The organism is Halomonas sp. ML-15 (assembly GCF_014779595.1).
In the GTDB taxonomy this organism is placed as follows: Bacteria; Pseudomonadota; Gammaproteobacteria; order Pseudomonadales; family Halomonadaceae; genus Franzmannia.
On record NZ_JACXZT010000001.1, the window covers coordinates 1 to 55,630 of the forward strand.

51 protein-coding genes and 2 tRNA genes (1 of these 53 cut by a window edge) are annotated in these 55,630 nt (G+C 63.9%); 32 read left to right on the top strand and 21 right to left on the bottom strand.

The genetic code is table 11. The annotated features are described in order from the left end of the window. Positions 1 to 402 precede the first annotated feature (402 nt). Genes IEI94_RS00005 through IEI94_RS00020 form a run of 4 tightly spaced genes read left to right on the top strand, consistent with a single transcriptional unit; the run spans position 403 to position 5,631 of the window. On the top strand, positions 403 to 1,599 hold the full coding sequence (locus IEI94_RS00005) for a thiamine pyrophosphate-dependent dehydrogenase E1 component subunit alpha (RefSeq protein ID WP_224749839.1): 1,197 nt from the start codon (positions 403 to 405) through the stop codon (positions 1,597 to 1,599). Between the two features lies 1 nt (position 1,600). Next, positions 1,601 to 2,578: an alpha-ketoacid dehydrogenase subunit beta gene (locus tag IEI94_RS00010; protein ID WP_191164350.1), complete on the top strand. Its 978-nt coding sequence runs from the start codon at positions 1,601 to 1,603 to the stop codon at positions 2,576 to 2,578. A 16-nt stretch (positions 2,579 to 2,594) separates the two neighbouring features. Next, entirely contained in the window at positions 2,595 to 3,797 is a 1,203-nt protein-coding gene (locus IEI94_RS00015) for a 2-oxo acid dehydrogenase subunit E2 (protein ID WP_191164352.1), read from the top strand. Positions 3,798 to 3,807: 10 nt separating this feature from the next. Further along, positions 3,808 to 5,631, top strand: coding sequence for a protein kinase domain-containing protein (locus IEI94_RS00020; RefSeq protein WP_191164354.1), 1,824 nt, complete (start codon positions 3,808 to 3,810; stop codon positions 5,629 to 5,631). A 68-nt stretch (positions 5,632 to 5,699) separates the two neighbouring features. Here IEI94_RS00020 and csiR read toward each other — a convergent pair whose 3' ends face one another. Continuing rightward, complete coding sequence (csiR, locus tag IEI94_RS00025) at positions 5,700 to 6,398, bottom strand: DNA-binding transcriptional regulator CsiR (RefSeq protein ID WP_191164356.1); 699 nt, start codon at positions 6,396 to 6,398, stop codon at positions 5,700 to 5,702. Positions 6,399 to 6,533: 135 nt separating this feature from the next. On the opposite strand from csiR, the gene lhgO reads away from it, so the two are divergent. After that, positions 6,534 to 7,730, top strand: a complete 1,197-nt coding sequence (lhgO, locus tag IEI94_RS00030; RefSeq protein WP_191164358.1) for an L-2-hydroxyglutarate oxidase — start codon at positions 6,534 to 6,536, stop codon at positions 7,728 to 7,730. A 275-nt stretch (positions 7,731 to 8,005) separates the two neighbouring features. On the opposite strand, the gene IEI94_RS00035 is transcribed toward lhgO, so the two are convergent. Next, entirely contained in the window at positions 8,006 to 9,721 is a 1,716-nt protein-coding gene (locus IEI94_RS00035; protein ID WP_191164360.1) for a SulP family inorganic anion transporter, read from the bottom strand. 142 nt (positions 9,722 to 9,863) lie between these two features. On the opposite strand from IEI94_RS00035, the gene IEI94_RS00040 reads away from it, so the two are divergent. Continuing rightward, entirely contained in the window at positions 9,864 to 10,895 is a 1,032-nt protein-coding gene (locus tag IEI94_RS00040) for a M20/M25/M40 family metallo-hydrolase (RefSeq protein WP_191164362.1), read from the top strand. Here the strand turns inward: IEI94_RS00040 and IEI94_RS00045 are convergent. From IEI94_RS00045 to IEI94_RS00065, 5 genes are all read right to left on the bottom strand, one after another. Next, on the bottom strand, positions 10,892 to 11,725 hold the full coding sequence (locus IEI94_RS00045; RefSeq protein WP_191164364.1) for a FadR/GntR family transcriptional regulator: 834 nt from the start codon (positions 11,723 to 11,725) through the stop codon (positions 10,892 to 10,894). The two genes, IEI94_RS00040 and IEI94_RS00045, sit on opposite strands and share 4 nt — an antisense overlap. Further along, positions 11,722 to 12,741, bottom strand: coding sequence for an ABC transporter ATP-binding protein (locus IEI94_RS00050; protein ID WP_191164366.1), 1,020 nt, complete (start codon positions 12,739 to 12,741; stop codon positions 11,722 to 11,724). Before IEI94_RS00050 ends, IEI94_RS00045 begins: the two co-directional genes overlap by 4 nt. After that, the gene (locus IEI94_RS00055; RefSeq protein ID WP_191164367.1) at positions 12,734 to 14,650 is read right to left on the bottom strand and encodes a dipeptide/oligopeptide/nickel ABC transporter permease/ATP-binding protein; all 1,917 of its coding nucleotides are present in this window, start codon (positions 14,648 to 14,650) and stop codon (positions 12,734 to 12,736) included. Before IEI94_RS00055 ends, IEI94_RS00050 begins: the two co-directional genes overlap by 8 nt. After that, positions 14,647 to 15,594, bottom strand: coding sequence for an ABC transporter permease (locus tag IEI94_RS00060; protein WP_191164369.1), 948 nt, complete (start codon positions 15,592 to 15,594; stop codon positions 14,647 to 14,649). The genes IEI94_RS00055 and IEI94_RS00060 overlap by 4 nt, the downstream gene beginning before the upstream one ends. 64 nt (positions 15,595 to 15,658) lie before the next feature. Next, positions 15,659 to 17,236, bottom strand: a complete 1,578-nt coding sequence (locus tag IEI94_RS00065; protein ID WP_191164371.1) for an ABC transporter substrate-binding protein — start codon at positions 17,234 to 17,236, stop codon at positions 15,659 to 15,661. A gap of 455 nt (positions 17,237 to 17,691) precedes the next feature. Between IEI94_RS00065 and IEI94_RS00070 the strand changes: the two genes are divergently transcribed. From IEI94_RS00070 to IEI94_RS00085, 4 genes are all read left to right on the top strand, one after another. Then, on the top strand, positions 17,692 to 18,360 hold the full coding sequence (locus IEI94_RS00070) for a DUF1028 domain-containing protein (protein ID WP_191164373.1): 669 nt from the start codon (positions 17,692 to 17,694) through the stop codon (positions 18,358 to 18,360). Positions 18,361 to 18,495: 135 nt separating this feature from the next. Continuing rightward, positions 18,496 to 20,082 (top strand): methyl-accepting chemotaxis protein, encoded by a 1,587-nt coding sequence (locus IEI94_RS00075; RefSeq protein ID WP_224749840.1) that lies wholly within the window; start codon positions 18,496 to 18,498, stop codon positions 20,080 to 20,082. A gap of 21 nt (positions 20,083 to 20,103) precedes the next feature. After that, the gene (locus tag IEI94_RS00080; protein ID WP_191164375.1) at positions 20,104 to 22,491 is read left to right on the top strand and encodes an EAL domain-containing protein; all 2,388 of its coding nucleotides are present in this window, start codon (positions 20,104 to 20,106) and stop codon (positions 22,489 to 22,491) included. Positions 22,492 to 22,662: 171 nt separating this feature from the next. Then, complete coding sequence (locus IEI94_RS00085; protein ID WP_191164377.1) at positions 22,663 to 23,817, top strand: hypothetical protein; 1,155 nt, start codon at positions 22,663 to 22,665, stop codon at positions 23,815 to 23,817. On the opposite strand, the gene rarD is transcribed toward IEI94_RS00085, so the two are convergent. Continuing rightward, on the bottom strand, positions 23,725 to 24,648 hold the full coding sequence (gene rarD, locus IEI94_RS00090; protein WP_191164379.1) for an EamA family transporter RarD: 924 nt from the start codon (positions 24,646 to 24,648) through the stop codon (positions 23,725 to 23,727). The two genes, IEI94_RS00085 and rarD, sit on opposite strands and share 93 nt — an antisense overlap. 90 nt (positions 24,649 to 24,738) lie before the next feature. Here rarD and IEI94_RS00095 point away from each other — a divergent pair, with 90 nt between their 5' ends. Then, positions 24,739 to 25,551 (top strand): amidohydrolase, encoded by an 813-nt coding sequence (locus IEI94_RS00095; protein WP_191164381.1) that lies wholly within the window; start codon positions 24,739 to 24,741, stop codon positions 25,549 to 25,551. Next, entirely contained in the window at positions 25,551 to 26,249 is a 699-nt protein-coding gene (locus tag IEI94_RS00100; protein WP_191164383.1) for a pseudouridine synthase, read from the top strand. The genes IEI94_RS00095 and IEI94_RS00100 overlap by 1 nt, the downstream gene beginning before the upstream one ends. On the opposite strand, the gene IEI94_RS00105 is transcribed toward IEI94_RS00100, so the two are convergent. The 6 genes from IEI94_RS00105 to gloB form a co-directional block, all read right to left on the bottom strand. After that, positions 26,246 to 27,835 (bottom strand): ABC transporter ATP-binding protein, encoded by a 1,590-nt coding sequence (locus IEI94_RS00105; RefSeq protein WP_191164385.1) that lies wholly within the window; start codon positions 27,833 to 27,835, stop codon positions 26,246 to 26,248. The genes IEI94_RS00100 and IEI94_RS00105 overlap by 4 nt on opposite strands. Continuing rightward, positions 27,825 to 28,922: an ABC transporter permease gene (locus IEI94_RS00110; protein WP_191164387.1), complete on the bottom strand. Its 1,098-nt coding sequence runs from the start codon at positions 28,920 to 28,922 to the stop codon at positions 27,825 to 27,827. Before IEI94_RS00110 ends, IEI94_RS00105 begins: the two co-directional genes overlap by 11 nt. Positions 28,923 to 28,926: 4 nt before the next feature. After that, on the bottom strand, positions 28,927 to 30,000 hold the full coding sequence (locus IEI94_RS00115) for a microcin C ABC transporter permease YejB (protein WP_191164389.1): 1,074 nt from the start codon (positions 29,998 to 30,000) through the stop codon (positions 28,927 to 28,929). A gap of 26 nt (positions 30,001 to 30,026) precedes the next feature. Further along, positions 30,027 to 31,982, bottom strand: coding sequence for an extracellular solute-binding protein (locus tag IEI94_RS00120; protein ID WP_224749841.1), 1,956 nt, complete (start codon positions 31,980 to 31,982; stop codon positions 30,027 to 30,029). 174 nt (positions 31,983 to 32,156) lie between these two features. Next, positions 32,157 to 33,335: a transglycosylase SLT domain-containing protein gene (locus IEI94_RS00125; protein WP_191164391.1), complete on the bottom strand. Its 1,179-nt coding sequence runs from the start codon at positions 33,333 to 33,335 to the stop codon at positions 32,157 to 32,159. 43 nt (positions 33,336 to 33,378) lie between these two features. Then, positions 33,379 to 34,146, bottom strand: coding sequence for a hydroxyacylglutathione hydrolase (gene gloB, locus IEI94_RS00130; protein WP_191164393.1), 768 nt, complete (start codon positions 34,144 to 34,146; stop codon positions 33,379 to 33,381). A 195-nt stretch (positions 34,147 to 34,341) separates the two neighbouring features. Between gloB and IEI94_RS00135 the strand changes: the two genes are divergently transcribed. From IEI94_RS00135 to nudC, 4 genes are read left to right on the top strand one after another with little or no spacing between them, the layout of a single operon-like run. Beyond that, positions 34,342 to 35,076, top strand: coding sequence for a methyltransferase domain-containing protein (locus tag IEI94_RS00135; RefSeq protein ID WP_318153328.1), 735 nt, complete (start codon positions 34,342 to 34,344; stop codon positions 35,074 to 35,076). Then, on the top strand, positions 35,069 to 35,518 hold the full coding sequence (rnhA, locus tag IEI94_RS00140; RefSeq protein ID WP_191164398.1) for a ribonuclease HI: 450 nt from the start codon (positions 35,069 to 35,071) through the stop codon (positions 35,516 to 35,518). Before IEI94_RS00135 ends, rnhA begins: the two co-directional genes overlap by 8 nt. Positions 35,519 to 35,549: 31 nt before the next feature. Next, complete coding sequence (gene dnaQ, locus IEI94_RS00145) at positions 35,550 to 36,314, top strand: DNA polymerase III subunit epsilon (RefSeq protein WP_191164400.1); 765 nt, start codon at positions 35,550 to 35,552, stop codon at positions 36,312 to 36,314. Further along, the gene (gene nudC, locus IEI94_RS00150) at positions 36,314 to 37,096 is read left to right on the top strand and encodes an NAD(+) diphosphatase (protein WP_191164402.1); all 783 of its coding nucleotides are present in this window, start codon (positions 36,314 to 36,316) and stop codon (positions 37,094 to 37,096) included. The genes dnaQ and nudC overlap by 1 nt, the downstream gene beginning before the upstream one ends. 22 nt (positions 37,097 to 37,118) lie before the next feature. Here nudC and IEI94_RS00155 read toward each other — a convergent pair whose 3' ends face one another. Beyond that, on the bottom strand, positions 37,119 to 37,430 hold the full coding sequence (locus tag IEI94_RS00155; protein ID WP_191164404.1) for an SCP2 sterol-binding domain-containing protein: 312 nt from the start codon (positions 37,428 to 37,430) through the stop codon (positions 37,119 to 37,121). 135 nt (positions 37,431 to 37,565) lie between these two features. Between IEI94_RS00155 and sohB the strand changes: the two genes are divergently transcribed. Continuing rightward, positions 37,566 to 38,633: a protease SohB gene (sohB, locus tag IEI94_RS00160; protein ID WP_191164925.1), complete on the top strand. Its 1,068-nt coding sequence runs from the start codon at positions 37,566 to 37,568 to the stop codon at positions 38,631 to 38,633. A 10-nt stretch (positions 38,634 to 38,643) separates the two neighbouring features. On the opposite strand, the gene IEI94_RS00165 is transcribed toward sohB, so the two are convergent. Further along, positions 38,644 to 38,958, bottom strand: a complete 315-nt coding sequence (locus IEI94_RS00165; RefSeq protein WP_191164406.1) for an ArsR/SmtB family transcription factor — start codon at positions 38,956 to 38,958, stop codon at positions 38,644 to 38,646. Between the two features lie 285 nt (positions 38,959 to 39,243). On the opposite strand from IEI94_RS00165, the gene IEI94_RS00170 reads away from it, so the two are divergent. From IEI94_RS00170 to IEI94_RS00180, 3 genes are all read left to right on the top strand, one after another. Then, positions 39,244 to 41,154, top strand: coding sequence for a propionyl-CoA synthetase (locus IEI94_RS00170; protein ID WP_191164408.1), 1,911 nt, complete (start codon positions 39,244 to 39,246; stop codon positions 41,152 to 41,154). Positions 41,155 to 41,264: 110 nt separating this feature from the next. Further along, complete coding sequence (locus tag IEI94_RS00175; RefSeq protein ID WP_191164410.1) at positions 41,265 to 41,948, top strand: 7-cyano-7-deazaguanine/7-aminomethyl-7-deazaguanine transporter; 684 nt, start codon at positions 41,265 to 41,267, stop codon at positions 41,946 to 41,948. A 30-nt stretch (positions 41,949 to 41,978) separates the two neighbouring features. After that, positions 41,979 to 42,758: an alpha/beta fold hydrolase gene (locus IEI94_RS00180; RefSeq protein WP_191164412.1), complete on the top strand. Its 780-nt coding sequence runs from the start codon at positions 41,979 to 41,981 to the stop codon at positions 42,756 to 42,758. Positions 42,759 to 42,766: 8 nt separating this feature from the next. Here IEI94_RS00180 and IEI94_RS00185 read toward each other — a convergent pair whose 3' ends face one another. Next, the gene (locus IEI94_RS00185) at positions 42,767 to 44,149 is read right to left on the bottom strand and encodes a 3'-5' exonuclease family protein (RefSeq protein WP_191164414.1); all 1,383 of its coding nucleotides are present in this window, start codon (positions 44,147 to 44,149) and stop codon (positions 42,767 to 42,769) included. A gap of 24 nt (positions 44,150 to 44,173) precedes the next feature. Beyond that, positions 44,174 to 45,391 (bottom strand): ABC transporter substrate-binding protein, encoded by a 1,218-nt coding sequence (locus IEI94_RS00190; RefSeq protein WP_191164416.1) that lies wholly within the window; start codon positions 45,389 to 45,391, stop codon positions 44,174 to 44,176. Between the two features lie 201 nt (positions 45,392 to 45,592). Between IEI94_RS00190 and IEI94_RS00195 the strand changes: the two genes are divergently transcribed. The 3 genes from IEI94_RS00195 to IEI94_RS00205 all read left to right on the top strand — a co-directional run bounded on the left by IEI94_RS00195 (position 45,593) and on the right by IEI94_RS00205 (position 47,543). Next, on the top strand, positions 45,593 to 47,302 hold the full coding sequence (locus IEI94_RS00195; protein ID WP_191164418.1) for a potassium/proton antiporter: 1,710 nt from the start codon (positions 45,593 to 45,595) through the stop codon (positions 47,300 to 47,302). Positions 47,303 to 47,367: 65 nt separating this feature from the next. After that, a tRNA-Ser gene (locus IEI94_RS00200) sits at positions 47,368 to 47,457 on the top strand. A gap of 9 nt (positions 47,458 to 47,466) precedes the next feature. Further along, a tRNA-Pro gene (locus IEI94_RS00205) sits at positions 47,467 to 47,543 on the top strand. Positions 47,544 to 47,609: 66 nt separating this feature from the next. On the opposite strand, the gene IEI94_RS00210 is transcribed toward IEI94_RS00205, so the two are convergent. Beyond that, a complete protein-coding gene (locus tag IEI94_RS00210) occupies positions 47,610 to 47,765 on the bottom strand; it encodes a hypothetical protein (RefSeq protein ID WP_191164420.1) in 156 nt (51 codons plus the stop codon). 165 nt (positions 47,766 to 47,930) lie between these two features. On the opposite strand from IEI94_RS00210, the gene IEI94_RS00215 reads away from it, so the two are divergent. Further along, positions 47,931 to 48,296 (top strand): CidA/LrgA family protein, encoded by a 366-nt coding sequence (locus IEI94_RS00215; protein ID WP_191164421.1) that lies wholly within the window; start codon positions 47,931 to 47,933, stop codon positions 48,294 to 48,296. Next, positions 48,293 to 49,021: an LrgB family protein gene (locus IEI94_RS00220; RefSeq protein ID WP_191164423.1), complete on the top strand. Its 729-nt coding sequence runs from the start codon at positions 48,293 to 48,295 to the stop codon at positions 49,019 to 49,021. Before IEI94_RS00215 ends, IEI94_RS00220 begins: the two co-directional genes overlap by 4 nt. A gap of 8 nt (positions 49,022 to 49,029) precedes the next feature. On the opposite strand, the gene IEI94_RS00225 is transcribed toward IEI94_RS00220, so the two are convergent. After that, on the bottom strand, positions 49,030 to 49,374 hold the full coding sequence (locus tag IEI94_RS00225) for a hypothetical protein (RefSeq protein ID WP_191164425.1): 345 nt from the start codon (positions 49,372 to 49,374) through the stop codon (positions 49,030 to 49,032). A 136-nt stretch (positions 49,375 to 49,510) separates the two neighbouring features. On the opposite strand from IEI94_RS00225, the gene IEI94_RS00230 reads away from it, so the two are divergent. From IEI94_RS00230 to IEI94_RS00250, 5 genes are all read left to right on the top strand, one after another. Then, complete coding sequence (locus tag IEI94_RS00230; protein WP_191164427.1) at positions 49,511 to 49,684, top strand: DUF2970 domain-containing protein; 174 nt, start codon at positions 49,511 to 49,513, stop codon at positions 49,682 to 49,684. A 136-nt stretch (positions 49,685 to 49,820) separates the two neighbouring features. Further along, complete coding sequence (coxB, locus tag IEI94_RS00235; protein WP_191164429.1) at positions 49,821 to 50,936, top strand: cytochrome c oxidase subunit II; 1,116 nt, start codon at positions 49,821 to 49,823, stop codon at positions 50,934 to 50,936. A gap of 54 nt (positions 50,937 to 50,990) precedes the next feature. After that, positions 50,991 to 52,637, top strand: coding sequence for a cytochrome c oxidase subunit I (ctaD, locus tag IEI94_RS00240; protein WP_191164430.1), 1,647 nt, complete (start codon positions 50,991 to 50,993; stop codon positions 52,635 to 52,637). Between the two features lie 54 nt (positions 52,638 to 52,691). Then, on the top strand, positions 52,692 to 53,258 hold the full coding sequence (locus IEI94_RS00245) for a cytochrome c oxidase assembly protein (protein ID WP_191164927.1): 567 nt from the start codon (positions 52,692 to 52,694) through the stop codon (positions 53,256 to 53,258). Continuing rightward, a complete protein-coding gene (locus tag IEI94_RS00250; protein WP_191164433.1) occupies positions 53,255 to 54,115 on the top strand; it encodes a cytochrome c oxidase subunit 3 in 861 nt (286 codons plus the stop codon). Before IEI94_RS00245 ends, IEI94_RS00250 begins: the two co-directional genes overlap by 4 nt. 66 nt (positions 54,116 to 54,181) lie before the next feature. Here IEI94_RS00250 and IEI94_RS00255 read toward each other — a convergent pair whose 3' ends face one another. Next, positions 54,182 to 54,370 carry a DUF2909 family protein gene (locus tag IEI94_RS00255; protein ID WP_191164435.1) on the bottom strand — a complete coding sequence of 63 codons (189 nt, stop codon included), beginning with the start codon at positions 54,368 to 54,370 and terminating at the stop codon, positions 54,182 to 54,184. On the opposite strand from IEI94_RS00255, the gene IEI94_RS00260 reads away from it, so the two are divergent. Beyond that, a complete protein-coding gene (locus tag IEI94_RS00260; protein ID WP_191164437.1) occupies positions 54,369 to 55,133 on the top strand; it encodes an SURF1 family protein in 765 nt (254 codons plus the stop codon). The genes IEI94_RS00255 and IEI94_RS00260 overlap by 2 nt on opposite strands. Before the next feature lie 20 nt (positions 55,134 to 55,153). Further along, positions 55,154 to 55,630, top strand: partial view of a hypothetical protein gene (locus tag IEI94_RS00265; protein ID WP_224749842.1) — the 5' portion only. Its footprint extends 27 nt past the window's final position; the window shows 477 of its 504 coding nt (coding positions 1-477); the start codon lies at positions 55,154 to 55,156; its stop codon lies beyond the right edge, outside the window.

Here is a 55,630-nt window from a genome sequence, read left to right on the forward strand (position 1 = left end):
TTGATCAGCGACCAGCTATGGTCGGATAGCTCGTAGCGTCCTGCCATACCTCACCTATGCTGCTGCGGCATAGGAAAAATTAGCAGAATCTACTTTTCGTACAAAGCCTAAGCGTTCACCACCACCTGGTGTATCGCGCTACCCTGCCGCTGTGCGGGGTAGCGCATAGTGCTGGGTGGCGCTGTCAGCGGCCGACTGGTATCCGACTACGGCGAATCAGCATAGGCGAGCTCAAGATAATATCCCCATGGGTGACGTTGACGTAAACTGATGCTAGCGTTGATCCCTAAAGGGGCAAGATGGCGTCGAGCGTCTACCTTGAAAACAGGTATATAGGCCCCGCTGATGGCTGCGCCCATAAGGCGTCAAGCCTCCTCAGACCACTACCCCAGGGAGAGGATCATGGCCCTCGACACTTCTACCGTGCACGCTCCGCATTTCATGACCGGCGACGAATGGCAGATTCCGACCTTCGCGCTGCTACGTCAGGACGGCACCCTGTATGACGGCGCCGAAGCGCCCGAGCTGTCCCAGGACAAGGCGCTGCGGATCTACCGCGCGATGCGTTTCACCCGCGTGCTCGACGAGCGCATGCTGGCCGCCCAGCGCCAGGGCCGGCTGAGTTTCTACCTGCAGTGCACCGGCGAGGAGGCGAGCGTGGTCGGCGCCACGGCGGCGCTGCAGGATGACGACATGATCATGGCGCAGTACCGTGAACAGGGTGCGCTGGCCTATCGCGGCTTCTCCATCGATGAGTTCATGAACCAGCTGTTCGGCAATGCCCTGGACTACGGCAAGGGGCGCCAGATGCCGATCCACTACGGCTCCGCCGAGTACCACTACATGACCATCTCCTCGCCGCTGGCGACCCAGATTCCCCAGGCGGTGGGCTACGCCTATGGCCAGAAGCTGGACGAGGAGGGGCGCTGCACCATCACCTTTTTCGGCGAGGGGGCCGCGTCCGAAGGCGACTTCCATGCTGCGCTCAATATGGCCTCGGTGCATCAGGTGCCGGTGATCTTCCTGTGTCGCAACAACGGCTACGCCATCTCCACCCCGACCTCCGAACAGTTTGCCGCCGACGGCATCGCGCCGCGTGCCTTCGGCTATCGCATGCACGTGATCCGCGTCGACGGCAATGACCTGCTGGCGGTCTACCAGGCGACGCTGGCGGCGCGCCGGATCGCCGTCGAGCACAACAAGCCGGTGCTGATCGAGGCCATGACCTACCGCCTGGCGGCGCACTCCTCGTCGGACGATCCCGCCGGCTATCGCAGCCAGCAGGAGGAAGCGGCCTGGCGGGAGAAGGATCCGCTGGCGCGAATGCGCCACTGGCTGGAGCGCCAGGGGTGGTGGGATGAGGACCAGGAGCGCCAACAGGAGGAGCAGCTGCGCGGCGAGATACTGGCCGGCATGAAGCGCGCCGAGCGCGAAGCGCCGCCGCCCCTGGCGAGCCTGGTCAGCGATGTCTACGACCAGGTGCCGCCGGCTCTGGCCGAGCAGCTGGCGGCGCTGGAAGCCCATGTGCGCCGCTATCCGGATCACTATCCGCGTGGTGCCGCCGGTCTCGATGATGCCGCGACCCAGGGAGGGCAGTGACATGGCGCATATCAATATGCTGCAGGCGATCAATCAGGCGCTTGACGTGGCCATGCAGAGCGACCCGAAGGTGATCTGCTTCGGGGAGGACGTGGGCAGTTTCGGCGGGGTGTTCCGGGCCACCAGCCATCTGCAGGAAAAATATGGCAAGGCGCGCTGTTTCAATACGCCGCTGGTGGAGCAGGGCATCGTTGGCTTTGCCAACGGCCTGGCCGCACAGGGCCACAAGGCGGTCGCCGAGATCCAGTTCGCCGACTACATCTATCCGGCCTTCGACCAGATCGTCAACGAGAGCGCGAAATTTCGCTACCGCTCCGGCAACCTGTTCGATGTCGGTGGCCTGACCATCCGCACCCCTTATGGTGGCGGCATCTCGGGTGGCCACTACCATTCGCAGTCGCCGGAGGCCTACTTTGCCCATACGCCGGGGCTCAAGGTGGTGGTGCCGCGCAACCCCCACCAGGCCAAGGGGCTGCTGCTGGCATCGATTCGTGATCCCAACCCGGTGCTGTTCTTCGAGCCCAAGCGGCTCTATCGGGCATCCAGCGGCGAAGTGCCCGAGGGCAACTACCAGCTGCCGCTGGGCGAGGCCGAGGTGGTCAAGGTGGGCCGCGACCTGACCCTGGTTGCCTGGGGGGCGCAGATGCCGATCATCGAGGAGGCCGCCGAGCTGGCCGAGGGCGAGGGCATTTCCTGTGAGGTGATCGATCTGCGCAGCATCCTGCCCTGGGATCGCGACTGCGTCGCCGACTCGGTGTTCAAGACCGGACGCCTGGTGATCAGCCACGAAGCGCCGCTCACCGGCGGCTTCGCCGCCGAGATCGCCGCCACCATCCAGCAGCGCTGCTTCCTCTATCTGGAGTCGCCGATCGCCAGGGTGACCGGGCTGGATACGCCCTTTCCGCTGACCCTTGAGAAAGAGTATCTGCCCGATGCGCTGAAGGTGCTCGAGGCGATCCGCGCCAGCGTCAATTTCTAGGGATGGGAGTCGTGTGATGAGCGAATTCAAACTGCCCGATATCGGTGAGGGCATCGTCGAGTGTGAAGTGGTCAAGTGGCTGGTCAGCGAGGGCGATGAGATCCACGAGGATCAGCCGGTGGTGGAGGTGATGACCGACAAGGCGCTGGTCGAGATCACTGCCCCGGAGAGCGGCCGGATCACCGCACTGCACTACGCCGAAGGGGAGAGCGCCAGGGTCCACTCGGCGCTGTTCAGCTATCAGGCAGACGGCCAGCAGGCGGCGGCAGAGAGCGAAAGTGCAGCGCCGCCGGAGAAACCATCGGCGCCGGCGCCTGCCGCCGAGCCTGCCCCTGCGGGGGAGCCAGTGCCGCGGCGCGTACCGGCGAGCCCCGCCGTGCGCCGCCTGGCGCGGGAACTGGGTGTCTCTCTCGACCAGGTAGCCGGCTCTGGCAAGCAGGGGCGCGTGCTCAAGGAGGATCTGTATGCTCTGCCGTCGTCGCCGTCGGGAGAGGAGTTCTCGCGTGTCGAAGAGACTGCGGTAGGCGTCGAAACCCAGAGCGGGCTGCGCGCGGCCATGGCACGGCATATGCGCGAGGCGGTATCGATCCCGCATTTCCACTACGGCGAGGAGATCGACGTCACCTCGCTGCTGGCGCTGTATGGGCGGCTCAAGGCCTCGGCCGAGGCGGTCGATCAGCGCCTGACGCTGATGGCGCTGTTCATGAAGTCGCTGAGCCTGGCGCTGGCGGAGCATCCCCGCGTCAATGCCGGCTATCGCCCGGAGGGCGACGAGGTGCACTTTCATCGGCACTGCCATATCGGCATGGCGGTGGATAGTCCGGCGGGGCTGATCGTGCCGGTGGTGCGTCACGTCGAGGAGCAGAGCCTGCTGAGCCTGGCCGGCGAGATCGCGCGCCTGACTCAGGTCGCTCGTGAGGGACGGGTGAGCGGCGAGGATCTCAAAGGGGCGACCATCACGCTATCCAATATCGGCGCCCTGGGCGGCACCTATGCCACGCCGATCATCACTCCACCCCAGGTGGCGATCGGTGCCATCGGGCGGGTGCAGCGGCTGCCGCGCTTCGATGCCCAGGGGGAGGTGGTGTCGAGGGCGATCATGACCGTCACCTGGGCCGGCGATCATCGGGTGCTCGATGGCGGGGACATGGCGCGCTTCTGCCAGGCATGGAAGGGCTACCTGGAAGCGCCGGAATCGATGCTGCTGCATCTCGGCTGAGGCGCCTGCGATGAGCGAGGCGCCGCTACAGCAGTTCTACATTCCCGAAGAGCAGTCGATCTACCTGCTCAGCCACGACGATGCGCGCAAGCTCAAGGACTGGGTGGCGCTATGTCGCTCGCAGCTCGAGCAGCTCGGCTATCAGGATATCGCGCTGATCGGCAAGGGCGCCTACGGCTTCGTGTTTGCCGGCCGCCCCAGGGCGCTGGAGAGCGCCTGGCTGGTGTTCAAGTTCAACCGCATCACCCTGCCGGCCCAGCTTCAGGCGCGTCTCGAAGAGGAGGCCTTTATGCTGGAGCAGGTCGACCACCCCCAGGTGCCACGGCTGGTGGCCTTTCAGCGCCTGCGTCAGCAGTCGATCCTGGTGATGGAGCGCGCCCCAGGGCTCAACCTGGAGGAGGTCTCGCTGCAGGAAGGGCCGCTGAGCCCGCGTCTGGTGGTGCGTATTGCCGCGCAGCTGGCGGATATCCTGCGCGCGCTGCGCGCTGGCCCGCGGGTGGTGGTGCATGGCGATATCAAGCCCTCGAACCTGGTGTTCGACACCGCCAGTGAGCGTATCGCGCTGATCGACTGGGGCTCCTCGGTGTTCGCCCAGCTCGATGCACAGCGCCAGCATCTGGCCAGCGGTATCGCTTCACTGATGGCGGATGACCTGCAGCACACCAATGCGCGGCTGGGCGATGTCTACTTCATTGGAGAGGAGCAGCTCAACGGCGCCCTGTCGTCGCCGCGCTTCGATGAGCAGGGGGCGGCGGCGACGCTGTATGCGCTGGCGGCGGGGCAGTCGTGCCGTTTCGGCTGGCGGGCGCTGCCGCCCACCTCGCTGGGGCTGCCCAAGGAGTTCGCGCGGGTCCTGGAGGCGCTGCTCGACGATGACCCGGCACTGCGCTACCGCGCTGGCGACTACTTTCTGCGTGAGATGCCGCGCCTGGCGCGGCATGTGATGATCGACCTGCCGGGCTCGCCGCCGGCGCCCTTGGTGCCGGTGTGGAGCCGCCGCGCCGACCGCGAGATCGACACCGTGGTCTACAGTTCGCGCAAGGCGTTCCTGCGCGAAGAGGGGGCCGTGGCGTCACCCGCCGAGGTCAACGACGTGCAGCTCGACCGCTACTACAAGCAGTTCATGCAGGGCATGGGCGACACCGAGAAGGCCTTCCTGGCGGCGGTCAGCCGCCTCGGTCGTTACCCGGTGGTCGGCGGTCTGGCGGTGCGCTGGGAGCGCGATGGGGTCTATATCGACACCTCGCTCAACCTGCATGACCCGTCGCGACGCGACGCTTTCGTCAGCGCGGTCAATGCCATGGTCCAACTGGCCCGGGCGATCTATCGCCAGGGCATTTTCAAGAGCTGTCTGTTCAACGCCCGCGACACCTTGCATATCGACCGCGCCGGGCCCGGCGAGCCGTTCCGCGCGGCGCCGGGCATGACGCTGCCCTATGAAGTCAGCGCGGTGCCCGAGCTCGAGGATGACAGCCGCGTGCACTCCTACTTCGAGGATGGGCCGGACCCGGAGGAGCTGCTGGCGCTGCCGGCGACCATCATCAACGCATTGGAGTCACTCAACGCCATCCGCCATACCGGCATGATCATCTTCGAAGCGCTGCCTACCCATCTCAAGATCCACAGCTACTATCGGCTGCTCGATCCCACCCAGGAGCAGGCCTTCGCCGAGCTGCTGGCCACGATGCTGGACGCGCTGGATCAGATCGAGGGGCTCGGCGTATCGGGCTATATGAAGATGCCCTACAAGGACACCCGCTTCTTTACCCATATCGAGCGTCTTCCCGAGCGCTACTACCCGGCCAATCCACGTGCCGAGAACCATGGTAGGTAACGGTCCCACTCGGGACTGATCCATCGACAGGTCGACACCCTTCTACGACCTGTCCCCGGCGTCCCTCGTTACAGCAAGCCCTGGCGACGCATGGTGTCGGTGATGATCGGCACCGGCGTCATCAGGTGCTCGCACATCATCGCACTGGCGCGGTCTGCATCGCGGGCCAGTACCACCTCGACCAGCGCGGCATGCTCCTGACGCTTGGCCTCAAGCGCGGTCTCCGAGAATACCGTTTCGCGTAGCCACAGGTGGCGATAGCGTTCGACCTGATCGAACAGGCTGTCTCGCATCTGCAGCAGGTGAGGAGAGTTGCAGCCGGCCACCATGGCGGTGTGAAATGCCTTGTGGCGATGGTCCCAGACGTCGAGTACTTCATCCGGCCCGTTGACCTCCATGACCCGTGACAGGGTATGGGCCTTGGCCAGAATATTGGCTTCCCAGGCGTCGTCACCACGCTCGATGGCCAGGCGCAGCAGCATGGCCTCGAGCTGCGAGCGGGCGTCGTAGAGGTCGTGGAGTTCGGCCAGCGACATCGGTGCGACACGATAGCCGCGCTGACTGATGGCGACTACCAGGCGCTCGGCGACCAGCTGTGATAGCGCTTCACGTAGCGGTCCTACTCCGAGGGCGTAGCGCTCCTTGAGCTTGCTCATCAGCAGCTTCTCGCCAGGCTTGAACTGGCCGCGAGTGATATCGCGCTTGAGACCGCGATAGGCGCTGATGGCCAGATTCTGACGCGGCTGACTGTCCGGGGTCGGGGGCATGGCGGACTGACATTCCCTTGCTGAGTGTCGATATTGCCACCTGATGATACCCAAACCGCGCTGAGCTGGCGAAATTATCGCCTGGAAGCTGATATTATCCAATAACGTCAACATTCAGCCTAGCGCGAGGCGCTTGTGTACGATTTCATCATTATCGGCGGCGGGATTCTCGGTCTCTCTACCGCCATGCAGCTCAACCGCCTCTATCCCGGCCGCCGCATGCTGCTGCTCGACAAGGAGGACGGCCCAGCGCGCCATCAGACGGGCCACAACAGCGGCGTGATTCATGCTGGTGTCTACTATGCGCCGGGCAGCATGAAGGCACGCTTCTGCCTGGAGGGCAATCGCGCCACCAAGGCGTTCTGTGACGAGCACGACATCGCCTACGATACCTGCGGCAAACTGCTCGTAGCGACTAACGCGCTGGAGATGGAACGCATGCAGGCGCTGTGGGAGCGCACCGAGGCCAATGGCTTGGAGCGCTTCTGGCTGAGTGGCGATGAGCTGCGTGAGCGGGAACCGAACATTGTCGGTGAGGGGGCGATCCTGGTGCCCTCCAGTGGCATCGTCGACTACGCCGAGGTGGCGCATGCCATGGCCGACGAGTTCGAGCATCATGGCGGCGAGCTCCGCTTCGACACCGAGGTCACGGGTATCGAGGAGCGCCCCCACGAAGTCGTGATCAAGACACAGCGAGGTGAGTTCGTCAGCCGCTACGCGGTCTCCTGTTCGGGGCTGATGGCCGACCGGCTGGTGCGCATGCTGGGCAAGAATCCAGGCTTCACCATCTGCCCGTTTCGCGGCGAGTACTACCGTTTGCCCGAACGCCATAACGCCCTTGTGCAGCACCTGATCTATCCCATTCCCGATCCCTCCATGCCGTTTCTGGGCGTACACCTGACGCGGATGATCGATGGCAGTGTCACGGTAGGGCCCAATGCGGTGCTGGCGCTGAAGCGCGAGGGCTATCACAAGTCCGACGTCTCTCTGATCGATATGGCCAAGATGTTCACCAACCCGGGGATCCTCAAGGTGCTGGGCAAGAACCTTCGCCCCGGGCTGGTGGAGATGAAGAATTCACTCTTTCGCAAGGGGTATCTGGAGGAGGTGCGCAAGTACTGCCCGAGCCTGACCCTGGAGGACCTGGGCCCTTATCCTTCTGGAGTGCGTGCCCAGGCGGTATCCCGGGAGGGCAAGCTGATCGACGACTTCCTGTTCGTCAACACGCGGCGCACCGTCAATGTCTGCAACGCGCCATCGCCGGCGGCGACCTCGGCGCTGCCGATCGGCGCGCATATCGTTGATAAGGTACGGGCCCAGGTAGACGCTTAGGGAAACACTGCATAAATGCCTGCGCGGGCGAATCACTGCGTTGCGCGGTGCTGGTGCGCCAGCCCGGTCGGAATCCTCACCTATACCCCATAGGCTCCGGTTGACTCGAAACCTCCGGTTTCTCACCCCTTCGGGGCCATCCTCCGGATGTTTGTCGCTTCGCTCGGCACTGTGCTCCGTGCGCCTTGCGACCCACAGGGATGTGGGAAGTGCGTTGGTTCGTAGGGAACGAACCTAGCCGCTTCATCCCGCTCGCCGATTTATTCAGCGTTCCTTTAGCCCTGATTGGGTTCGCCAAGTTCACGCCAGGCGGCGTAGGTGCTGAGGAAGACCCGCCCGGTGATCTCATCGAGGAAGTGGCTGCGATTGAGCTGGTCCATGACCGGCCCCTTGACCTCCGCGAGATGCAGGGTGACGTTGGAGTCCTTGAGGCGGGCGTTGATGGCGTCGAGGCTCTCCAGCGCCGAGGCATCGATCAGGTTGACCGCCGAGCAGATCAGCACCACGTGCTCCAGTTCGGGGCGACTGGCGACCAGGTCGTAGACGGTATCCTCGAGATAGCGGGCGTTGGCGAAGTAGAGGCTCTCGTCGATGCGCAACAGGGCGAGGTGGCTGGCGGTCTCCACCTCGTGGCGGGTCAGGTTGCGGAAGTGCTCGGTGCCGGGCACGCGGCCGACCAGGGCACTATGGGGACGGCTGGTGCGATACAGGAACAGGCCGATGGAGAGCGCCACCCCGGCGATGATGCCGGCTTCCACCCCTTCGACCAGGGTCAGCAGGATGGTCACCGCCATGGCGGCGAAGTCGCTTCGCGAGTAGCGCCAGGTCTGGCGCAGCATGTCGATATCCACCAGGGTCAGGATCGAGACCGTGATGGTCGCGGCCAGGGTGGCGATCGGCAGGTAATAGAGCAGCGAGGTCATCGACAGGGTGACCAGGGCGATGCCCAGCGCGGCGAAGGCGCCGGCGGCGGGGGTCTGGGCGCCGGCATCGAAGTTGATCACGGTGCGGGATAGTCCCCCGGTGACCGGCATCCCGCCGCTGAAGCCGGCGGCGAGGTTGGCACCGCCCAGGCCGATCAACTCCTGGTTGGGCGAGATCCGCTGGCGCCGCTTGGCGGCCAGCATCTGGCCCATGGAGATCGACTCTACGAAGCCCACCAGGCTGATCAGCAGCGCGGGGATCAGCAGCGCTCGCCACAGCGACAGCTCACTGAACGGCAGGGTCAGCGGCGGCAGCCCCTGGGGGATGGCGCCGACCACGGCGACACCGCTGGCCGCGAGATCCCAGTGCCAGGTGGCCAGGGTGGTAGCGACCACGGCGAACACCGGCCCGGCCTTGGCCAGCAGGTCGGCCGGCCCGGCAGCGAGGCCCAGACGGCGCAGGCTGTCGCGCCCGTAGCGGCGCATCAGCACCAGAAAGCTCAAGGTTCCCAGGCCGATCACCAGGGTGGGAAGGTGAATAGCGCCGAGGTTGGGGGTCAGGGTAATAAGGCGTTCGAGCAGGGTGAAGCCGCTGCTCTCGACACCCAGCATGCCGCCCAGCTGGCTGGCGGCGATCAGGATGCCCGAGGCGGTAAGAAAGCCGGAAATCACCGGGTGGCTGAGGAAGTTGGTGAAGAAGCCGAGCTTCATCAGCCCCATGGCGGCCAGCATGCCGCCCGACAGCAGCGACAGCACCAGCGCCGCCTGCAGATATTCCGGGCTGCCTGGGCTTGCCACCGCCGAGAGAGCGGCGCCGGTCATCAGCGCGATGATCGCCACCGGTCCCACCGCCAGGGTGCGGCTGGTACCGAACAGGCAGTAGACCAGCTGTGGCAGGATACTGGCATAGAGACCCACCACCGCCGGCAGGCCGGCAAGAATGGCGTAGGCCAGCGACTGGGGGATCACCATCACGGTGACGATGATGCCGGCCAGCAGGTCGGCGCCGAACAGACGACGATGATAGTGGGGCAGCCAGGCGAGAATCGGCAGGTAGCGCTTGAGCATCACGGCCCCGTGTCGGCAGGCGATATGGCATTGATGAGTCTGATAAAAAAGCAAGGTTACCGGAAATTGACCACGATGTTGATCGCCAAGCGACGGCCAGCAGGTAACATGCGTCATAACAGGCCCCTGATGCGAGACGCCTATGTCAATGGATACCTTTTATCTCGAAGAGCAGCTGTTGGCGCTGCTGGCGATACCCTCGCCGTCGCTGCATACCACTAGCATCGCCGACCATCTGGCGGATGAGCTTGCGCGGCTGGGGTTGACGACCCGGCGCACCGTGCGGGGCGATCTGCTGGCCGAGACGCCGGGCAGCGCGCCGCGTAGGGCGATTACCGCGCATTTGGATACCCTGGGTGCGATGGTGGTGGGGCTCAAGGAGAACGGCCGACTGGCGGTCAGGCCGATCGGCTCGTGGAATGCGCGCTTTGCCGATGGTGCGCGGGTCAAGTTGCACGGTGAGGCGGGGGAGGTGCTGGCGTCGGGCACCCTGCTGCCGACCCTCGCTTCCGGCCATGTCTATAACGAGGCGGTCGACCGGCTGCCGGCAGACTGGGCGCATATCGAGCTGCGCCTGGACCTGGTCGACACCTCCCCCAGCGCACTGCGTCAGCAGGGCATCGAGGTGGGTGCCCTGGTCAGTATCGACAGCCAGCCCAGCGTCACCGACAGCGGCTTTATCAATGCCCGCCATCTCGACAACAAGGCGGCCATCGCCTGTCTGCTGGCGGCGATTCGCGCCGGGGGCTTGCCCGGTGATGTGCGGCTGGTGTTCTCCTGTGCCGAGGAGCTGGGGGTAGGCATCACTCAGGTGATGTTCGAGGGCATCGAGGAGGTGCTAAATCTGGATATCGCCGCCCAGGGCGAGGGGCAGAACGTCTGCCACGACGGCGTGACGATTGCCATGCTCGACTCGCTAGGGCCCCTGCATCCGGTCGCTACCCAGCGACTGATCGCACTGTGCCGTGAGCACCAGATACCTTTCAGCCGCGACTGTTTTCCCTACTACTATTGCGACGGCGACGCCGCTGCCAAGGCCGGGCTGGATGTACGCAACGGACTGGCCTGTTTCGGCGCCGATGCCTCCCACGGCTGGGAGCGGGTGCACCGCGACTCACTGCTGGCGCTGAGCCGCCTGGTAAGGGCCTGGCTGGCAGCGCCGCTCCAGGCCTAGCCCGTTGGCGTTGTCTTGCCTGGCCAGTGGCCCTGCAGCGCCAGGTACTCACGGCTGGGGGAGCTGGCTGCGCCGGCGGCCTTGAAGAAGCTCTTCTCCAGCATTGCCTCTCGCTCCTCCATCAATGCCTGAGCGGCGCACATATGTTCGGCCATGACCCGGCTGGCGCGGTCAGCGTCGCCATCGCGCAGCGCGGCGATCAGCTGCTGCTGGTAGTCGTGACCGCGCTGGCGCAGCTCGGGGTAGGGGTGCTGGTAGATGCGTAGGCAGACGGTGTGGCTCATCAACAGTCGAATCGGGTAGCGGCACATCAGCGCCAGCAGCGGGTTGGGGCAGTGCTCCACCAGCAGCAGGTGAAACTCGAGCTCCTTGATGCGCTGGGTGCGCTCCTCCTCCAGGGTGGCAGGGGGGTGGTCGTAGTAGGCCATCACCTTCTCCAGGCCGTCGAAGGCCTCCGCATCGAGCAGCCCCGCGATGCTGGCCACCAGTGCCGGCTCGAGCTGCTTGCGCACTTCGTAGATATCGTGAATGGTCGGTGGACGAAAGAAGAAGTAGTTGCCGAGCAGCTCCATGCTGCGGTCGGCGCTGACCTCGGCGATAAAGGCGCCGCCCTTGGGGCCAGTGCGGGTGTGGATCAGCCCCTGGGCCTCGAGGGCGCGCAGCGCCTCACGAATGGTGCCTTTGGAGGCACCCAGGGCATCGATCAGATGCTGCTCCTGGGGGAGTCGATCACCGGGGACAAGGCCCTGCTCGGCGATATAGTCCTTGAGCGCCTCGGCGATGACCTCGGTGCGCTTGCGGCGCGGGGCAGTGGGCGTTGGCGTACTCATGGGGCTCCCGGTGTGGCGGTGGTCGAGGCGCTAGCCTGCCACGGCCCCCGCTCGGGGTACAGGCAGGCGGCGCGGTGTGCGTGGGTGCTCAGCGATTCAAGGACCGGCGGTGCCTCGCGGCAAGCCTCACGCGCCTTGTGGCAGCGCGGCGCGAAGGCGCAGCCGGGCGGCGGATCGAGGGGGTCGGGCAGTTCGGCGGCGGTGGACTCGGCGATGATCGGCGGGCCGCCGGGCACCGGTGCGCTGCCCAACAGCAGCCGGGTATAGGGGTGCGCCGGCTCGCTGAACAGCTGTCGAGTTGGGGCCTCTTCCACCACCCGACCGAAATACATCACCGCGATACGCTGGCTGATGGTCTCGACCACCGACAGGTCGTGGCTGATAAACAGGTAGGTGAGATCGAATTCGGCCTTGAGCCGCCGCAGCAGCTTGAGCACCTGGGCCTGGACCGAGACATCCAGCGCCGAGACCGGTTCGTCGAGTACCAGCACCTCAGGCTCCGCGGCCAGTGCCCGGGCGATGCCGATGCGCTGAGCCTGGCCCCCGGAGAATTCATGGGGGTAGCGGGTGACGAACTCCGGTCGCAGATTGACCACCTCCAGCAGTTCGGCAATGCGCGTGTCGAGAGCACGGCCTGACAGGCCGCGCAGGTGCTTGAGGGGTGCGGCGAGGATATCGCGGATGCGCATGCGCGGATTGAGCGAGCTGAGCGGATCCTGGAACACGTACTGGATACGCCGCGATAGCGCGTGACGGTCGAGGCGGCGCATGGCCTGCAGGTCCTCGCCGCCAAAACGGATCAGGCCGCTACTGGGGGTGTCGAGTCCCACCAGCATGCGCGCCAGGGTCGACTTGCCGCAGCCCGACTCGCCGACGATACCCAGGGTTTCGCCGCGCAGAACCTGCAGATTCACGCCCTGTACGGCCTGTACACCGGGCCTGGCGGCGCCCAGCAGGCTGCGGCCGCCGCCAAAGGTGCGGGTCAGGTCGGTGATCTCTAGCAGCGCGTCAGACATGAGCGGCTCCGATGACGGTGTGGTCGGCCAGCGGTTTGATACAGCGCACCTGGCGATTGGCGTCGCTGGCGATCAGGGCGATATCGCCTTCGCGGCAGCGTGGCTCCACCAGGTCGCAGCGATCGGCGAAGGCGCAGCCGGGGGGCAACGCATTGGCCGCCGGGGGCAGGCCGGGAATCGCCGCCGGCTCGTTGTCCGGTTCGCCGAGGCGCGGAACGCAGTCGATCAGTCGCCGCGTATAGGGGTGTCGCGGGTTGGCAAGTAAGTCCTGAGTGGGGCCCATCTCGACGATACGCCCGGCGTACATCACCGCTACCCGGTCGCAGATCTGGGAGACCACGCCGAAATCGTGGGTGATGAACAGCACCGCAGTGCCCTGCTCCTCGCGCAGCCGCTTGAGCAGGTCGAGGATCTGCGCCTGGACCGTGACGTCCAGCGCAGTGGTCGGCTCATCGGCGATGATCAGCTGCGGGTCATTGGCCAGCGCCATGGCGATGCCGACCCGCTGGCGCATGCCCCCTGAGAGCTCATGGGGGTACTGGGCGGCGCGGCGTGTCGGATTGGGAATCCTCACCTGGCCGAGCAGCTCCACGGCGCGCTGATGGGCGGCCTGCCTTGACAGCGGCTGATGGGTGCGCAGCGCTTCGACCAACTGATCGCCGACCCTGATCAGCGGATGCAGGGTGGAGAGCGGATCCTGGAACACGTAGGCGACCCGGTTGCCACGCACCTTGCGCAGCTCGCGGATGCCCATGTCGAGCAGATCGCGGCCCTGGAAGTGGACCTGGCCGCCGCTGATCAGGCCCGGCGGCGAGGCCACCAGACCCAGCAGCGACAGGGCGGTGACCGACTTGCCGGAGCCCGACTCGCCGACCAGCCCCAGACACTCGTTGGGCTTGAGGGTGAAGCTGACGCCGTTGACCGCACGGTAGGTGTCACGCCCGACTTCGAAGTCGGTATGCAGGTCGTCGACCTCGAGCAGCGCCGGGTCCTGGCCGGGAGCGTTAAGGTCATCATCCACCGCGGTGTGGCGCCGGCGGCGAATGCGCGTCATGGGGGCCGGTCGCGACAGCGCCCCGGACTTGAGGCGCGGGTCGAGGGCGTCACGCACGCCGTCGCCGAGCAGGTTGATGCTCATCACCAGCAGGAAGATCGCCAGCCCCGGCAGTGTCGCCACATGGGGGGCGTTGATGATCATGCGTCGGCCCTCGCCGAGCATCGAGCCAAGATCGGCCTGGGGCGGCTGGGCACCCAGGCCGAGGAAGCTCAGGCCGGCGGTCTCGAGGATCATCCAGCCAACGGTGGTGGAGAGGGTGATAACGATCACCGGCAGCACATTGGGCAGGATCTCGGTGACCAGGATGCGCAGGTCGCCCTTGCCCGAGAGTCGCGCGGCGTCGACGAACTCGCGATGGGCGATGCTCACCGTGGCGCCGCGGATATTCCGCGCGAAGAAGGGAATATTGACGATGGCGATGGCGTAGAGGGCGTTCAGCAACCCGGGCCCGAGCACCGCGACGATGGCCAGCGCCAGCAGGATATAGGGGAACGCCATCAGCATATCGATGCCGCGCATCAGGGTGTTGTCGGTGCGTCCGCCGAAGTAGCCCGCCACCAGCCCGATCAGCGAGCCGACAAAGGCCGCCACCAGCGAGGCGGCGATACCCACCGCGAGGCTGACCCGCAGGCCCCACAGCAGCCGCGAGAGAATGTCGCGACCGAGCTGGTCGGTGCCCAGCCAGTGGCCCTCCGAGAGCGGCGGTTGCAGGCGGTTGGCGGGATTGGTGGCGTTGGGTTCGAGCAGCGGTAGCAGCGGCGTCACCAGGGCCAGCAGCACCAGGGTCAGCAGTAGAATGCCGCCGAAGGCCGCCAGGCGGTTGCGCGCCAGCAGCGTGACGAATGCCATCATGCCTTGATCCTCGGATCGAGCCAGTACTGCAGCAGGTCGGCGCAAAGATTGAACAGCACATAGCTGGCGGCGACCACCAGCACGCCGCCCTGGACCAGCAGCAGGTCGCGGGTGGAGATGGCGTTGACCAGCATGCGGCCGATGCCGGGCCACTGGAACACCGTCTCGATATAGACAGCGCCGCCGATCACGAAGCCGGCCTGCACGCCGATCACCGGGATCAGGTTGACCAGCGCCACCTTGAAGGCGTGGCCGAGGATCACGCGATTCTCGTCGAGGCCCTTGGCGCGGGCGGTGCGGATATAGTCCTGGCGCAGTACCTCGAGCATGTTCGAGCGGGTCAGCCGGGCGATCACCCCGGCGGCGACCACCGCCAGGGCCACGGCCGGCAGCACCAGGTGACGGAGCAGATCGGGCAGATCACCGCCGCCGTAGATCGAGTACATGCCGCTGACCGGAAACCAGCGCAGCTCCACCGAGAACAGCAGGATCATCAGCATGCCGAGCCAGAACGCCGGCACCGAGATGCCCACCAGCACCAGCAGGGTTATGATGCGGTCGGCCCAGCCGTACTGGCGCACCGCCGAGACGATGCCGGCGGCGACGCCGATCACCACGCACAGCACCAGCGAGGTGCCGGCCAGGATCAGGGTGGCACCGAAGCGTTCCAGTACCTCGTCCAGCACCGGCCGGTTGAGGTGATAGGAGCGTCCGAAGTCACCCTGCAGGATATTGGTCAGCCACACCCAGTACTGCTGGGGCAGACTGAGATCGAGGCCGAGATCGGCGCGCAGGCGTGCCAGGTTCTCCGGCGTGGCGTAGGAGCCGAGGATGGCCAGCGCCGGATCGCCGGGAATCAGCGACATGATCAGGAATACGATCACCGTCAGCCCCAGCAGTACAGGCACCGTCATCAGCAGGCGGCGCAGGACGTAGAGATGCATGTGTCATCACCCCAAAAAGCGTGGCCTCCGGGCAGGTGCAGCGCCTGCCCGGAGCGCCGTGTGCTTACGGCTTGCTGACCTCGTGGAGCAGCAGGAAGAAGGATGGCTGCAGGCGGAAGTTCTCGACTGCGGCAGTGGAGACCGCGTTCTGCTTCCAGTTGGCGACGAAGGCCCAGGGCGCGTCCTCGTGGACGATGGTCTGCATCTCCTTGTAGAGCGCGGCGCGCTCCTCCTGGTCGACGCTGCGGCGAGCTCGCTCGAGCAGGTCGTCGACCTCAGGGTTGCTGTAGTAGCCGGAGTTGAAACCGCCCTGGTCGGGCATGGCGTCGGTGCGCAGGGCCAGGAACGGCAGGGTGTCCGGATCGTTGGTCATCCACGCCATCTGGGCCATGTCGGCCTTGCCTTCGAGGCCGGGATTGACCTCGCCGAGGAAGGTGTTCCACTCATAGGTTTCGATGCTGACGTCGAGTCCCACGTCGGCCAGGTCGGCCTGGATCGCCGAGCCCATGGGAATCGGGTCGAGCATCCCCGAGCCGCCTTCGGTGACGTAGAAGGTCAGTTCGGCGCCCTCATGACCGGCCTCGGCGATCAGCTCGCGGGCACGATCCGGGTCATAGGGGTAGGGCTCGAGCTCCTCGTTGTAGGCCCAGTCGAAGGCCGGTGGAATCGGTCCGGCGGCCACCGTGGCGGTGCCCTCGAGAATATTGTCGACCAGCGATGTCTTGTCGATGGCGTAGTTGATCGCTTGGCGCATGCGCCGGTCGGCGAAGGGGCCCTCCTTGGTGTTGAGGATCAGGAACCAGAGGTGTGGGCCGGCCTGTTCGGAGACCTGATACATCGGGTCCTCGGCGAACTGGGCGACGTTGTCCGGTGGCACCTCGACCATCAGATCGATACCGCCGGCCATCATCTCGGCGACCCGAGTATTGGCGTCGGTGATCGGCCGAAATACCACTGCTTCCAGGGCCGGTGCGCCATCCCAGTAGTCGGGGTTGGCGCTGGCCACCACGCGGCTGTTGCTCTGCCACTCCTCGAACTGGAAGGGCCCGGTACCCGAGGGATTGCGACCGAAGTCCTCGCCATGCTCCTCCACCCCCGCCGGCGAGACGATCAGGCCGGTGGGGTAGGCGAGGTTGGAGAGGAAGGGCGCATAGGGCTCGTCGAGGGTGAAGGTGACCTCGTGCTCGCCGCTGGCTTCGACGCTGGTAATAGCCTCGAAGAAGAACGCCAGCGGGAAGGAACCGGTGTCGTGGTAGGGGTGATCCTCGTCGAGCATGCGCTCGAAGTGGAAGACCACCGAATCGGCGTCGAAGGCGCTGCCGTCGTGGAAGCTGACGTCGTCGCGCAGGCTAAAGGTGTAGACGGTGCCGTCGTCGCTGATCTGCCACTCGCTGGCCAGCGCCGGCTCGACTTCGAGGGTGCCGTCGGCGTAGCGCACCAGGCCGTCATACATGTTCATCATGATGCGGAAATCATTGACCGCGGTGACCTGGGCCGGGTCCAGGGACTGCGGTTCGGCGATCTGCCCGACCACCAGCACATTGGGCGGGGTCTGGGCGGCGAGCGGGGCGCTCAAGCCGGCCACGGCGAGTGCCAGGGCCGATAGACCAAGGCCCTTGGGCAGTGCGAGGGAGCGAATCATCTTGCCTCTCCTGATGTTGTTGGGATGGTGGTGAGTCGGCTAGGCTGTCGGTGATCTTGTATTTATCATGATAAATCACTCTAATTAGGTATGGCATAGGCGAGAGCGTGATGCAAGTGACCGGTTGGGGGCAGGCCAGGTGAGTTTTAGTGGCTCCTGGCGAGGGATGCCGGGGTGGGCGGCATTGGCGCACTTAGCGAGGGACGCCGGGGTGGGCTGTCGTTGGAAGACACAGCGGCCATGCTCGGGACTGATCCGTCGGCAGGCCTGCGAGGGGGCGCTGTAAACCATCCCTGGGCGCTACCTGCGCCTTCCATGGCGCAGAACCCCCTCTTCGACCTGCCCCCGGCGTCCCTCGTTTACGGCACCCCTCGCCCAAGCATCGCCTACAATTCCTGGGGTCCCTCGGCAGGGCAACGATAAGCACCCCCTCTAATAGGGGTAAGGGGACGGCAATGACCTACAGCATCATTGGATATGACCATGCCAGAGGTGCCCACGGTATCGCCTGCGCCACCGGCGGACCGGCGCTGGGCGCCTTCGTGCCGCATCTGCGCCCCGGCGTTGGCGCGGCGATCACCCAGGGCTTCAGCACCAACGTACTGGCCGCCGAGCGGGGCCTCGAGGCGCTGGCAGACGGCACGCCGGTGGACGAGGTGGTAGCAGCGCTTCAGCGAGATGATCGCGGTGCGGCCTGGCGCCAGATTGCGCTGATGGATGCCCAGGGGCGCAGCGCCGGCTGGAGCGGTGAGCACAATGTGCCAGTAGTCGCGCTACTGCGCGAGCCGGGGGTAGTCGTTGCCGGTAATATGCTGGCCAGCGATCGAGTGGCCACACTGATGCTGGAGGTCTATCACCGGGCTCGGCGCGCAGGCGATGAGCTGGCAACCGCACTGCTGGCGGCACTCAATGCCGGCAGTGACGGCGGCGGTGATGCTCGCGGTACCCGTTCGGCGGCGCTCAAGGTGCGCGATCCCGGAGGGGTGCCGCTAGATCTGCGTATCGATGACGCCATGAATGCGGTGGTCGAGCTGCTGGCACTCAAGCGGCGTATCGATCAGGACCGCGCCTATCAGCAATTCTTGACGCGCTTGCCGACGGCGGAAGATCCTCATCGCCACTGATAATGGCGGCAGCAAGGTCGCATCGAGTCTGTCTCGGCGTCTACGCCATAGAGAGATGCGGCCAATGTCGCATCAAGATAGTTAAGCCTGAGTCGATATCCTGCCTGACCATGCCAACAATAAATAGGATTCGAGATGGGCAAACTACTGTATGCGGGGGCTTGTCTGCTGCTGGCTGGGGCAGTATGGCTAGGCGTGTCGTTCCAAACCACGTGGGCGCTGGCGCTGGCACTGTCGATGGCGGCGCTGGCTGGCGCTGGTGTGGTACTGGCGATGGACTACGCCATCTATGTTGCGCGCAGCGAGCCGGCGAGCCGAGTCGTCGACTATGCGCCACCGCTGGCCGACTATCGGTCGCTCAAGGCGATGGCCTACCGCTTGATGGGACGTGCCAGCCGTACCGCGATCGCCTCGGCCGAAGTGTCGCATCACGCGGACCGCATGGATCAGCGTCTGGCTCGGCAGGATCAAGTGGTCAAGGAGGCGGTGGCCAGCATTCAGGCGATCACCGCAGCTATCGAACAGGTTACCCGCAGTGCTCAGCAGGTGGTCGAGCTCGCAGGGCAGTCGCGCGCCTCCAATGCGGCCAGTCGCGATGCCCTGGAAGGGGTGATCAAGGAGATGCGGGCGCTGGCGGGTCGCTCTGAGGAGGCCCTTGCGCTGCTCACGACGTTAAGCGACAAGAGCGACAGCGTGCGTCACGTTACGTCGCTGATCGAGGATATTGCCGAGCAGACCAACCTGCTGTCGCTGAATGCTTCCATCGAAGCCGCCAGGGCCGGTGAACACGGTCGTGGATTTGCCGTGGTGGCAGGGGAGGTGCGCGAGCTGGCCGGTCGCACTGCGGATGCCACTCGCCAGGTCGAGACCCTGGTCGGAGAAATTGGCGACAGCAGCCAGCGAGTGGTGGACACTATTGGCCACCTGATGCAGCGAGTTGGTGAGCGTGCTCGTGAAGTCGAGACGGTTGGTCGGCAGCTAGGCGAGGTTACCCGTCACGTTGACAGCGTCGAAACACGGATCGGTAGCATCGCCGAGGCCATGGCTGACACCAATGGTCATAGTCAACAGGTGGCGGCGACCCTTGAGCAGCTCGATGTTGATACTGCGGCAGGTACCCGAGATATGCATGATCTGGCGGAGCAGGCCCGTGCTCTAATGGATGCCGCCGAGGGGGTCGATGCCGAGCTGGCCTTGCAGCGACTCGATGGGCGTCATCAACAGGTGTTACAGGCTGCGCGACGCAGTGCCGAGCAGATTGGCAGGCTGTTCGAACTGGCTATCAAGCGAGGCGATATGAGTCTCGAGCAGCTGTTCGCCGAATCCTACGAACCCCTGGCCGATACCCGGCCGGCGAAGTATCGCACTCACTACGATCAGTTCACCGATCGCCATTTGCCGGATATCCAGGAGCCGTTACTCGACTCTCTCGATCTTGCCTACGCGATCACCTGTGATCGCCGTGGCTATGTGCCCACGCACAATCGTCGCGTCAGTCAGCCGCCAACCGGTGACTATCAGCATGATCTACACTACAGCCGCAGCAAACGAATCTTCGATGATCCCACCGGGCGCCGCTGCGGGGCGCATCAGAAGCCTTTGCTTCTACAGACTTATAAACGAGATACGGATGAAGTGATGCACGACTTGTCGGTGCCGATCTTTGTCCGGGGCCGCCATTGGGGCGGTTTTCGTATCGGTTATCGGCCGGCGGCGGTTTAGTGGTGCATCCAGGAGGTACGCATGTACAGGCACGGAGCGCCGCGGTCGGGGGGCGGGTCACGCTTGGCCAGGGGGCTGATGGCGCTAATGCTCGGTGTGATGAGCCTGCCTGTGCTGGCCGAGGACATCCACGTGCTGGCTTCCTATCACCAGGGCAATCCCTGGACCGATGACCTGGTAGCACATATTGGCGCAGCGGTGGGACGTTTCGATGACGGCGCTGCGTTGAGTGTCGACTATCTCGACGCGCGGCGTATCGACGAGGCTCAGGCGTTCGCACTGCACCGTTCGCGACTGGTGGGGCGCCAGGCAGTGGATCCCGCCGATCATCTGATCCTGCTAGATGATGCGGCGCTGCGCTTCTATCTCGACGCCCCCGAGGCCCTCGGCCATCCGGGGCGGGTGGTCGCTGCCGGTATCAATGACAGCGACCTGCGCGAGACCGCGAGCCAGCAAGGCGTGCGCCTGGTGACCACCCAGCCGGTGGAGCGTCGTTCGCTGGGGTTCCTGGCTGAGCTGTTCGGAACGCCGCTACCGCTGCTGGTGCTAGGGGACGGCTCCCCCGTGGGGCGTAACCTCACCGAGTCGTTGCTCGATGCGGTGGCGGCGGATGAGCAAGTCGAGCTGGTCGATGTGCTGTGGGAGTGGAATCCCCAGCGAGTGGTTGAGCGTTACCGCGAGGCACCGTCGGGAACCCGCGTCTATCTGGTCGAGGGGCAGACCATGGGCGCCAGTGACATCGATGCCGAGCGACGCGCCTGGCTGACCAGGCTTGAGGCTCAGGGCATCGCGGTCTTCTGTCATCTGCCGTATCAGATCAGGCTAGGATGCGCCGGCGGCGCGGTACTGGACATCGAGCGCGTCGCTCAAGTGGTCGTCGACACCCTGCTCAGCCATGCGCATGAGCAGCTGCCCGTGATGCAGGAGGTTGGTGCCTATCGCTATCAGCTCGATGCGCGCTGGCGTGAGCGAGCGGCGGGGCGCGACGATATATTCTGGCTCAACGTAGAGCGTTTCATCGGCGAACGCTCCACTCTATCGCGCCAGATGCAGTGGCTGGCGGTAGCTCTGGGGGGCTTGTTGATAGCGAGCCTGGGCGTGCTCTTCTGGCTTCGCTGGCGCATGCTGCGGCAACGTCAGCGGTTACTGCTTGATCGCCGCACCGGCCTGCAGACTCGCCAGGCGCTGGAAGCGGCTGCCATGGCCAAGCCCGAGCGAGTTTTCGCCGGATGGCTGTTCCTGCTCAAGGCGCCTCAACTGCAGGATTTTCGTCAGCGCCTTGGACATGAGGCTGCCTGGTCATTGATGCGCGAGCAGCTGATGATGATACGGCCGCGTCTGCCCGAGGCGTGGCAGCTCTATGTCAATCCCGACCTGACCCTGGTCGGCCATATCGATGCCGATGCCGAGGGCAACCCCGAAGCGCAGTTGGATGGCCTGCTGGCGACCCTGGCGGACGGGGAGGGTGATCACCGTCGCCTGGAGTGGTTCGGCTGCTTGGTCATGTGTCAGCCTAGGCTAAAGAACTTGCCGTCCTACCTTGCGGCGCTGGAGGATGGCATGCACCAGCTGGCCCAGGAGGGCTGGCAGCAACCACTCAAGCGCGTGGCTCCCTACGATGAATCGCGCGGCAGCCGCTACCGCAAGCTCAGCGAGGCACTGCGTGAACTTTTTGCCTCGGATACTGATCAATTCTACCTGATGATTCAGCCACAGCTGGCGGCACGGGACGGCCGCCTGGTAGGCGGAGAGCTGCTGATTCGCTGGCGCCACCCGCGTCTGGGGGAAGTGCTGCCTAACGAGTTTCTGCCCATCGTCGATGCGATGGGGTTCAACGACGCCCTCGACCGCTGGGTGATGGAGCGGGGGCTGGCATGGTTTGGAACACAGCAGGGCGCTCTCCCCGAAGGATTCGTGCTGGCCGTCAACATCACTCTGAGCACACTGGGGCGTGACGACTTTCTCATGCAGTTGGGGGATAGCATCGAGGCCCATGGTCTATCTCCCTCGAGTATCGAGCTGGAGATCACCGAACATGCCATTTTTCATGATCTCGGTGACATCGAGCGTGCCATGGCCCGTCTGCGGCATCTTGGCGTGCGCCTGGCGCTGGACGATTTCGGCACCGGTCATACCGCCTTCCAGCTGCTGCAGCGACTGCCTCTCAACAGCGTCAAGCTGGATCGCGAGCTGCTGCAGGCCGCGGGACGGCATGGCCGCGCGTCCGATGCCTATTCGGCACTGGTGGGGTTCTGCCAAACGCTGCGCTTGGGCATCGTTGCCGAGGGGGTTGAAACCGAGGAGGAGGCACGCTGGCTGATGTCGATGGGTGTCAAGGTGGTCCAGGGCTACTATTTCGCGCGACCGGTACCGCTCGATATCTTCGTGGCACGTTACTGCAACGTCTAAAGTTTTCGTTGTCTCTGCCGTTAACTAATATTACAAGATATTTCAGGATGCACTAAAATATACGGGATGCGGCCTGATTGACACCCGTTGTTACTGCCCTGAGTTGTCAGGTGTGTTTTTGTCATATTCTTCCCGCTGGCCTGGCCAGCGGGCATCGTTAACGGAGTCAGCATGTTCCAGGCCGCGAGAACTGCCACCTTGGCACTCGACAGTGCGCTGCTAGGTGATTCGCTCGAGACGGTCTTTGCGCCGCAACAGTTGATCGCCGATGTAGAGAGAGTCAGCGGATTTGCTGGCCCCTCTCTGCAGCGCCTGCTGCATGTGCCGGCGCTGCGCGAGGGCAATCCGAAGCGCGAAGCGCTGAGCAAGATGCCAGAATTGGCCCTGGCCTGGCGGCGGCTCGCCTGTGGCGAGGTCGGTCTCGGTTCATGGTTGCCCCAGCATGACAGTGACTGGGCGGCGTATAGTGATTTCGTCAGCTTTGTGGTGTATGCCAGTGCGCTGGTCGAGCTTCACGACGAGCCGGCGCTGAGGCGCCTGCAGCACCTGCTGGGTCTGGCTGCGCTGCGGCTCAAGCTCGATCCGCTGATTCACCGCGAGCCCGACCTCGCGGTACGCCTCGGGCTCTCGATCGAGACACCTGGCTATCTGGTGGCCCTGGAGATCGCAGCGGCCTGCCAACTGCGCGTTGCGTCGGTGCGCAACGCCATCTCACGACGTGAGATGATCGCCGACCCGAACCATGGTGTGCCGATTGATGCGGCACTCGACTGGATGGTGCAGCGACGCGGCTTTCTGTACCCGGTGATCAACGCCATAGCGCCGGGGCGGCGCATCAATGGTCGTCTGGCCAATCAGTGGCTGTCCCAGGATCCGCGGGTCGAGCAGCTGCGCCGCGTTACCCGCTTGCGCATGATGCAGTGGCGGGTACTTGGCTCCGGGCGCTGCTTCGGCGTCAACGAACAGGGGCTGCATCACTGCCTGTTGACGCTACCGGCGGAGGATCCCGAGGGGCTCTCTGACGCTGGCATGGAGGCGCTGGAAGATCGCTCAGAGGATAGCGCGGTAGTGCTCTATCGCCAAAGCTTCGTGTCTGTGTCGGCCGTCGGCGAGCGCGCTGTCGAGATGCCCATCTATCAGGGCGTGGTACCGACCATGCGGGCGCTGGAGTCGCTGATCGACTATCTTGCAGCGGCGTGTGACTCGGACACTTCTACCGAGCAGCGAGTGGCGTCAGGCGGTGCGAGTCTCGGCACGCTCACGCCCCTGCCAGGCCGACCAGGAGTAGAGCGCCAGGCCGATCCAGATGAGTGCGAAGGTTGCTAGCTGTAGCGGTCCAACCGCCTCACCGAAGACCAGCAGGGCAATGAAGAACTGAATGGTCGGGTTGATATACATCAGAAAACCCAGCGTGGCCAGGCGCAGGCGCCTCGCCGCCCCGGCAAATGCCAGCAGCGGCAGTGCGGTAATCACTCCGCTGGCGACCAGCAGCCAAGTATGACGGGCCTCGCCAAGGAAATGTGTAGCATCGATATGTGCCAACCAGGCCAGCGCCAGCAGCGCCATCGGCAGCAGCAATAGCGTTTCAACGAAGAGTCCCGAGAGTCCATCCAGCGGTACCTGCTTGCGCAGCAGGCCATAGGTGCCGAAGGAGAACGCCAGCAGCAGGGTGATCCACGGCAGTTCCCCAAGCCCGACCAGCTGGATGACGATCGCCACGCAGGCGAGGCCCACTGCCAGCCCCTGCAGGGGCGCCATACGTTCGCGCAGGACCAGCATCCCGAGCCCTACGTTGACCAGTGGTGTCAGGAAGTAGCCGAGACTCGCCTGTAGCACCTGGCGGCTCTCCACGGCGTAGATGTAGATCCCCCAGTTGAGCGCGATGAGCAGCGCACAGCCCAGCACGCGGCCCAGCCGGCGTGGTTCGCCGAGTGCCTGGCGAACGGGGGCGAAGCGCCCCAGGATGGCGATCAGGCCGAGCAGGAACAGGCAGGACCAGACGATGCGATGGGCCAGGATCTCCCACGCGGGCACGCCCTCGAACAGGGCAAAGAACAGCGGGAAACAGCCCCACATGGTATAGGCGCCGAGCCCGAACAGAGTGCCTTGAGTGGCGTCACTGAAAGGGGTGTGACGAGGGTGGGACGTCGGTGGCATGATGACCTCGAAAGCAAAGCGCTAATCTACCATAGCCGCGCGAAAACCCCAGCCTTGTCCGGTTCTGGTGCGGCCCTGAGGAGGTGTCTGGTGTCTACCCTGCGAACTACCCTGGTACAGTGCGATCTGCGCTGGGAAGCGCCGTCGGCCAACCATGGCATGCTCGAAGAGCTGCTAGATGAGCTGGATGCCCGGCATACCGATCTGATCGTCTTGCCGGAGATGTTCGCTACCGGCTTCACCATGAATTCTCGTGAGATGGCCGAGCCCATGGACGAGAGCGTCAGCGTGGCTTGGCTACGCGATCAGGCGCGCCAGCGGAACTGTGTGATCACCGGCAGCGTGGCGGTGGTCGACGCTGGGCAGTACGTCAATCGGCTGATCTGGGCGCGGCCTGACGGTAGCCTGAGCTACTACGACAAGCGCCACCTGTTTCGTATGGCCGGGGAGCATGAGCGCTATGCCATGGGCGAGCCGCGGGTGGTGGTGGAGCTCAACGGTGTCAGGCTGCTGCTCAGCGTCTGCTATGACCTGCGCTTTCCGGTCTGGCTGCGTCAACAGCCGAGTGAAGCGGGATTTGAATACGATGCGCTGCTATGCGTAGCCAATTGGCCGGCGCCACGGCGCCACCCCTGGCGCACGCTGCTGCAGGCGCGAGCGATCGAAAACCTGTGCTATGTGATCGGCGTCAACCGTGTCGGTGAGGATGCCAAGGGCTTGGCCTACGCCGGCGACTCGATGCTGGTCGACTTCAAGGGCGAAGCGCTGATCGACGAACCGCCGCATCAGCCCTTCCTGCGTACCGAACACCTCGACCTTGGGGCGTTGAAAGACTTTCGCCAAGCCTTCCCGGCATGGCAGGATGCCGACTCTTTTACTCTGACCAACGAGACCCCACGCTGATGCGCCTCGACAAGTTTCTCGCCGACACCACCGACCTGACTCGTAGCCTTGCCAAGAAGGCATTGCACCGTGAAGAGGTCAGCGTCGATGGCCAGGTGACCAAGAACCCAGCGACTCAGGTCGATGCCGACAGCGAGGTACACTGGCTGGGCCAGCGCTTGTCGCTGGTGGGGCTGCGCTATCTGATGCTCAATAAACCGGCAGGAGTGGAGTGCAGCGCACGGCAGGGCCTTTATCCGCTGGTGCGTGATCTGATCGAGCTGCCCAACGTCGAGCGGCTGCAGACGGTGGGCCGCCTGGACGTGGATACCACCGGTCTGGTGCTGCTCAGCGACGACGGTCAGTGGTCGCATCGCGTGACGTCGCCCAAGCGCCGCTGCGGCAAGGTCTATCGCGTCAGCCTCAGCGAGCCGCTGGAAGGGGCTGCGTTGGTTGAGGCTCAGCGAGACTTTGCTGAGGGCATACTGCTCGACGGCGAGGACAAGCCAACGCGGCCGGCGGAGCTGCTGATGCGCACCTCCTGCGACGCCGAGCTGACGCTATACGAGGGCAAGTATCATCAGGTCAAGCGCATGTTCGCCGCCATCGGCAATCACGTCGAGGCGTTGCACCGCGAGTCGGTGGGGCCGCTCACGCTAGGTGAGCTGGCGCCAGGGGAGTGGCGTGAGTTGACCCGAGAAGAGATCGCGGCTTTCTAGCTCGCCGCCTCATTGAGTCCCGCCGCAGCCACCAGCGCCTGGGTGTAGGGGTGGCGTGGCGCGGCCAGGACCTGCTCGCAGCTGCCCTCTTCGACCACCTCGCCCTCCTTGAGCACCATCACCCGGTGGGCCACGGCCCTGACCACCGCCAGGTCATGGCTAATGAACAGGTAGCTGAGCCCGCGGCGCGCCTGCAGGTCGCGCAGCAGCTCCACCAGCTGTTTCTGTACGGTTCGGTCGAGCGCCGACGTCGGCTCGTCGAGTACCACCATCTCGGGTTCGAGGATGATCGCCCGGGCCACGGCGATGCGCTGGCGCTGGCCACCGGAGAACTCATGGGGGTAGCGTGCCGCACAGTCCGCCGGCAGGCCGACCTCCTTGAGGGTGGCCTGGACGCGCTGCTCGACCTCATTGTTGCTCAGTTCTGGCTGGTGGAAACGCAGCCCTTCGCTGATGATCTCCGACACCGGCATGCGCGGCGAGAGCGAGCCGTAGGGATCCTGGAAGACCACCTGGAAACGTCGCCGGCGGAGGCGCAGGTCGTTGCCGCTGAGACGGTCGAGGCGTTCGTCGAGGAACACCACCTCGCCCTGGCTGGGGACGAGACGCAGCAGCGCCATGGCCAGGGTGGTCTTGCCCGACCCGGATTCGCCAACGATGCCCAGGGTTTCGCCCTTGGCCAAGCGCAGCGACAGCGGCTGCACCGCCACGAATGGCGGGGGGCGCCGTGAAAAGAGCCGCTTGGGACGTGAAAAGGCCACGCTGAGGTGTTCTGCACTGAGCAGCGGCTGGCTGCCGGCGGAGACCGGCCGGCCCTCGGGCTCGGCGTCGAGCAGGGTGCGGGTATAGGCGCTGCGCGGCTGGTTGAAGACGTCAGCAACCGGGCCGGTTTCCTGCTCCTGGCCCTGGTATAGCACGCACACCCGGTCGGCATGGCGGCGCACCAGGTTGAGGTCGTGGGTGATAAACAGCATGCCCATGCCGTGGTGGTCCCGCAGCTCGGCGAGCAGCGCCAGAATCTCCTGCTGGACCGTTACATCGAGCGCGGTGGTCGGCTCGTCGGCGATCAGCAGTTCGGGATTGTTGGCAATCGCCATGGCGATCATCACTCGTTGGCGCTGGCCGCCGGAGAGCTGATGGGGCCATGCGTCGAGCAGTTCATCGGGGCGCGGCAGCTTGACCTGCTCGAGCAGCTCCCGGCAGCGTGCCCGGGCCGCGCGACCGGACAGGCCCTGATGCAGGCGCAGCGTCTCGCCAATCTGACGGGCCACGGTGTGCAGCGGATTGAGTGAAGTCGTCGGTTCCTGGAAGATAAAGCCGACCCGGTTGCCGCGCAGCCCCTGCCAGTCGCGGGAGGTCATGCGGGTGAGGTCGGTGTCGCCGAGTACGCGACCACCGCTGACCCGGGCATTGGGCGGCAGCAGGTTCATGGCCCCCAGTGCACTGACCGATTTCCCCGAGCCGGACTCGCCGACCAGTGCCAGAGTCTCCCCGCGGTGGATCTCCAGGCTTAGCCGGTCGACCACGGTGACATCGTCGAAGGCGATGCTCAGCTCATCGAGACGCAGCAGGGTGTCATGGGGCATGGGCCTGAGTCCTTGTGGTGGCGTTGCTGGCCTGAGGGCCGCCGCTGGCGTGCTGGATATGTCGCGGGTCGAAGGCGTCGCGCAGCCCCTCGCCGATAAACACCAGCAGCGACAGCATCAGTGACAGACTGACGAAGGCGGTGATGCCCAGCCAGGGCGCGTGCAGGTTGTTCTTGCCCTGGGCGACCAGTTCGCCCAGCGATGGCGCCCCCGGCGGCAGCCCGAAGCCGAGGAAGTCGAGCGCGGTCAGGGTGGTGATGGCGCCGGTAAACAGAAACGGAATGAAGGTCAGGGTGGCGACCATCGCGTTGGGCAGCACGTGGCGCCACATGATCAGCCGCGAGGGCAGGCCCATGGCCTTGGCGGCGCGTACGTATTCCAGATTGCGCGCGCGCAGGAACTCGGCGCGCACCACATCGACCAGCCCCAGCCACGAGAACAGCAGCATGATGCCGAGCAGCCACCAGAAGCCGGGCTGCACGAAGCTGGCCAGAATGATCAGCAGGAACAGCACCGGCAGCCCCGACCAGATCTCGGTGAGACGCTGCCCGATCAGGTCGGTCTTGCCGCCGAAGTAGCCCTGGATGCCGCCGATCACCACGCCGGCCACCAGCGACCCCGCGGTCAGCACCAGGGCGAAGGCCACCGACAGCCGGAAGCCGTAGATCACCCTGGCCAGCACGTCGCGCCCCTGGTCGTCGGTGCCCAGCCAGTGCTGGGCGTCGGGCGGAGCCGGCGAGGGCCGCATCATCTGCATATCCAGGGTCTGGTAGGAGTAGGGAATGGGCGGCCATAATGCCCAGCCGTTGTCGGCGATCTGCTGCTGCACGAAGGGGTCGTGGTAGTCGGTGCGAGTGGGCAGGAAGCCGCCGAATTCGGTCTCCGGGTAGTCGACCAGCAGCGGCACGTACCACTGGCCGTCGTAGTTCATGACCAGCGGCTTGTCGTTGGCGATCAGCTCGGCGAACAGGCTGACCACGAACAGCGCCATGAAGATCCACAGCGACACACGGGCGCGCCGGTTGTTGCGGAATACCTCGATCCGGCGCCGGGTAATGGGCGAGAACTGGGGGGAGAGAAGTGACATTGGCTCAGGACTCCCGGGTCTCGAAATCGATGCGTGGATCGACCCATACATAGGTCAGATCGGAAATCAGCTTGAGGATCAGGCCAATCAGCGTATAGAGATAGAGGGTGCCGAAGATCACCGGATAGTCGCGCTGCATCACCGCCTCGAAACCTAGCAGCCCGAGGCCCTCGAGGGAGAAGATCACCTCGATCAGCAGCGAACCGGTGAAGAAGATCGTCACCAGGGCGCCGGGCAGCCCGGCGATGATGATCAACATGGCGTTGCGGAACACGTGGCCGTAGAGGACGCGCCGGTCGCTGGCACCCTTGGCTCGGGCGGTCAGCACGTACTGCTTGTGGATCTCGTCGAGGAAGCTGTTCTTGGTCAGCATGGTCAGGGTGGCAAAGCTGCCGATGGTCATGGCCACCACCGGCAGGGTGATATGCCAGAAGTAATCCTTGACCTTGCCCCACGCCGAGAGCTCGTCGAAGTCCGGTGAGGTGAGGCCGCGCAGCGGGAACAGATCCCAGTAGCTGCCACCGGCGAACAGTACGATCAGCAGGATGGCGAACAGGAAGCCAGGAATCGCATAGCCGACGATCACCAGCCCGGAGCTCCAGACGTCGAAACGCGAGCCATGACGCAGCGCCTTGCGAATGCCCAGCGGGATCGAGATCAGATAGACCAGCAGTGTGGTCCAGAGCCCCAGCGAGACCGATACCGGCAGGCGCTCGATCATCAGCTCCACTACCGGTCGGTCGCGGAAGAAGCTGTTCCCGAAGTCGAAGGTGGCGTAGTCGCGCAGCATGCCGACGAAACGCACATGGGCCGGCTGATCGAAGCCGAACTGCGCCTCGAGCTGCTCGATAAAGCGTGGGTCGATACCGCGGGCGCCGCGGGACTCGTCGCGGGTCACCACCTCGGCGCCGCCCATATCGAGGCGCGTACTGGCCATGCTGTCGAGGCCTTCGAAGCGCGCCAGCATCTGGTCGATGGGGCCGCCGGGGGCGGCCTGCACGATGATGAAATTGAGCAGCATGATCCCCAGCAGGGTGGGGATCATCAGTAGCAGTCGGCGCAGTGTATAGCTAGCCACGAGGCATCCTTCCGGTAGGCGTTGCGTCAGCGACGGCGCACACGACGGTTGATCTCGGCTTCACGCTCGGCGTCTACCCACCAGGCATCCAGGTCCATGCCGTACTCGGGGTAGGGTTCCGGCCAGTCGAACTTGTCCCACACGGCGATGCGTGTCTCGCCGGAATGGTAGTGGGGAATCATCGCGAACTGCCACAGCAGCACCCGATCGAGGGCGCGGGTCAGGGTATTGAGCGTCTCGCGGCTGTCGGCGCGGATCAACTGCTCGACCAGCTCGTCGACCACCGGGTGCTGAAGGCCCATCAGGTTACGGCTCTGGGGCGTCTCGGCAACGTCGCTGGTCCACATGTCGCGCTGTTCATTGCCCGGGTTGTTGGACTGCGGGAAGTGGGCGGTGGTCATGTCGAAGTCGAAGCTGCGCAGTCGGTTGAGATACTGATTGATATCGACGATACGGATCGACGACTGCACGCCGAGGCGCGCCATATTGCGCAGCATCGGCTGCACGACCCGCTCGAGGCCGCTATCGTAGAGCAGCACTTCGATGCTCAAGGGGCGGCCGGTCTCGGTATGGCGCAGCACGCCATCCTCCACCTCGTAGCCGGCCTCGCGCAGCAGGTCGAGGGCCAGGCGTAGCCGTTCGCGCAGGTTCTCGGGGTGTTCGATGGGGACCGGCTCTTCGAACAGCCGTGCCGGCAGCTGGTCCCGGTAAGGTTCGAGCAGCGCGAGCTCGGCGTCGCTGGGCAGGCCTTCGGCGGCCATCTCGGAGTTCTGGAAGAAGCTCTCGGTGCGCTTGTAGGTGTCGTAGAAGATATTGGCGTTGAGCCACGGGAAGTCGAAGGTCAGCGACAGCGCCTCGCGCACCCGCGGGTCAGAGAACTTGTCGCGGCGCAGATTGAACACGAACGCCTGCATCATTGAGGGGTTGACGTCGGGTATGGTCAGCCGCTTGACCAGGCCGTCGCGGTAGGCCGGAAAGTCGTAGCCGATGGCCCAGGTGGCGGCGCGGGCGTCGGTGCGGTAGTCCATCACCCCGGCCTTGAAGGCCTCCCAGGCGATATCGCGGTCGCGGTAGTAGTCATAGACCAGACGGTCGATATTGTAGCGTCCGCGATTGACCGGGAGATCCCGACCCCAGTAGTCGTCATCGCGGACATAGGTAATGCTGCGTCCAGGCTGGACCTCGCCAATTCGGTAGGGGCCGGAGCCTGGGTGGCGGGCGAGGGTCGGGGCGCTGAAGTCGCGGCTCTCCCAGTAGTGTCTGGGCAGCACGGGCAGCTGGCCCACGATCAACGGCAGCTCACGGGAGTGGTTGCTGGAGAACTCGAAGCGCACGGTATGGTCGTCGATGGCCTCGACGCTCTGCACCTCGGCGTAGTAGCCACCATAGAAGGGGTTGCCCTCCTCGATCAGCAGCTCGAAGCTGAACGCCACGTCATGGGCAGTGACCGGTTCGCCATCGTGAAAGCGCGCCTCGCGGCGTAGATCGAACTCAATCCAGTAGCGTTCCGGGTCGAGGCGAATGCCTTCGGCGAGCAGACCGTAGAGACTGAAGGGCTCGTTGGGATTGGATTCCAGAAGGGTGTCATAAATCTGTGAGATGCCGATCGCCGAGGTGCCGCGGATAATGAAGGGGTTGGTGGAGTCGAAACTCGAGCCAACGGCGGCACGGGTCATGCTTCCGCCCTTGGGCGCATCTGGGTTGACGTGGGGAAAATGCGTAAAGTCGTCGGGTAGCGCAGGATCGTCGTATAGGGCCAGGCCGTGAACGGTAGGCACCTGGTCGGCCTCGGCAGCGTCTTCGGGCAGATCGCCAGGTTCGGCCTCGAGAGGCGCGGCGGATGCGTCGGCAGCGGGGGGCGCATCGGCAGGTGCGCCGGGCAGCTCGGCATAGGCCAGGTGGCCGAGCCCCAGCGTCATTACGCACAGAGTGGCTACCAGCCCTGGGCGCGGAGAGAGACGACGTAGAAGGGCAATCGACATCGAGACATCCTTGGGCATGTCAGAAGGCGGCGCGGTGCGGCAGCACCGCTGCCGCCGACCGTGGCAGTAGCATACCGCTAAGGTGTCAGTCACCGGCTCGTTTGACAACTCTCCGTGATCCAACGTCTTTCAACCCTTGCGCAGGGAGGGGGCGTGGTTGCCATCATGCAACGCTCAATTAGCGGCCAGTGTGCTCTGTGGAACCTGTAGTGTCTGGCCTTCGCGGATCACATCGCCGTTGAGGCTATTGTATTCCCGAAGCTCCGCGACGCTGGAGCCGAAGCGCGAGGCGATCGTCGAGAGGCTGTCACCGCTGCGCACCACGTACTGTTCCCAGCCCGTGGGGGCATCGCCCGGGGCGATACTGTCGAGGCCGGCAACCAGGTCGTCATGGCGGTCGACGGGCACCAGCAGCACCGGCGTATGGTTGGGTGATATGGTGCCTTGCAGAAGCCCCGGATTGAGCGCTTCAAGCTCTTGGCGGCTGACGTTGGCGAGTTCGGCGGCTTGTGCCAGGTCGACTGGCTGATCGATATCGACCTTGGCAAACGCTGGGGTGTCCTCGATGTCAGGTAGCTCGATGGCGTACCGCTCCGGATCATCGATAATGCTGGCAATCGCCAGCAGCTTGGGCACGTAATTCATGGTTTCGGTCGGCAGGCGCAGGTGCCAGTAGTCGTCCGGCTCGCCGCGAGCGGCGGCAGCGCGGCGGGCGCTGTTAACCGTGCCGGCACCGGCATTGTATGCCGCCAGCGAGAGCTCGAGGTCGCCCTCGTACCACTGCTCGGCCTGCTGCTCCAGGTAATCCAGCGCGGCACGGGTAGAGGCGACCACGTCGAGGCGACCGTCATAGGCGCCGTTGCGAGGCAGGCCAAGTGCATCGCCGGTGCCGGGCATGAACTGCCACAGCCCACTGGCACCGCGGTGACTACGGGCTGCGGGGTCGAATGAGCTCTCGACGAAGGGAATCAGCGCCAGTTCACCTGGCAGTCCACGCTCCTCGACCTGTTCGGTGATCCAGTGTAGCCAGGGACGCGCACGCTCGGTGATTTCGGCGATGTTCTCGGGGCTGGATCGGTAGTGTTCGATCCACTCCTCGACGCGTGGGTCATGGCGGCCTTGCTGCCACTCGAAGCTATCCCGCAGCCGGCTCCAGGCATTCTGAGGGGTGGCAGGGTTGAGTGCCAGGGCGTGCCAGAAGTTGAGCTCAGCCGGTTCAGTGGGCGCGACACCGTGTGGAATGTCGTCAACGTGATATTGAGCGGAAGCGCCGGCGGCGCTCAGGGTGATGGTGATGCACAGCAAGCTTCCCGCCAGGCCTATGGCCAGGCGGCGAGTCGTTCGGTAAGTCATGATGGAAGGCCCTCGGGGGCACTGATGACGGCGTCTGCAAGCATCAGAAATTGTCTTTCCAGGCACGCAAGGTGGCGAAGGTGGCCAGTGGAGAATCCGTTTCTCCGTGATGCGCCGCGCTGGCCTGCAGGGCAGTCTCATGACTGCGCAGGAATGGATTGATCTCGCGCTCGGTACCAAGATGAGACGGCAGCGTCGGGCGATCCTGATCGCGCAGCGCCTGGCACTGGGCGATGACGGTGTCGAGGTGTGGGTTTTCGGGATCCGCTGCCTTGGCAAAGCGCAGGTTGGCAAGCGTGTACTCGTGGGCAGCGAAGACCAGGGTGTCATCGGGCAGTGTGGCAAGCCGTGTCAAAGAGGCGTGCATCTGCTCGGGAGATCCCTCGAACAAGCGCCCGCAGCCACCAAAGAACAGGGTGTCACCACAGAACAGCAGCGCCGGGATGCCGGCAGCGAAATAGCTGATGTGGTCCAGCGTATGGCCGGGGGTGGTCATGACCTCGAAGCGACGGCCGAGTACGCTGCACTGATCACCGTCGCTGAGCGGGGTATCGATGCCGTCAATGCTGGGGTTGTCCGGACCATAGATATGTGGGCGATAGCGCTGCTTGAGCTCTCCCACACCGCCGGTGTGGTCGTGATGGTGGTGGGTGATCAGTATCGCGTCCAGCGTTAGCGCCTCGCGTTCGATAAGCTCAATCACCGGGGCGGCATCGCCAGGATCGATCACCGCCACGCGGTTGGAGTCGTCCTGGCGCATCAACCAGATATAGTTGTCGCTCAGGGCCGGAATTGGTGTCACGCTCAGCATTGGTCACTGTCCTCTTTGGCGGTCGGTCATTGCTGACTTAACCCATCAGGCAGCCCACGTTATAGTCATGAAACGTGCAAGAAATTCCGCAAATCGAGCGCTGCCTCGGCGCAAGGATCGTTACAAAACCCGGTACTGTGGAGGTAACCTCAGGCGGTGTCAAATTCGGATATAACGATATTGTTGGCGCGGCTGGTGCGTGACGGTCGCCGCTACTGGTCCTCGGCCGACGGCCAGGCTCACTGGCAGGCGGAGCGTGCCTGCCTGGGGCCGGTGTGCGAAGCGCTGTTCGGACAGCACAGCCTGGAGTTGGGTATGGGGCCCATGTTGTGCGATATGTCGCCGATCCACCACACGATGCGCTGGGCACCGACGCGTGAACTGGCCGAACAACCCGAAACACTGGTGTGCCTGCCCGATGCGCTGCCGCTGCCGGATGCGTCGCTGCAGCTGGTGGTGGTGCACCACCTGCTCGAGGTGGTGTCGGAGCCGCATCATGTGCTGCAGGAGGCCGCACGGGTAACCGCCGATGGCGGCGAGCTGATCATCTTCGGTTGGGACCCGGTGGGCGTGGCGGGCTGGTCACGATTGTTGCGCAGGCGCCGTGACCAACTGCCTTGGCGTGGCCACTGGCGCACGCCGGGGCGGCTGCGCGACTGGCTGACGTTTGTCGATTTCGAGATCGAGCGGGTAGACTACTGCGGCTTTCATCTGCCAGGCGGTCTGCCACGCAATGCCACGCTCGAAACCCTTGGGCGGAGGCATAATGTGCCGCTTGGTGACTCCTTCATGATCCGCGCGCGGCGTCGCTCGCAGCGGGCTCAGATCCAGCGTCCGCGGCTCTCGTTCAAGGGGGCGTTAGGGGGTTCTGGGCTGGGTCACGCCACCCGCGTCGGCCGGCAGCCCAACAGGAAAACGCCACTTGAGTGATACACAACTGCCGAGTGTGACCATTTACACCGACGGCGCCTGCCGCGGCAACCCCGGCCCGGGGGGCTGGGGGGCGCTGATGATCAGCGGCGAGCACGAAAAGGCACTGAACGGTTACGAGGCCAAGACCACCAACAACCGCATGGAGCTGATGGCGGCTATCATGGCCCTGCGTGAGCTGAAACGCGAGTGTCGAGTGGCGCTGTGGACCGACTCCGAGTACCTGCGCAAGGGGATTACCGAGTGGATTCATGGTTGGCAGAAGCGCGGTTGGAAGACCGCCGCCAAGCAGCCGGTCAAGAACGCCGAGCTGTGGCGCGAACTGCTGGCGGAAACTCACCGCCACCGCATCGAATGGCACTGGGTCAAGGGACACAGTGGCCACCCTGGCAACGAGCGTGCCGATCAGCTTGCCAACCAGGCCATTGACGCGGCCAATTAGGCGTTGCGTGACACCCACCTGAGAGGACCTCATGCGTCAGATCATTCTGGATACCGAAACGACGGGGATCGACCCCAAAGAGGGGCACCGGCTGATTGAGATCGGCGCTGTCGAAATGGTCAATCGCCGCTTTACCGGCAATACCTACCACCAGTACATCAATCCGCAGCGCGACATCGAGGCCGAAGCGGTAGGGGTGCACGGCATCACCAACGAGCGAGTTGCCGACGAGCCGCTGTTTGCCGAGGTGGCCGACGCCTTCTGGGCTTTCATCGCCGGGGCGGAGCTGGTGATTCATAACGCCCCCTTCGACGTGGGCTTTATCGACCATGAACTGAACATGCTCAACGCCCAGCGCGGCGAGCCCAAGCTGGGACCGGTCGCCGCGCACTGCAGCGTCCTCGACACCCTCAAGATGGCGCGCGACCTCCACCCGGGACAGCGCAACAGCCTTGACGCGCTGTGCAAGCGCTATGAGATCGACAACGGCCATCGCGTGCTTCACGGCGCACTGCTCGACGCCGAGATCCTGGCCGAGGTCTATCTGGCGATGACCGGTGGCCAGACCGCCCTGAGCCTGGATGCTTCGAACACCACGGGGAAGTCGGGTGAGGCGAGTGGATCGGCGGGGATACGTCGGCTCTCATCCCAGCGCCCACCGCTGGCCACGGTGGCGCCAAGCGATAATGAGCTGGCGGCGCATTTCGCCAAGCTCGATGGCATCCGTGAAGCGGCCGGCCAGTGTAACTGGGACGCGCTCTCGAACTGGCCGGCAGCGCCGCAGGGGCGTGACTGATGCTGCGCCGCGAGCTGCCCCGCGGCGAGTCTTTCGGCTACCTGCTATGGGTGGTTGACGGCCAGGTCGCGGAGGGCGAGAGCGGTAGTCCGCTGCTTGCGCCTCAAGCGTGGCAGGACGATGATCTGCCGCTTGGGTACTGGCACGATGTGCCGGTGGCGCTGCGCCTCGGGGAGTCCCTCGACCGCCAGTATGCCTGGCTTGCCGGTCGCGAATGGCTAGCGCGCTTGCCGGAGTCTTGGTTTGCGCTGCTGTCCACGGCGCTGCAGGTCGCCAACTGGTGGCGCGATCACCGCTTTTGCGGGCGCTGTGGCAGCCCGTCGCGCCATCTTTCGCATGAGTTCGCCATGCACTGCGATGCCTGCGGTCATCGCAACTATCCACGTATCTCGCCGTGCATCATTACCTTGGTAACCCATGGCGATGCCATGCTGCTGGCGCGTAGTCCACGCTATCCGCCGGGGCGCTATTCGACACTTGCTGGGTTCATAGAGCCCGGTGAGTCTGCCGAGGAGGCGGTGCGTAGAGAGGTGTTCGAGGAGGTCGGCGTAAGCATCGGCCGAATCAGCTACTACCGCAGCCAGGCGTGGCCGTTCCCGCATGCGCTGATGCTCGGCTACTTTGCCGAGGCCGCGAGCCGGCGCATCCGTATCGACGGGCACGAGATTGCCGACGCGGCGTGGTTCTCGCCGCGCCGGCTGCCGCAGTTGCCGCCACATTACTCCATATCACGAGCGCTGATAGAGTCACACCTCGGTGCGGTAGCCAGGGGCAGTGCCTGAGGCCATGCGGCGGCTCTGAGCTTCAGCGGTTGGGGAACAGGCTGGTAAGTTTGGTGGCCAGCATCACGTTGCCGGTGGCCTTGAGCTTGCCGGTCATGAAGGCGGTCATGCCGTTGATGTCGCCGTTCATGACCCCTTTGAGCGTATCGGTCGTCATCGACAGCGTCACCGACGGATCGTCATGTTCGCCCTGCTGCACGTCCAGGCTGCCATCCTTGACTACCAGATAGTAGTCGTCGGCATCGCTGAACTGGAACTGAAAAACGTCGTCCATGCCCGCTGCGGCGTCGGCGTCGAAGCGCTGCTGGAGTTTGTCGATGATGGGGTTGGTCATGTCTGAATCCTGTGCTGAATGAAGTGACGGCTGCAGAGAGGCCGACAGCGGATAACAAGCGTATTTAAAACGATCGTTTAAGGCAAGGGTCTTGGCCGCTAGGCGTCCCCTGCCAGGGTAACCTATCAAGCCATGATGGCCGATAAGGAGAGCACTGTGAGTGATGGTGTAGGCGACATATTGCTGTTCGTGCTGCAGTGGTTAGCACTGCTGGGTATCGTGGCGGCACTGGTTGCGGCGGGATTGGCGCTGCTCGGGCGAGCCAGAGAGGCAGGAGGTGATCGCCACCGCCAGCTGCGCATCGAGGTGCTCAACGATCGCTATCGATCACGTCGACAGCGCCTGGGGCTGGCCAGGCTAGCGCCAGGCGAGCGCAAGCGCTCGATCAAGGCGTGGCGGCGAGAAGAGAAGCAGCGGCGCAAGCATGGCGAGGCGGCGTTGCAAGGCACCGTGTGGGTTATCGAGTTTCATGGCGATATCAAGGCCTCGGCGACGCCGCGTTTGGCCGAGGAGATCTCGGCGCTACTGGCAGTGGCTGAAGAGGGTGATGAGGTGGTGGTGCTGCTGGAATCGGCGGGCGGTCTGGTGCACGCATACGGACTGGCCGCAGCGCAGCTTGATCGGCTTCGCGATGCAGGGATCGCCACCACGGTGTGTGTCGACAAGGTGGCCGCCAGCGGAGGCTACATGATGGCGTGTACGGCCCAGCGACTGAGAGTGGCACCGTTCGCGGTGCTGGGATCGATTGGCGTGGTTGCCCAGCTGCCTAACGTGCACCGGCTGCTCAAGCGTCACGACATCGACGTCGACGTGATGACGGCCGGCCGCTACAAGCGCACCCTGACGGTGTTCGGTGAGAATACCGAGGAGGGGCGTGAGAAGTTCATCGAGGATCTGGAAGGCATCCATTCGCTGTTCAAGGCGTATGTCTCCGAGCGACGCCCTCAGCTCGATATCGAGGCGGTGGCTACGGGAGAGATATGGTACGGCAGTGAAGCGCCGGACAAGGGGTTGGCCGACGAGGTGGGCACCAGCGAGGCGTACCTGCTCGACCGCATGGCTGAGGCGCGAGTGCTCAAGGTGAGTCTCGAGACCCGCAAGGGGTTGAGCGAGCGGATCGGCCTGGCTGCCTCGCATGGTATCGAGCGCGGTGTTGAACGCACCCTGGAGGCGCTGGATGCCAGCCGCTGGCTGCGCCGTTGAGCCGCAGTTATCAGCTGCGGTAGAGCGCAGCCAGGGTGTCGATGATACGCCTGGCGTGGTCACCTTGAAGCGAGTAGTAGATCGTCTGTGAGGCGCGGCGGGTATTGACCATGCCTTCGCGTCGCAGAATGGCCAGGTGCTGCGACAGGGCAGATTGGCTCAAGCTGAGCTTGCTGTTGAGCTCCGAGACCGAGAGTTCGCTGTCATCGAGAAGGCACAAGATGCGCAGTCGGTTCTCATTGGCCATGGCCTTGAGCAGGCCAGTGGCATTGGCGAGGGTCGAGTCGCCGGCATCGAGCAGCTGGGTGGCGTGGCGAGTGCTCATAAGCGTGTCTCCTGAGGGGGGTGAGTGTTGTTATAGGCTGGACGACACCGGATCAGCGCTACCTAATCATTTAGTAAATCTTGAACCACTTCGCCAGGCCTTCACCAACAATAAGTTAACGCTGAATCAATGGTCGTTTGTAATGGCCAGGTTTTCAAGCGTATCTATACGGTTATTGTCAACAATTCTGCCGTGTCTTTGGCCTAATAGCCGATGGTATGAGAGAAAAACCCGCCGCGACCTTCTAGAGTGTCAACAATTGCTTGTCAGCTTTTGGAGCCTTTCATGAGTCGCTATTCCGCCGTCTATCGTCATGCCATCGAGCAGCCCGCACATTTCTGGGGCGAGCAGGCCAAGCGTATTCCCTGGTTCACTCCGCCCACGACGCTGCTCGAATATGACGATCAGGGACACGCTCGCTGGTTCGTGGATGGCGAGATGAACACCTGTCACGCAGCCCTCGATCACCATATCGAGGCGGGGCGTGGGGAGCAGCCTGCGCTGCTCTGGGACTCGCCGGTTACCGGCAGCAAGGCTCGCTACAGCTACCGTGAGATGCGCGATGAGGTGGCAAGGCTGGCCGGTGCGCTGGCCGGGCTGGGGGTGACCAAGGGCGATCGGGTGGTGATCTACATGCCGATGGTGCCCGAGGCGCTGATGGCGATGTACGCCTGCGCGCGCCTGGGCGCGGTGCACTCGGTGGTGTTCGGCGGTTTCGCCCCCCATGAGTTGGCGGTGCGCATCGATGACGCCGAGCCAGCGGTCGTGCTCAGCGCCTCCTGCGGCGTGGAGGTGGATCGCGTGATCGCCTACAAGCCGATTCTCGATGCGGCCCTGGGGCTCAGCAAGCATCAGCCCAATGCCTGTGTGATCCTGCAGCGTGATATGGCGCAGGCCGAGCTGGGCGCGCGGGATCATGACTGGCGAACCCTGGTGGCTGATGCCGCGCCGGCGGAGTGCGTGGCAGTCAAGGCCAGTGATCCCTTGTATATCCTCTATACCTCGGGGACCACCGGCAAGCCCAAGGGGGTGGTGCGTGACAATGGCGGCCATGCGGTGGCGCTGCACTACTCCATGGAAGTGGTGTACGGCATGCAGCCCGGCGAGGTGTTCTGCTCGGCATCCGACGTCGGCTGGGTGGTGGGACACTCCTATATCGTCTACGGTCCGCTGCTGGCGGGGTGTACCACCCTGGTCTACGAGGGCAAGCCGGTGCGCACGCCGGATGCCGGGTCGTTCTGGCGACTGATCGAGGAGTATCGGGTCAAGGTGTTCTTCACGGCGCCCACCGCATTCCGCGCGATCAAGAAGGAGGATCCCGAGGGGCGCTGGCTCGAGCGCTACGACATCTCCTCGCTGCGCACCCTGTTTCTGGCCGGTGAGCGCCTCGATCCGCCCACCTTTCACTGGTTGGAGGGGTTGCTCGAGGTGCCGGTGATCGATCACTGGTGGCAGACCGAAACCGGCTGGCCGATTGCGGCCAATCTGCAGGGGCTGACACCGATGCCGACCAAGGCCGGCTCGGCGACCTATCCGGTGCCGGGCTTTGACGTCCAGGTGCTCGACCCGGAAGGAGAGCCGGCGGCAGTAGGGCAGCAGGGTGCTGTGGTGATTCGCCAACCGCTGCCTCCCGGCTGTCTGATTGGCGTATGGCGAGACCCGCGGCGTTTCCACAGCGCCTATATGGCGGCGTTTCCCGGCTACTACCTTACCGGCGACGGCGGTTATTTCGACGCCGAGGGTTATCTTTTCATCATGGGGCGCACCGACGATGTCATCAATGTTGCCGGTCATCGGCTCTCCACCGGCGAGATGGAGGAGGTGGTGGGGGCGCACCCTGCGGTGGCAGAGTGCGCTGTCATCGGTATCCACGATGCGCTCAAGGGGCAGGTACCGGTAGGCCTGGTGATCCCCAAGGACGGCTTCGATGGCGATGAGGCGGCCCTGGAGCAGGCCTTGATCGCTCGCGTGCGGGAGCAGATCGGTCCGATTGCCTGCTTCCAGCAGGTGCTGGTGGTGCCGCGCTTGCCCAAGACCCGTTCAGGCAAGATTCTGCGCAAGCTGCTGCGCACCATGGCTGACGGGGAGCGATTTGGGGTTCCTTCCACCATCGATGACCCAGGCAGTCTCGACGATGTGCATGCGGCGATGTGCGAGCGCGACCTGGGGCAGGCCAGTCAGGCGCAGCAGGGCTGACCGCGTCGCCGTCAGGCGGTATACTGTCACGATAGACGACGCCACGCCCTGCGTGGCGTCGTGCCGTTCCATGAGGGTTCCCTCACCCCTCGATGAAAAAAAGGTGCTGCATGTTCCATCTCTCCCCGCGTCAGGCGCGGCGCTGCCTGCTGGCGCTGGTCAGTTTCCATGTGCTGGTGATCGCGGCCAGCAACTATCTGGTCCAGTTGCCGTTCACCCTTTTCGGCTTCCATACCACCTGGGGAGCGTTCAGCTTCCCGTTCATCTTCCTCGCTACTGATCTCACCGTGCGGCTGTTCGGCAAGGCTCAGGCGCGTGCCACCATTACCCGGGTGATGGTGCCGGCGCTGCTGATCTCCTACGTGGTGTCGGTGATCTTCCCCCGCGGCGGTTTCGCTGGCCTGGAGGGGCTGGGAGAGTGGAACCTGTTCGTGGCGCGTATCGCCGTGGCCAGTTTCATGGCCTATGTGCTGGGGCAGCTGCTCGATATCCATGTCTTCGATCGTCTGCGACATCTCAAGGCGTGGTGGGTGGCGCCGGCCATCTCTACCGTGTTCGGCAACCTGGCCGACACCCTGGCGTTCTTCTCGATCGCCTTCTATCAGAGCCCCGACCCGTTCATGGCCGCTAACTGGCTGGAAATCGCCTGGGTCGACTACGTGATCAAGCTGGCGATCAGCCTGCTGTTTTTCCTGCCCTTATACGGAGTGCTGCTGGCCTGGTTGAGTCGCCGGCTGGTCGACTGGACCGGCTCTGACGACCTCGCGCCTGGCGCCGTCGATCAGATCCGTTAGCGGGTGTCACCATCCACACAAGGAGACGTCATGAGCGTCGAGTTACACGCCATCGATACCGGGGGAGAGGGGACGCCCCTGGTGGTCGTGCACGGTTTGATGGGCAGCGCCGACAACTGGCGCTCCCACGTCAAGCAGTGGCATCGCAAGCGTCGCGTGGTGGCGGTCGATCTGCGCAACCACGGTCGCTCGCCGCATGCGCCTGGGATGCGCTATGCCGAGATGGCGGGGGATCTGCTGGCCTGCCTCGATCGGCTGGGTATTCAACGCTGTCATCTGCTCGGCCACTCGATGGGCGGCAAGGTGGTGATGACCCTGGCCCGGCAGCACCCTGAGCGGGTGGCGTCGCTGATCGTGGCGGATATCGCCGCAGTGCGTTACGGCCACGGTCACGACGAGATATTCGCTGCGCTTCACCACGTCGAGGCGCATACGCCGAGCAATCGCCGCGAGGTCGATGCGCTGCTTGCCGAGCATATCGAAGAGAAAGGCACGCGGCTTTTTCTGGCCACCAACCTGGAGCGCGACAGCGATGGGCGGCTGGGCTGGCGGCTGGGGCTTGAGCATATCGAGGCGGGCTATGATGCGATCCGCGATCTGCCTGACGGCGAGGGTGCCTATGCCGGGCCGTCGCTGATTCTGAGGGGGAGTCGTTCGAGCTATGTGACGGACGAGATGCTGTCAGGGTTGCGCGAGCTGCTGCCGCGCGCCGAGGTGGTGACGCTCGAGGCGGGTCACTGGCTCCATGCCGAGGCGCCCACTGAGTTTCAGGCCGCGGTCAACGACTTTATCGCCGCTCTTGAAGACTGACCGGGCGGTTAGTCCAGCGGGCGCACCTCGAGCTGCTCGGCATCGCGATGGATAAAGCGGCTGAGGATCCTGTAAGTATCGACGTCGAACTGCGGGGGCTGCGAGGCCAGTGTATCGAGGGACGCATCGCCGAGATCACTGAGACTGCCTAGATAGCACCAGTGATCGACCAGGTGCCACTGATGCATGCCCTCCGGGTGCTGCTCGCCGAAGGCGACCCGGCCTGGCCACGGCCAGTGCATGATGCGCAGACGCTCCAGTGCCTCGCGGGCTCGGGCATCATGGGCTGCCGGGGGCTCCTTGCCACAGCAGGCGCCGCTGCAGCGGCCCAGCTGATGGGAGAAGCACGGGCCCTTGCCGGCTTCGAGCCCTAGCCTGCGCGGACACAGGGCGGCATTCTCGGCGATCTGCTTGAGCGCCAGGCGCGCTTCCCGGGGGTGGCGAAACACCCCATAGAGCGTCGTGCCGGGGCGTCCGTCCAGTGCGTCACCCGTGACCAGTGTGGGGCAGGCATCTGCTGCTGGCCACTGCCAACTGACCAGGCGTCCCTGGCGGCGCAGCTGACGGTTCATGATCGGCATCAGGGTCTTGACCAGGCGTGCCTCGAGCAGCTGAGCGCCCAGGTCACCGGCGGTTTCCTGCCAGTCGATATCCTGGATTTGTTGCACCAAGCGCATTTCGCGGTCGCTGCGGCGGTCGGCATTGAAGTGGCCGAGCACCCTGGCGCGCAGGTTGACACTCTTGCCGACATACAGCGGCAACCGGTTGTGCCCATAGAATAGGTAGACCCCGGGACGGCTGGGCAGCGACTGGAGGGCTCCAGGGTCGAGATGGGTGGGCAGGCTTGCCTGGCGGCGCTGGGCGGCGCACAGCGTGTCGATATGTTCGCTGCCGTGCTGTGCCTGCCAGTGCTGCCAAAGCGCCAGCATGGCGCGGGCATCGCCCTCCGCACGGTGTCGCGGGTAGCCGCCGAGGCCGTGGCGGGTCAATAACGCATCGAGGTTATGGTGGCGCTCGTGGGGTGCCAGGCGTCGCGATAACTTGAGGGTGCACAGGGTGGGAGCAGTGAAGCGCCATCCGGCACGCTCGAAGGCGTTACGCAGGAAGCCGTAGTCGAAGCGCGCATTGTGTGCGACTAGGCAGCCTTCTTGTAGCCATTCGTAGAGCTCTCCGGCCAACTGCTCGAAGCGTGGTGCGCCCGCCACCAGGGCATCGTCAATGCCGGTCAGGCGGCAGATGTGTGCGGGAATCGGCATGCCGGGGTCGACCAGGCTCACGAATCTGTCTACCTCACGGCCATTGACCACCTTCAAGGCAGCAATCTCGGTGATGCGGTCGCGCGTCGTGCGAGTGCCGGTGGTTTCCAGATCGAGAAAGATCAACGTCGTCATGTGCCCTCTCGATGGTCGCTGCCCTTATGGCGCGTGCAGATCGACGGCCAGGCGCTCCAGCGGCTGACGGGTATCGATATGGCCTCGCTCGTACAGATAGTTCTGCATCGCGGCGTAACGCTTGGCATCCAGCACCGAGGGGCGCAGCGCCAGTCGTCTCAGGGTGTCTGGCCAGGCACGCTGATTGATGGTGCTGTCGAGAGCCGGATGATTTCTGGTGATCAGCTCCCAGGCGTCATCGGGATAATTGAGGGCCCACTCGGTGGCATCCTCCAGGGCAAGCAGCAAACGTTTAATCTCGCTACGCTGGGTCGCCAGCGTATCACGATTGGCCATCAGGATCAGACCGTCATGGCGCGGTACGCCATGCTCCTCGGCGGCGAAGCTGCGTACCCTGATTCCCTCCACGTCGAGGTGGTGTGGCAAGACGTGGCGCAAGGGGGCGATCAGTGCGTCGACCCGCCCCTCGAGCAGTGCCTGGGCGGGGCTGAAGTTGACGTAATCCAGCGTCAGCTCGTCGAGCGTGACGTCATGCTGCGCCAGCATGCCGGCCAGCATCGGCGACAGGCTGTCGTCGTGGGCATGGCCGACGCGCTTGCCAGCCAGGTCGGCAAGGGTCTCGATGTCGCTGTCGGCCGCTACCACCAGGCTGCTCAGTGGAGTGGGCATCAGACTGGCGACGCGCACCAGCGGCTGCTGTTCGTCAACCAGTATGTGCAGTTGGGCTTGGCGGCCCAGGGCCAGGTCGGCGCGTCCGGCGGCCAGCAGCTTAGGAGGCAGGCTGGGGTCGGCGGGTACGTTGAGGGTGATGTCCAGGCCGTGGCGGGTGAAGTCACCGCGGGCCTGGGCAATCAGCAGGGCGGCATGCTGGGGGCTCAGGTACCAGTCGAGCACCACGCGCAGCTCATCCAGCGGCGGTGGATCGATGGGTTCGGGGCTGCGCAAGGTGATCGATGGCACCGTATCGTCGACGATCGGCGGCGCCTGGGCAGGGAAAACATCGAACAGTATCGGGTGCTGGGATGCGTAAGGGAGTGCCGCCGGATCAATGAAGGGGATCGGATCGCGCTGACTGGCGGGTAGCGCCTCCTGGCCGAGCTCGGCGACCTGTGCAATCTCGGGGGCGGGGAGCGATGCGCTGTCGGCCTGCTCTTGTTGGTCGGCGGCGGCCGGTGAGCCAAGGCTCGTAGCAAAAACGGCGAACAGCAGCCAGCGGGCCTTGCGAGTGCGCAGGGTCGTCATCCAGGTCTCCAACGGCGAGTCGTTGGCGGGCCGCAAGGCCTGCCGCTTGAGATTGTATCCTTGAGTGACAGCTGCTGCCTAGCCGACATCTTGCCAGTTTATGTACAAACCATTGAAAGTGCGGGATAAACACCTTGCCTGATCGCTGGTTACTACTTGCTGTGGCATACTTTAAGGACCTTACGCTCGCGAACGCAGGCCATGGATAGCATCAATTCCCTCTTTCTGCTCAGCGGTTTTCTGATTGCCCTGAGTATTCTCGCCAGTCGACTCTCGTCGCTGTTCGGCTTGCCGTTGCTGATCATATTTCTCGGCCTGGGCATGCTCGCAGGTGAGCAGGGTGTGCTCGGCATACAGTTTGACGACTACTCCTTGGCATTTCTGATCGGCCATCTGGCACTGGCCATGATTCTGCTTGACGGCGGGCTGCGCACGCGACTCAAGACGTTCCGCGTGGGGTTCAGGCCCGCGTTGTCGCTCGCAACGCTGGGGGTGTTCCTGACGAGCGGCATTGTCGGTGTAGTGGCGATGTGGGTGTTCGACTTGACGTTGACGCAGGGGTTGCTGGTGGGCGCGATAGTTGGCTCTACCGATGCCGCAGCGGTGTTCTCGATGCTCAGCGGCCGTGGCATCAATCTCAATGAGCGGGTTGGCGCCACGCTTGAGATCGAGTCGGGTACCAACGACCCGATGGCGATCTTTCTGACCATCATGCTGGTCGAGCTGCTGGTGGGGGATATCGGCGGGGTTGGTGAGACACTGCTGTTCTTGATCGAACAGTTTGGCCTAGGGATGGCGATCGGTCTCGGCGGTGGCTGGCTAAGCGCCAAGCTGCTGCGCTCTGTCGATCTGGCGCCGGGTCTCTACTCGCTGCTGGCGCTGGCACTTGCCTTCTGCGTCTTCGGCGTCACCAGTGTGCTGGGTGGCAGCGGTTTCCTGGCCATCTATCTGTGTGGGTTGATGATCGGTAATCGCCCGGGGCGCCACCTCAATTTCATCTTGCCGGTGCATGACGGTCTGGCTTGGCTGAGCCAGATCGGTCTGTTCCTGGTGCTGGGTCTGCTGGTCACGCCTGGCGACTTGCTGGAGTACGCGCTGCCGGCGGCGCTGGTGGGGCTGGCGCTGATCTTCGTGGCGCGGCCTCTCGCCGTCCTGATATGCGTCAAGCCGTTCTTCAAGTTTCGCTGGCGTGAAATTGGCTTTATCTCCTGGGTCGGGCTGCGCGGTGCGGTCCCCATCGTGCTGGCGATCTTTCCGGTGATCGGCGGGGTGGAAAACGCGTCGCTCTATTTCAACGTGGCCTTCGCCGTGGTGCTGATGTCGCTGTTGATTCAGGGTGGCACGATTTCGCTGATGGCGCGCTGGATGAAAGTCGAGGTGCCGCTTGGCGTAACGCCCAATCGCCGCGGTCCACTCGGGGTGCTGCCGGAGAATGACTATGAGATGTTTGTCTATCAGGTCGACAATCAGGAGCTCGACGATGTGCCGATTCGTCTGCTGCGTTTTCCATCCGGAGCCCTGATCTCTGCGCTGTTCAGGCAGCATGCCATGCTGCACCCCAAGGGCAGTACACGGTTGATAATGGGCGATGTGGTCTGTGTGATCGGTCGTACGGGGGACCTTCCGGCCCTCAACCGACTGTTCAACGGCGATGCCAAGCTCAAGCGAGAGCGGGCCTTCTTCGGGACCTTTACACTCGACGCCGACGCCCTGATGAGCGACGTGGCTGCGGCCTACGGCCTGACCCTCAGCCCCGGCGAGCAGGAGATGAGTCTTGGCGAGTTCGTGTCGTTGCGCGTCGGCGGGCACCCGGTAGTCGGTGACGATGTCGGCTGGCACGGATTCCACTGGGTAGTGAGTGAGATGGAGGGTAATCGCATCACGAAAGTGGGCCTGCGTCTCTATCAGTGACGGCGATATCGTGAACAAGCCCTTGACCTGCGGTGAGAAACTGGTAATATTCTGCGCCGTGAGCCGGAGGGATGGCAGAGCGGTTGAATGCACCGGTCTTGAAAACCGGCAAGGGTGAAAGCCCTTCCAGGGTTCGAATCCCTGTCCCTCCGCCACTCACTAATCGGAGCGTGGCGCAGCTTGGTAGCGCGCTGCAATGGGGTTGCAGAGGTCGCAGGTTCGAATCCTGTCGCTCCGACCAGATGGATTCAGATAAACCGCCACTTACGGGTCATGCCGAGTGGCGGTTTTTCGTTGTGGGTGTGGGTCAGCGTGGCCCGCGGTGCCGGGTCAGATACAGTGCGCCTGCCAGGATCATCAGCGCCAGGCCGACGAAGGCCACCGGGTTGTAGGCGGCCCAGCCGTAAAGCCCCAGCAGGGTGCCAATTGCCAGTATCACCCAGCGTGTCGTCTTGACGGTCATCGTGTCTCCTTGGTGGGTATTCTCGGTTGGGCTTGGAAAACCGCTCTACGCGGTTATCACTCGTCTATGCTGCATGTTGCATGTCGGGCGCCTGCTTTTCCATCGCTCGATAGGTGGGATGCCGTGGGCGCTTGGGCTCACGGTTCTGTTTTCGCAGGGGGTGTCATGCCGTTGATCGTAGGAATGAGTCTACTGCTGGGCTGTCAATTTCTTGGCGAGTCCCTCGCCAGGGGACTGGCGATGCCGATACCTGGTCCGGTGCTGGGCATGCTGATCCTGCTGCTGGCATTGATGATTCATGGCCGTGTCCCCAGCGCACTGCGCAAGACCGGTGAGGGGCTGCTGCGCTATCTGACGCTGCTGTTCGTGCCCGCTGGGGTTGGGATGATGGTGCATGGTCGATTGATCATGGCCGATCTATGGGTGATTGGCGTGACCCTGGTGGTGTCCACTGCGGTGACCCTTGCAGTGACTGCCAAGGTCATGAGCTGGCTCAACCAGCGTCGACTAAGGGCAGGGGGCAGTGCATGACCGTTGTCGCCCTGGATCAGCTGTGGGTCTACCTCTACGGTCATCCGCTGCTGTCATTGTTGGCGACACTGGTGGCCTTTATCGTTGCCACGCGCCTCAATCGCCTGCTGGGGGGAACGCCGTTACTGCATCCGGTGATTCTGAGCATTGCACTGCTGATTGCGTTTCTGCTGCTGACGGGGATCGATTACCCGTCCTACTTCGAGGGTGCTCAGTTCATCCATTTTCTGCTGGGGCCCGCCACGGTAGCACTGGCTATCCCGCTATACGACCATCGCGAGCGGGTGCGGGCGATGCTGGTGCCGATCGTACTGGCCTGCTGCGCGGGCATCGTCACGGCGGTGGGGTCGACGATCGGCCTTGCGGCATTGATGGGGGCAGCGCCCGAGACGCTGCTGAGCCTGGCGCCTCGCTCAGTGACCTCGCCGATTGCCATGGGAATCGCCGAACAGGTTGGCGGCATCCCCTCGCTGACGGCTGGACTGGTGCTGCTGACCGGGTCGGTGGGCTGCGCCCTGGGGCCGTGGGTCTTTCGTCTCATGAGTATTGAAGACCCCAGTGTCCAGGGCTTTACCATGGGGCTTGCCGCCCACGGCTTCGGCACCGCACACTGCTTTGCATCGATGGGGGCCATGGCGGGGGCCTTCGCCGGCCTGGCGATGGCCCTCACGGGGCTGCTGACGGCGTTTCTTCTGCCGCTGATGACGACGCTGCTGGGCGTGTAGCGCTTGGCTCAGAGCTCTTCCCAGAGCTGTTGCCGGAAGTCATGTGAGAGTTCGCTGACCTTGTTCAAGCGTGCCAGGCTGGCCTCTGTGACATCGTTCATGATGTCCTGGTAACAGTCGTTCAAGGGGTTTTTGCCCGCCAGTCGATCAGGATCCAGGAGGCATTCGTTGATGCGCAGGTTGGCGTCGAGGCAAGCGAGCATGAAGGCCGCCTCGCTCTCGATTATCTGGTCCATGGTCTTGAGCCACTGCAGCTGCAGGCGAGCAGCCGGTGCGCCGGCTTCCTGCCACTGTGCCAGCCACAGTTGGGTCAGTGGCGTGAGTGATGACATGGTGTAAGGGGTCTGGGACATCTCGGCCTCCCGGCGCTAGGGGTATCCTTTCCAGTGTAGCTGGCCAGGAGTTGGCGGCGAGACCCATATGCTGCATCGCGCCAATTTGCTGATGCAGGTCAAGTTCGACATCATACTTTAGTCGTGAGGAGTGCCTATGTGGGGAGTCATCAAATCGGTGCTGGCCGCATTTTTCGGCGTCCAGAATGAGCGTCAGCGCAAGCACGATTTCGAGCATGGAAAGCCGGGAGCCTTTATTCTGGTGGGCTTGCTGATGGGGGCGGTGTTCGTGGTGGTGATTGCGACACTCGCCATCTACCTTGCCGGCTGAAGGCGGTGGCGGTAGTCAGCGTTGAGGGCCGGGGGTTGCCTTTCGAAGGCGGATGCTCTTCTATACCGTCAAGACACGCCTAATATTGCACGACGGTTGCGCCGCCGCTACGAGCAAAAACAACGAGGAGGAGCCAATGCGCAAGACGCTCGCATTGATGACGGGTGGGGGAACGCTTATGGGCGCTGCCTCGCTGGCCCACGCCAATGGCTGGAACATGCCCGTCGGTGTAACCGATCTCAGCGCCGAGATCTATACACTGCACATGACGATCTTCTGGATCTGTGTGGTGATTGGTCTGGTGGTGTTCGGTGTGATGTTCTACTCGCTGTTTAAGTTCCGCCGCTCGAAAGGCGCCAAGTCAGCGAATTTCCACGAGAACACCACCGTGGAAGTGATCTGGACGGCGGTGCCGCTGCTGATTCTGGTCGGCATGGCGGTGCCAGCTACCGCGACGCTGCAGAAGATGTACGATGCCTCCGACGCCGAACTCGACGTGATGATCACTGGCCAGCAGTGGCGGTGGCGCTACGAGTATCTGGGCGAAGATGTTGCCTTCAACTCCAACATGAGTACTCCGCGCGCCCAGATCACCGGCGAGGAGGAGCGCGGCGAGCACTATTTGCTGGAGGTCGACGAGCCGCTGGTGCTGCCGATCAATCGTAAGGTGCGCTTTCTGCTGACTGCCGACGATGTCATCCACTCCTGGTGGGTGCCGGATTTCGCCGTCAAGCAGGATACCATCCCCGGGTTCATCAACGAGAACTGGGTGCGCATCAACGAGCCGGGTATCTATCGCGGCCAGTGTGCTGAGCTATGTGGCATGGACCACGGCTTCATGCCGATCGTGGTTCACGCCATGGAAGAGGACGAGTTCGACGACTGGCTGGCTGAGCGCAAGGAGGCCGCCGAAGCTGAAGCCATGGGTGTCGATCGCGAGTGGGAGATGGATGAGCTGATGGAGCGTGGTGAGCAGGTCTACGGCTCGATCTGCGCCTCCTGTCACCAGGTCGATGGTGGCGGTTCGCCGCCGGCTTTCCCGGAGCTGGCCGGCAACCAGGAACTGATCGATGACGTTGACTGGCACATTGATGTGGTGCTCAACGGCGTGTCGGGCACGGCGATGCCGGCATTCCGCAGCAACCTCAACCCGGTCGAGCTGGCGGCAGTAGTGACCTATAGCCGTAATGCCTGGGGCAACGATACCGGCGACGCGGTGCAGCCCGCGGAGATCGTCGAGCTGCTCGAATAGACGATCACCCTGAAACGTCTCTCTGCCACATGACAACGATATCGGAGATGTGCGATGGCTCCCAAATTGCCGCCCCATCACAGTTTGCAACACTCGAGCACGACCGCCGCAGCCGGCGGTCAGGTGCACGACGATCATGATCACCACCCCCAGCCGCGCGGCATCATGCGCTGGCTGCTGACCACCAATCACAAGGAGATCGGTAGTCTCTACCTGATCTTCTCGCTGATCATGTTCTTCATCGGCGGGATCTTCGCGCTGGTGGTGCGCGCCGAGCTGTTCCAGCCGGGGTTGAATCTGATCAATCCCGAGTTTTTCAACCAGATGACCACCATGCACGGCCTGATCATGGTCTTCGCGGCGGTCATGCCGGCCTTCACCGGGCTCGCCAACTGGATGATCCCGTTGCAGATCGGGGCGCCTGACATGGCACTGCCGCGGCTCAACAACTTCAGTTTCTGGCTGCTGCCGGTGGCCTTTATCCTGTTGTTGTCGACCCTGCTGATGCCGGGCGGTGGGCCCAACTTTGGCTGGACGTTCTACGCCCCGCTGTCGACCACCTACGCGCCACCGTCGACCACCTTCTTTATCCTCTCGCTGCACATCGCCGGGGTCAGCTCGATCCTCGGTGCGATCAACATCGTTGCCACCATCCTCAACATGCGTGCTCCGGGCATGCGCATGATGGACATGCCGATGTTCGTGTGGACCTGGCTCATCACCGCCTTCCTGCTGATTGCGGTGATGCCGGTGCTGGCCGGGGTGATCACCATGATGCTGATGGACATTAATTTCGGCACCAGCTTCTTCGATGCCGCGGGTGGCGGTGATCCAGTGCTGTTCCAGCACCTGTTCTGGTTCTTCGGGCACCCCGAGGTCTATATCATGATCCTGCCGGCCTTCGGTATTGTCTCGGCGATCATTCCGACCTTTGCCCGCAAGCGTCTGTTCGGTTACGCCTCGATGGTCTACGCCACGGCGTCGATTGCTGTCCTGTCGTTCCTGGTCTGGGCGCACCACATGTTCGTGGTGGGGCTGCCGCTGGCCGCCACGCTCTTCTTCATGTACACCACCATGCTGATTTCGGTGCCCACCGGGGTGAAGGTGTTCAACTGGATCACCACGCTGTTCCGCGGATCGATTACCTTCGAGGTACCGATGCTGTTTGCGCTGGCGTTCGTGGTGCTATTCACGATCGGCGGCTTCTCAGGACTGATGCTGGCCATCGCGCCGGCCGACTTCCAGTACCACGATACCTACTTCGTGGTGGCGCACTTCCACTACGTGCTGGTGCCCGGGGCGGTGTTCTCGATCATGGCGGCGGTCTACTACTGGCTGCCCAAGTGGACGGGCTACTATCCCAGCGAGATTCTCGGTAAATGGCACTTCTGGCTGTCGGTGATCGGTGTCAACCTGACCTTCTTCCCCATGCACTTCTCGGGACTGGCCGGTATGCCGCGGCGGATCCCGGACTATGCGCTGCAGTTTGCCGACTTCAATCTGATCTCGAGCCTTGGCGCATTCCTGTTCGGTTTCTCGCAGCTGATCTTCGTGTGGGTGATCATCAAGTGCGTGCGTGGTGGCGTCAAGGCCCCGGCCAAGGCGTGGGAAGGTGCGGAAGATCTCGAGTGGACCGTTCCCAGCCCGGCACCGCTGCACACCTTCGAAACGCCGCCGGACTTCAAACCGGTCCAGCACTAAGTACCTGACGCCGCCTGCCGACAGCCGTCGGCAGGCATGAGGAGAGTCGGCATGATGAATCCAGTTCAACGCACCGTTTTTCGTAGCGTACTGGTACTGATCGCAATGTTCGCCTTCGCCTTCGCTCTGGTGCCGCTCTATGACGTCTTCTGTCGGATTACCGGGGTCAATGGCAAGGTCGATGAGCGCGCCCAGACACTGATCAGTGAAGAAGTCGATGAGTCGCGCTATGTGACGGTGCAATTCATCACCCGTTCAGGATCCGGATTGCCATGGATTCTCGACGTGGAGCAGCACCAGGTGAGGGTCAACCCTGGCCAGCCAACCGAGATCAATTTCGCCTTCACCAATCAGAGCGGTAGCGTGCAGTCGGGGCGGGCGGTGCCCAGTGTCTCGCCCTCTCAGGCGTCTCGTTATCTGCGCAAGGTGAACTGTTTCTGCTTCGACGAGCAGCGGCTGCAGGCCGGTGAACGCATCGAGATGCCGCTGGTGTTCCAGCTGACCCGCGATTTGCCGAAGGACATCAATACTGTGACGTTGGTGTATACGCTGTACCCCGTGGCCGAAGAAAAAGCACAACTACAGGCGCAGGCAGCGCCGGGATCAGGAGGTGATGCATGAGTGGTGGCAGCTACTATGTTCCTGCAACCAGCAAATGGCCGGTGCTGGGGTCGCTGGCGCTAGGGGTAATGATGATCGGCGCCGGCATGGCGCTGGTACATGGCAATGGCACTATCGTCATGTCGCTGGGGTTGATCGGGGTGCTGACAGTGATGGCGCTGTGGTTCCGCGATGTCGTGATGGAGTCCCGGCAGGGGCTGTATGACGCCCAGATGGATCGTTCCTTCCGCCAGGGCATGGCCTGGTTCATCTTCTCTGAGGTGATGTTTTTTGCCGCCTTCTTCGGGGCGCTGTTCTATATCCGTGTGTTCGCCTTGCCGTGGTTGGACGGCGAGGGTGCCAAAGGCGTTGCAGCGCTGCTGTGGCCCGATTTTTCGGCCACCTGGCCGCTGATGAGCCCCCCTGATCCGAGCATCAGTGGCCCGCGGGAGGTGATGAATCCGTGGCAGCTGCCGCTGGTCAATACGTTGATTCTGGTGGCCTCCAGTATCACTCTGACGATCGCCCATGAGGGATTGAAGGAGGGGAATCGTGCTGCCTGCCGCAACTGGCTGATTGCCACTCTGCTGCTGGGGTTCGTGTTCGTGATCATCCAGGGCGTAGAGTACTATCAGGCGGTAACCCATTATGGAATCACGCTGCAGGCGGGCGTCTACGGTGCCACCTTCTTCATGCTGACGGGGTTCCATGGCCTGCATGTGATCATCGGTGTAACGATACTGGCGGTGATGTTCGTAAGGATTCAGCGTGGGCATTTCGGTGGCCATGACCACTTCGGTTTCGAGGCGTCGTGCTGGTATTGGCACTTCGTTGACGTGGTATGGATCGGGCTGTTCCTGTTCGTCTACGTGTTCTGAATAACGCCGACATCCGTTACTGGGCCCGGCACTTGCTGCCGGGCCTTCGCGTGATGGGGGCGGCGTTCAGGCGAGATCGCCGATGTAAAAGCCGTAGCCGAGTAGTAGGATCAACAGGCCGGCCATCGAGACGCGCAGCTTGAGCGATGCCAGCAGGCGCCGTGAATTGCCGTGGTCTCGCAGCAGGAAACCTGCCCCTGCGGCCAGGCTGGCGAGCATGGTAAGAAATGTCAGGGCGATCAACGCTTTCAACATGGGATACTCCGTGAGTCATCAGACGCCCAGTTCAAGCAAGCCGGTGCAACATGTCAAGCGCTTATGGTGGTGGTGGCTTGTCTGGAGCCTATTAATTGCCCTCGGAGTTGGCCTGGGCATGTGGCAGTGGGAGCGCGCCGCCGACAAACGCGATTACCTGCAGCGCCTGGCGGATGCGCCCCATCTGGCCGCACCGCATGACACTCCGCCGGATGGATCACGTATCACGCTTCGCGGCGAGTACCTCGCCGACCAGACCTACTTTCTCGACAATCGCGTGGTCGAGGGAAGGGTGGGAGTCGCGGCACTTACCCCGCTGCGCGGAGAGGATGGCCGTGTATGGTTGATTCAGCGCGGCTTCGTCGCCACCGGCGGGAGTCGTGTCGACCCCGAGATCGAGACGCCGAGCGGTGAAGTGACGGTGAGTGGCCAGTGGCAGCCTGCCGGCGAGACGGCATTGCTGTTCGGCCCCAATCAGGAAGGCCGGCGCCTGCAGCGTCTGGCCCTGGTGCCGTGGCAAGCAGAGCTCGGCGACTTCGCTCACACCGGCTGGATACACATGCAGGAGGGACCAGGAGGTTTTACGCCCTGGTGGCAGCCCAGTGTGATGCCGCCCAGCCGTCATACCGGCTATGCCGTCCAATGGTGGGGGTTGGCATTGGCGGCGCTGGCGGTAATGCTGATAGGAGGACGGCGCTTGGGACGCGATCTTCGTGAATCCCGCGACGCTGCGACAACGACAGTGCGAGAGCAGGAACCATGAGCCCACTGAATAGACAACGAATGAAACTGCTGGCCCTGATCCTGCTGTTTGCGGTACCCATGGTCAGCGCTTGGGTGATGGTGGAATTTCGTATCGGCATTCCCGACGAGCGCACCGCCCACGGCGAACTCAATCCTGATGTGCCACGACTGGCCAGCTGGCCGCTGGCGGAGCCACGCCCGGCCATCGATCATGGCGATTGGGTGTTGGCTTTCGATTGCGAGGGAGGGTGTGAGGCCGAAGCCGACCAGTGGTGGCGCCTGCATCGTGCGCTGGGCCGTGAGGCCCCGCGGGTCACGCGGTTGCGGCTGGGGCCGGCCGAGGAAGCCCTGCCCGGCGAGGTACTGGGTGACTGGCAGCAGCCGCCAGCATGGCGCGACAGCGGCCAGTTATGGCTACTCGATCCTGAGGGGCAACCGGTGCTTGGCTATGCGGCAGGTGTCGATCCGCAGGACGTGCTGGCAGACCTCAGCCATCTGCTGCGCATGAATAACGAT

Excerpts from the sequence above, each read along its gene's own strand:
- rarD (WP_191164379.1), bottom strand. The coding sequence starts at position 24,648 with ATGCCACCGACGTCCCACCCTCGTCACACCCCTTTCAGTGACGCCACT.
- IEI94_RS00185 (WP_191164414.1), bottom strand. The coding sequence starts at position 44,149 with ATGACGACGTTGATCTTTCTCGATCTGGAAACCACCGGCACTCGCACG.
- sohB (WP_191164925.1), top strand. The coding sequence starts at position 37,566 with ATGGCCGATAAGGAGAGCACTGTGAGTGATGGTGTAGGCGACATATTG.
- IEI94_RS00075 (WP_224749840.1), top strand. The coding sequence starts at position 18,496 with ATGGGCAAACTACTGTATGCGGGGGCTTGTCTGCTGCTGGCTGGGGCA.
- IEI94_RS00170 (WP_191164408.1), top strand. The coding sequence starts at position 39,244 with ATGAGTCGCTATTCCGCCGTCTATCGTCATGCCATCGAGCAGCCCGCA.
- IEI94_RS00065 (WP_191164371.1), bottom strand. The coding sequence starts at position 17,236 with ATGATTCGCTCCCTCGCACTGCCCAAGGGCCTTGGTCTATCGGCCCTG.
- IEI94_RS00070 (WP_191164373.1), top strand. The coding sequence starts at position 17,692 with ATGACCTACAGCATCATTGGATATGACCATGCCAGAGGTGCCCACGGT.
- IEI94_RS00125 (WP_191164391.1), bottom strand. The coding sequence starts at position 33,335 with ATGACTTACCGAACGACTCGCCGCCTGGCCATAGGCCTGGCGGGAAGC.
- IEI94_RS00010 (WP_191164350.1), top strand. The coding sequence starts at position 1,601 with ATGGCGCATATCAATATGCTGCAGGCGATCAATCAGGCGCTTGACGTG.
- IEI94_RS00230 (WP_191164427.1), top strand. The coding sequence starts at position 49,511 with ATGTGGGGAGTCATCAAATCGGTGCTGGCCGCATTTTTCGGCGTCCAG.
- IEI94_RS00195 (WP_191164418.1), top strand. The coding sequence starts at position 45,593 with ATGGATAGCATCAATTCCCTCTTTCTGCTCAGCGGTTTTCTGATTGCC.
- IEI94_RS00040 (WP_191164362.1), top strand. The coding sequence starts at position 9,864 with ATGTCAATGGATACCTTTTATCTCGAAGAGCAGCTGTTGGCGCTGCTG.
- nudC (WP_191164402.1), top strand. The coding sequence starts at position 36,314 with ATGCTGCGCCGCGAGCTGCCCCGCGGCGAGTCTTTCGGCTACCTGCTA.
- gloB (WP_191164393.1), bottom strand. The coding sequence starts at position 34,146 with ATGCTGAGCGTGACACCAATTCCGGCCCTGAGCGACAACTATATCTGG.
- IEI94_RS00255 (WP_191164435.1), bottom strand. The coding sequence starts at position 54,370 with ATGTTGAAAGCGTTGATCGCCCTGACATTTCTTACCATGCTCGCCAGC.
- IEI94_RS00080 (WP_191164375.1), top strand. The coding sequence starts at position 20,104 with ATGTACAGGCACGGAGCGCCGCGGTCGGGGGGCGGGTCACGCTTGGCC.
- IEI94_RS00165 (WP_191164406.1), bottom strand. The coding sequence starts at position 38,958 with ATGAGCACTCGCCACGCCACCCAGCTGCTCGATGCCGGCGACTCGACC.
- coxB (WP_191164429.1), top strand. The coding sequence starts at position 49,821 with ATGCGCAAGACGCTCGCATTGATGACGGGTGGGGGAACGCTTATGGGC.
- ctaD (WP_191164430.1), top strand. The coding sequence starts at position 50,991 with ATGGCTCCCAAATTGCCGCCCCATCACAGTTTGCAACACTCGAGCACG.
- IEI94_RS00175 (WP_191164410.1), top strand. The coding sequence starts at position 41,265 with ATGTTCCATCTCTCCCCGCGTCAGGCGCGGCGCTGCCTGCTGGCGCTG.
- IEI94_RS00015 (WP_191164352.1), top strand. The coding sequence starts at position 2,595 with ATGAGCGAATTCAAACTGCCCGATATCGGTGAGGGCATCGTCGAGTGT.
- IEI94_RS00220 (WP_191164423.1), top strand. The coding sequence starts at position 48,293 with ATGACCGTTGTCGCCCTGGATCAGCTGTGGGTCTACCTCTACGGTCAT.
- IEI94_RS00155 (WP_191164404.1), bottom strand. The coding sequence starts at position 37,430 with ATGACCAACCCCATCATCGACAAACTCCAGCAGCGCTTCGACGCCGAC.
- IEI94_RS00050 (WP_191164366.1), bottom strand. The coding sequence starts at position 12,741 with ATGTCTGACGCGCTGCTAGAGATCACCGACCTGACCCGCACCTTTGGC.
- IEI94_RS00060 (WP_191164369.1), bottom strand. The coding sequence starts at position 15,594 with ATGCATCTCTACGTCCTGCGCCGCCTGCTGATGACGGTGCCTGTACTG.
- IEI94_RS00055 (WP_191164367.1), bottom strand. The coding sequence starts at position 14,650 with ATGATGGCATTCGTCACGCTGCTGGCGCGCAACCGCCTGGCGGCCTTC.
- IEI94_RS00250 (WP_191164433.1), top strand. The coding sequence starts at position 53,255 with ATGAGTGGTGGCAGCTACTATGTTCCTGCAACCAGCAAATGGCCGGTG.
- dnaQ (WP_191164400.1), top strand. The coding sequence starts at position 35,550 with ATGCGTCAGATCATTCTGGATACCGAAACGACGGGGATCGACCCCAAA.
- IEI94_RS00215 (WP_191164421.1), top strand. The coding sequence starts at position 47,931 with ATGCCGTTGATCGTAGGAATGAGTCTACTGCTGGGCTGTCAATTTCTT.
- IEI94_RS00260 (WP_191164437.1), top strand. The coding sequence starts at position 54,369 with ATGGGATACTCCGTGAGTCATCAGACGCCCAGTTCAAGCAAGCCGGTG.
- IEI94_RS00100 (WP_191164383.1), top strand. The coding sequence starts at position 25,551 with ATGCGCCTCGACAAGTTTCTCGCCGACACCACCGACCTGACTCGTAGC.
- IEI94_RS00045 (WP_191164364.1), bottom strand. The coding sequence starts at position 11,725 with ATGAGTACGCCAACGCCCACTGCCCCGCGCCGCAAGCGCACCGAGGTC.
- csiR (WP_191164356.1), bottom strand. The coding sequence starts at position 6,398 with ATGCCCCCGACCCCGGACAGTCAGCCGCGTCAGAATCTGGCCATCAGC.
- IEI94_RS00210 (WP_191164420.1), bottom strand. The coding sequence starts at position 47,765 with ATGACCGTCAAGACGACACGCTGGGTGATACTGGCAATTGGCACCCTG.
- IEI94_RS00180 (WP_191164412.1), top strand. The coding sequence starts at position 41,979 with ATGAGCGTCGAGTTACACGCCATCGATACCGGGGGAGAGGGGACGCCC.
- IEI94_RS00085 (WP_191164377.1), top strand. The coding sequence starts at position 22,663 with ATGTTCCAGGCCGCGAGAACTGCCACCTTGGCACTCGACAGTGCGCTG.
- IEI94_RS00225 (WP_191164425.1), bottom strand. The coding sequence starts at position 49,374 with ATGTCCCAGACCCCTTACACCATGTCATCACTCACGCCACTGACCCAA.
- IEI94_RS00105 (WP_191164385.1), bottom strand. The coding sequence starts at position 27,835 with ATGCCCCATGACACCCTGCTGCGTCTCGATGAGCTGAGCATCGCCTTC.
- IEI94_RS00245 (WP_191164927.1), top strand. The coding sequence starts at position 52,692 with ATGAATCCAGTTCAACGCACCGTTTTTCGTAGCGTACTGGTACTGATC.
- IEI94_RS00020 (WP_191164354.1), top strand. The coding sequence starts at position 3,808 with ATGAGCGAGGCGCCGCTACAGCAGTTCTACATTCCCGAAGAGCAGTCG.
- IEI94_RS00120 (WP_224749841.1), bottom strand. The coding sequence starts at position 31,982 with ATGTCGATTGCCCTTCTACGTCGTCTCTCTCCGCGCCCAGGGCTGGTA.
- IEI94_RS00190 (WP_191164416.1), bottom strand. The coding sequence starts at position 45,391 with ATGACGACCCTGCGCACTCGCAAGGCCCGCTGGCTGCTGTTCGCCGTT.
- IEI94_RS00035 (WP_191164360.1), bottom strand. The coding sequence starts at position 9,721 with ATGCTCAAGCGCTACCTGCCGATTCTCGCCTGGCTGCCCCACTATCAT.
- IEI94_RS00110 (WP_191164387.1), bottom strand. The coding sequence starts at position 28,922 with ATGTCACTTCTCTCCCCCCAGTTCTCGCCCATTACCCGGCGCCGGATC.
- IEI94_RS00005 (WP_224749839.1), top strand. The coding sequence starts at position 403 with ATGGCCCTCGACACTTCTACCGTGCACGCTCCGCATTTCATGACCGGC.